This is a genomic window from Actinoplanes sp. NPDC051388 (genome assembly GCF_055586225.1).
Genome location: NZ_JBVJIP010000005.1, coordinates 55664 through 110513 on the forward strand (window position 1 = coordinate 55664; position 54850 = coordinate 110513).

A 54850-nucleotide genomic window follows, 5' to 3' on the forward strand; every position below is an offset into this window, starting at 1 on the left:
CACCACCGGCGCGGTGTACGGCTCGAAGCCGGTGTCGTCGATCTGATATTCGATCGTGTCCACTCCGGAGCCGCTGTCCGACGCGGTCACCGTGACGGTGGCCGAGCCGACGTAGTCGCCCTCGTCGTTCTGCGTGCCGGAGACCTGTCCGGAGACGGTCGGCGGGGTGGTGTCGTCGCCGCCACCGCTCTCGGTCACGGTGAACTCGCCGACCATCGTGCTGTGCCCCGGGATCGTGCAGAAGTAGCGGTATCGGCCCGGAGTCAGCGTCACCACCGCGGTGTGCCGGCCGTTCTGCGCGTCGAACGGGCTGGCCAGGATGTTCAGGTTGACATCGTGGTTGTAGCCCTCGGTGCTGGTGTCGAAGGTCAGCGTGTGCGGCATGCCGATGGTGTTGCCGGTCGCCTCGCTGTTCTCCCACACGATGTTCGTCTCGCCGGCCACCGCGGAGGTGGGCGCCGACTTGTAGCGCGTGATGTCGCCGTCGGCGGTCCAGGTCAGGGTCTCCACCGCCGCCGCGGCGGGAGACGCCGCGGCGAAGGTGGAAACCATCAGGAGCAGGGCGGCCAGGGCCGCCTTGAGTCGTGCGGTCACAGGGGCCTCACCCGGATGTTGCGGTACTCGACCAGATCGGCGTCGCCGTGGTTCTGCAGACCCAGGAAGCCACTGAGGAACTGCCGCATGTCGGTCGGCGGATCGCCGGCCCGGGACGACGGCTTGCCCGGGGTGTTGTCGAACTCGTTGATGACCACGCCGTTCCGGATGATCGTGTAGTGCTGGCCGACCACCTTCACCTCGTAGTCGTTCCAGATGTTCTTCGCGGTCGGGCGGGCCGCGGCCAGTCCGATCGGGTCGAAGTTGTAGATCGAGCCGGTCTTCTGCGGCTCGCCCGTCTCACCGTCGTAGATCTGGATCTCGTGGCCGCAGTAGATCGCGACCCAGGCCTGCGAGGTGCGCGCCGACCCGACCGTGCCGCAGCTGCCCGGCGGACGCTGGTCCAGCGGGATCCGCGGGTCCGGGAAGCGGGCGAAGACGCCGGTGTTGGCGCGTCCGGTGCCCGGTGCGATGTCCTTGAACTGCAACTTCATCGAGAAGTCGCCGTACTCCTTGGTGTACCAGAGCATGCCGAGCCCACCGGCCGAGCGCAGTGACCCGTCCGGCTGGATCGAGAACGACCCGGAGGGCGCCTGCTCCCAGCCCGCGAAGGACTGCGCGGTGCCGTCGAAGATCGGCTCGTAGCCCTGGTGGCCCTGCCGCCCGATCGGCGACGCCGCCGCCAGCCGGGTCAGCGTGCCGGCCTCGCGGCCGTTCAGCACACCGGCCTTCTGCAGATCGTCGGCGACCTTGGTGACGTGCCGGACGAAGCTGTCGTGGTCCGGCCAGGTGCTCTCGTCGTCGATCAGGTCGTTGATCGTGCAGCCGCCGCCGGCCGCCCGGTTGGCCACCCCGGTGTCGGTGTCGCCCAGGAAGACCGTGCTCCGGGCGTCCGGCACCGCGCAGCCGACGTTCACGGTGACCTGGGTGGTCACCTTCTCGCCGTTGGCATAGGTGACGGTCAGCTTGGCGGTGAAGGCGCCGGTCCGGGTGTAGACGTGCCGCGGGTCGGCCTCGGTCGAGGTGGTGCCGTCGCCGAAGTCCCACGCCCAGGAGACGCCGCCGGACTTCGAACCGGTGAACTGGTAGGTCAGCGGCTTGTTCTGCACGGCCACCGCGGTCGCGGCGGGCACCGGCGTGGCCGGGCCACCCGTGTAGCTCACCTTGAGCAGCTTCTGCGCCGCGTGCAGGCTGAAGAAGCCGCCGCCGTAGTCCAGCACGTAGAGCGCGCCGTCCGGGCCGAACTTGGCGTCCATCCAGCTCATCACGCGGTTGTCCGCGTTGCCGCCGGGGAAGATCGCCCGCAGCGACTCGGCGAACGGCGGCGGCGACTGGGTCGGCACCCCGGCCGGGTCGATGGTCACCGCGACACGGTTCTGCGGGTTCGACTCGTCCCCGATGAACCACTTCTTGTCCCAGTACGCCGGCCAGGCCACGCCACTGCCGGTGTCGACCTCCGAGCGGTGGTACGTCGGGCCGGACATGATCGCCTGTCCGCCGCCGCGCAACCACGGCTGCGTGTAGGTGGCCTGCGCGGCGACATAGGTCGGCAGCCCCGAGCCGTCGGTGCGGGTCGGGAAGACCGGGCCGCCGCCGTCCGGCGAGTACCAGATCATGTTGTCCCGGGCCGGCGGGATGTCCACCAGGCCGGTGTTGCGCGGCGACTCGTTCTTCAGGTTGTTGCAGTCGTACCAGCCGGTGAGCACGGTGGCGTCGGTGTTGCTCCGGTCGCGGTACGGCTGCCGGTTGCCCATGCAGTACGGCCAGCCCTGGTTGCCCGCCGACGTGATGATCGTGGCGGTCTCGTACTTCGCCGGGCCCAGCGTCGGGCTGGGCGATCCGGCGTCCGGCCCGACCCAGCCGGCGGTCAGCCACTGCGTCACCGGGTCGATCGCGAGGCGGGCGATGTTGCGGACGCCCATCACGTAGATCTCCGGGCGTGCCTTCGGGTTGCCCGGCGGGAAGAGATTGCCCTCCGGGATCGTGTACGTGCCGTCCGCCTCCGGGTGGATGCGGATGATCTTGCCGGCCAGGTCGTTCGTGTTGCCCGAGGTGCGCCGGGCGTCCTGGAACGAGATGCCCTGGTATTCGGCCGTCCAGTTGTTGCCGGAGTAGCCGCTCGAACCCTCGGACGAGTTGTTGTCACCGGAGCCGACGTAGAGGTTGCCCTTGGCGTCGAAGGCCATGCCGCCGCCCGCGTGGCAGCAGCTGTGGATCTGCACCGGGAACTCCATCAGGTCCTTGCGGGTGGCCTGATCGATGCTCCGGGTCGCCTTGTCGTAGGTGAACCGGGAGATGGTGCGCTGGCCGATCCGCTTCTCGCGGTCGATCGACGCGTGCGGCATCCAATAGACGTAGAGCCAGCCGTTGTCCGCGAACTTCGGGTCCGGCACGATGCCGAGCAGGCCCTCCTCGTTCTTGACCAGCTCGCTGCCGCTGCCCCGGTTGCCCATCACCTCGAGCGTGGTGAGCAGCTTGACCGTCTTGGTGGCCGGATCCCAGTTGTGGATGGTGCCGCAGCCCTTGCCCACGTTCGGGTCCGCCCAGTCCACGATCGGGCCGGACGGGCAGGCCGCCTTGCCGACGTAGAAGATCGTGCCGTCCGGGGCGATGGTCAGGCCGTGCGGCTCGCCGATCTGGTCCAGCTGGCCGGCCTGGTTGGCGCCGGTCAGCCGCTCGACCTTGTAGTTCGCCGCGATGGTGGCCTGGCAGTCGCCGCGCACGATGCCGGTGGTCCACTGCAGCGCACCGGTCAGGTGCTTGCGGAACGCGGCTTCGCCGTAGCTGCCCTCGGTGTGGCCCATGCCGGTGTAGAAGGACCGGCCGCCCTCGTAGTCACGGCACCAGGAGATCGGGTGGAACGGGCCGTTGGCGCCCTGACCCGGGTTGTAGTGCCGCTCCTCGACCTGGGCCACGGTGTGCACCGCGCCGGTCGGGTTCGGGTCCCAGTTGTACCAGCGGTCGGACCGTTTGACGGTGAGCGGCAGATCCTTGGTGGACGGATGCTGCCGGTCCAGGATGTCCACCACGGTCTCGGCCACCGCGGGCGGCTGCGGTGCGGTGGTGCTGCCGGTGAACAGGCGCCAGTCGGCCAGCTGGATCAGCGGCTCGCCACTGTTCGCGGTGATGTTCAGCCGCCAGTAGCGGTAGGTGGCCGGCGCGGTCAGGTCGAACCGGCGGGTCTGGAAGCGCTCCGGGAAGGTCTGGGCGGCGCGCGGGTCGACATTCTGCCAGCCCTGGCCGTCCGTCGAGCCCTGCAGCGTCCAGTCCCGGGGGTCGCGCCCGGGGAAGTCGTTCGCCGAGGTCAGGGCGTACCCCGTGATGGCCTTGGCGCTGCCCAGGTCGTAGGCCACCCACCCGGTCGGGTTGAAGGTGAGCCACTTGGTGCCCGGGTCGCCGTCGGTGAGCTTCTCCTTGGTCTCGTTCGGCGGGTTCTCCGCGCTGGCGGTGACCGCCGAGACCGGCTCCGCGTTCGGCAGCGCGCCCACCGGGCGGGTGCCGATCAGGCCGGTGAACCAGGTGGAGTCGAGCTGCGCCTTGGCCGCGTCCGCGATGCCGAGGAAGCCGCCACCGTTCTTCATGTAGGTCTGCAGCGCGGCTTCCTGCTCACGCGTCAGCGCCGCGCCGGCGGCCGACAGATAAACCACCGACCGGTACGCGGACAGCCGGTTCGCGGTGAACGAGGCGGCGTCGCTGGTGACGTCCACCTCGATGCCGGCCGCGGCGCCGAGGTCGTCGATGGTCTGCGCGGCGCGCGCGACCGGGTCCTGCTGGTCGGCCGCGGCGCCGTGGAACACCAGCACCTTCACGCCCGCGGCGGCTGCGGCGGGCGCGGCCAGCGCGGGCGGTGCGACGGCGGGAATCAACCCGGCCAGGAGCACGGCCGCCGCGGTCGCGGCGAGGCTCCTTCTCCGGATCCGGAACGAACTTCTGGACAGCCTCATCCCCGTGCCCCTTCTTTTGAAAGTCACTGGTGTGCCGTGTGGTCTTTGCCGGCGTGGCCCATGAACCGGTGGATGGCCTCCTCCGCGCCGGGCGGCATGCTGCCGTCCGCGTTGCGCACCAGGAACAGCCCGGACATGCCGGCCTCGGAGTGCTGCTGCACGTGGCAGTGGTACATCCAGACGCCCGGCCCGACACCCTCGCCGGCCAGCACCTGGAAGCCGAACGAGCTGCCCGGGTTGAGGTCCTTGTTGTCGATCACCTGGCTCGGATCGGACGGGCCCTCGAGCATTCCGGTGCGGTTGTCGGCCCACCGGTGCGCGTGCAGGTGGAACGTGTGGAACAGATTGCCGTGGCCGATCGCGAGCCACTCCACCCGCTGGCCGAGATTGGCCTCGAACATCGGCGTGTTCGGCGCCATCTTGTTGTTGATCATCATTTCGTTGAAGACGACGGTGAATTGCTTCTCCGGCAGGATGTCGCCGCGCCGCCGCACGATCAGCGCGCCGTAGAGGCCACGGGCGATGCCGCCGGTGCCGTGGTCGCCGCCCATCGCGTGATCGTGGTAGTGCCAGTAGCCGGCGCTGCCCGGCATGAACCGGCGGCCCGCCGCAGCTGTCATCTCGTGCGAGCGCCACACGTAGGTGCGGGTCTCGCCGGGGTTGTTGAACGAGTTGTTCAGCGGCGCGCCGTCCGAGTCGGTGCTGTAGTCCACACCGTGCGGATGGATGGAAAGGCGCTGGTCAGTGGTGTTGACGAGGGTGATCTCCAGGGTGTCGCCCTCGTACATCTCGAGCACCGGGCCGGGCACCGTGGCCTGTCCGCGGACCAGGCCGTAGCCGTACTGGTTGCCGGGCAGGGCCTCGGCATAGACGGTGATCCGGTGGGTGGCGCCGGTGGCCGCGTTCGCCGGGCTGCCGGGCCTCGTCAGCACCACGCCACCGGCTGTGGCCAGCCCGATCGCAGTGGTGCCGATCAATGAGCGGCGGGACAGCCGGGACCTTGACGGGCCGGGAGCGTCGACCATGTCACTCCGATCGCGGCCAAGCGGAATCGCGCGACCGGAATGGCGGTGCACGGGCCGGAACGGTCGACCGGTGGCGCAATTCTCGAGGCCTGGAGCGGGCCGGGTCGCGGTCTTTGCTCGGCGAACTCAGAACTTTCGGTGGATGAGGAGAACTTATGCACTCCATTGACGAAAGTAAAGGTCCTAAGCAGAAAAGCATCGGTCGCGCACAACGGCGAACGTCGATACCTGTGAGTAACTGTGGACGGTCAGCGCCAGCGCCGGCGCATCCACCGGCGGACCAGCGGCGGCACCACCCAGGAGTAGACGCAGAAGAGCAGCCACACCACGGCGAAGGCGGCCGCGAGCGCGGGCAGGCCGAGCAGGCGTAGGCCGTAGATCACCACGATGGCCGCGATCCAGGTCTTCAGTGGACCGAACCGGATCACCGGGCGGATCGGCAGCATCAGCGGGTGGTTGGCGATCCGCATCTCCAGAGCGGACTCCGCGAACGCCTGCTCGCCGGGCGCCCCGGCGGCGGCCTGGCGCATCCCGTCATAGGCCGGGCCGACCTGGCCGCGGGCCGCGCTGGTGCTGCCGAGCAGGGCGTGCGCCGCCGGGTCCTCCGGGAACGCCGCCACGAACTCGCGACTGATCCGCTGCGCCTCCCGGTCGTCGCCGCGGGCGTAGGCCACCTGCACTCGGGCCGCATAGACGCCTGGCGAGTGCGGATCGAGGGCCGCCGCGCGGTCCACCAGCTTGGCGGCCTTCTCCACCTGGTTGTCGGCCAGGCACAACCTCGCGTACGCACACAGCAGATCCGGATCCTGCGGCGCCATCGCCAGCCCGTCCAGGAACGCCCGCTCGGCCACCTCGAGACGGCCCATCTCCTGCTCGGCCCGGCCCAGCATGCGCAGCAGATCGGGGTCGGGCCCGCCCTCACCGAGCCCGGCCCGCACCGCCTCGGCGGCCTCCGGGTAGCGCTCCAGCTGCAGCAACGCGAAGCCGCGCAGCCGGGCCGCCTCGGGGCTGATCGACTCGGCGGTGGGCAACGCGGCCAGCTCGGTCAGCGCCTGCTCCGGCCGGTGCGCCATCAGCAGGGCACGGGCCCGCGCGAAGACCGGCGACGCGGTCGGCTCCGAGCTCACCGGATCACCGCGAAGATGACCGCGGCCTCCAGGAAGCCCAGCCCGAGGAACGCGGCGAACCCCGGCCCGACCAGGCTGGCGGGTTCGCCGTCGGCATAGGTGTAGGCCCGGAACGGTCGCCGCTGGACGGCGATGACCACCAGCCAGACCAGCGCGCCGGCGATCGCGCCGGTGAGCCGCAGCGCGTTGTTGCCCTCGGCGGTCGCGGAGACCGCCAGCCGCGCGCCGAAGGCGACCAGCCCGGCCGCCGCGATCAGCGCCAGCCTGCCGCCCGGCAGCCGCAGCCGCCGCCCGTTGAGCACGCCCAGCGTGGCCGCCGCCAGCGGGCCGCCGAAGAACGCCGGGTAGAAGATCGACTCGGGCCGCCACGGCCGTTTCCCGGAAACCGGACGTTCCCGGACAGTCGGGCTGAACAGGTCGTCAGACATCGGTGGTTCCCGTCTCGTCGATCGGCGGCGGCGCGGGCACAGCATAATGGCGTGCCATGAGCAGTTCTCTGATCGAGAGCATGACAGCAGCGGTCGAGGCGAGTCCGCGGGACCTGCCGCTGCGGCGGCACCTGGCGGAGCTGCTCATCGCGGCCGGGCGCGGTCCCGAAGCGGTCACCCACCTGGCCGTGGCGCTGCAGTCCGAGCCGGCCCACCCGGAGACCCAGGCGATGATGGCCCGCGCGCTCGGCACCCCGCCCCGTCTTGAAGAAGAGGTCGTCGACGAGCGGGAAGTGTCGCCGAAGCCGGCCAACGGGATGGACTGGCGGGCCTACGAGCAGGAGTTCGACGGCAGCATCCCGCCGCGCTTCGCCCGCGGCGACGACGAGCCCGAGCCGATCGCCGGCGACGAGGACCGGGTCGTCGACATCGAGACGTCCGGCATCCGGCTCGCCGACGTCGGCGGCATGAAGGACGTCAAGAAGCGCCTCGAGCTCGCGTTCCTGGCCCCTCTCAAAAACGAGAAACTCCGCACCCTGTACGGCAAGAGCCTGCGTGGCGGCCTGTTGCTCTACGGCCCGCCCGGCTGCGGCAAGACGTTCCTGGCGCGCGCGGTGGCCGGTGAGATGGGCGCCCGGTTCGCCACCGTGTCGCTGGTCGACGTGCTGAACATGTGGATCGGTCAGTCCGAGCGCAACCTGCACGAGATCTTCAACGCGGCCCGCCGCAACGCCCCGTGCGTGCTGTTCCTGGACGAGGTGGACGCGCTCGGCCACAAGCGCAGCCAGATGCAGTCGTCGGCGATGCGCACCCTCGGCAACCAGCTGCTGGCCGAGCTGGACGGCATGGAGGGCACCAACGAGGGCGTCTTCGTGCTGGCCGCCACCAACGCGCCGTGGGACGTCGACCCGGCGCTGCGCCGCCCCGGCCGGCTGGACCGCACCGTGCTGGTGGTGCCGCCGGACGCCGAGGCCCGCGCCGCGATCCTCGAGGTGCACCTGCGCGAGCGCCCGATCGCGAACGTCGACCTGAAGCGCCTGGCCGCCGCCACCGACAAGTATTCCGGCGCCGACCTGGCCCACCTCTGCGAGACCGCGGCGGAGTACGCCATGCACGAGTCGATCACCTCCGGCCGGGTCCGGATGATCGAGCAGCGTGACCTGGAGGCGGCATTGCAGGAGGTGAAGCCGTCCACCGGCCCGTGGATGACCACCGCCCGCAACGTGGCGATGTTCGCCAACGAGGACGGCGCCTACGCCGATCTCGCCAAGTACCTGAAGAAGAACAAGCTCCTCTAGGCGCCAATCCCCACCATGCGGATAGGATATCGGCATGACTGTGGTGGTGCTTTCCGGAAATCCGCGTCCCGGCTCACGCACGCGGCTGCTCGCGGTCGAGGCCGCCCGGGTGCTGACCGGCGCCGAGCCGGCCGTGGTGGACGTCGCCGAGCTCGGGCCGGGGCTGCTCACGCCCGGTGACGAGGCCACCGCGGCGGCGGTGCGGTCCGTGCGCGGAGCGAGCCGGCTCATCGTGGCGACGCCGACGTACAAGGGCGCGTACACCGGGATCCTGAAGGTCTTGTTCGATCTCTTCCCGGCCGGGGGACTCGAGGGCGTGGAGGCCGTGCCGGTGGTCACCGCGGGCACCCGAGAGCAGGCCGAGCAGGCCGCCGGGCACCTGCGGGCGCTGCTCGGTGAGCTGGGCGCGACGCAACCCGGGCCCGGTCTGCTGGTGACCGAGCCCGAGCTGGCCGACATCCCGGCCGCCGCCAAACGCATCCTGGGGTAGCGGCGCCCTAATCCTTGTCGAGCGAGCCGAAGAGCGCGTCCTGCACGGTCCGCTGCGCCGCCATCGCGTCCTGCCGCTCCTGCGCGGCGAGCAGCGTGTCGACGTCCAGCCGGTCCAGCGCGCGGTGGATCATCTTGAGCATCCGGATCGCGGTGTTCGCGGCGTCCACGCTGTCCTCGCGGAACGGGAACTGGTCGAGCTGCCAGACGCCCTCCCAGTTGTTCTGCCGCAGCACGTGGAAGAACTCGAAGATCTCGGTCAGGTGCACGGTGCCGACCACCAGGTCGTCGTCCCAGCCGCGCAGGTTGTCGTTGACGTCCATGCCGAAGAGCCGGCCGTGGTCGATGATCAGCTGGGCGGCGTCCGCGGGCGACTCGCCGCCATAGAGGCTGTGCCCGAAGTCGAGCAGGACGCCGACGTTGTCCAGGCCGATCTGCTCGATGCCGAGCAGGGTGCGGGCGGCCGAGTCCCAGGTCATCTTCACCCGGGGCTCGCGCGGCTTGTACTCGATCGCGAATTTGAGGTCGGGGTGCGCGCCGGCCAGGTCCCGCATGCCGTCCACCGCGAGCTTCCACAACTGCCGGTGGTTCACCTGGAACGGGTAGTCCCAGCCGTCCTGGCCGGGCCAGATCTTCACGTAGTCGGCGCCGAGCTCGCGGACGATCCCGGCGGCCTCGTGCATCAGGTCCAGCGCGGCGGTGCGGGCGGCCGGGTCCGGGTTGGTGAACGCGCCCCGGCTGAACTTGCGCAGGTAGATCTCCGGGGTGATGCCGATCGCGGTCAGCCCCTCGGCGGCCAGCGCGTCCTTCACCTCGCCGAGCCCGACGCCCGGGGTGAACGGATAGTTCAGGTCGACCACGGAAAGGTCCCGCACCTGGCCGGCCAGCTTGATGGCGTCCAGTGTGGTGCGGGCCGGGCCGTAGCCGTCGCTCGCGTACCGGTCGACGTAGGTGGCGAAGTGCCAGAGGCCCGCGCCGAATCGTGGGTAGTCGGTCATTCTCGGTCAGCTCCTAACGCGCGGTGGACCGCGGCCCGCCACGAGGCGCGGCGGGCGGTTCGGTCGTCCCGGTCGAGACCGGGGACGAATTCGTCGTAGTGGACGGCGGGGGAGACCCAGGGTGCGGCCAGGTGGGCCGCGCCCAAGGCGGAGAGATTTCCGGTACGCGCCCGGAGCACCGGCACCCCGGCCAGATCGGCCTGGATCTGCATGAGTTGATCGTTCGCGCTCGCGCCACCGTCGGCGAGCACCCGCTCGACCGCCGGCATCTCGTCGAGCACGTCGGCCACCTGCTGGGCGGTCGACTCCAGCGCGGCCCGGGCCAGTTGCCCCGGACCGCTGCCGAGCGTCAGCCCGGTGATCAGCCCCTCGGCGGCGTCATCCCACCAGGGCGCGGCCAGACCGCCGAACGCCGGCACCAGGTGCACGCCGTCGCTCTCCACGTCGCGTGCGAGGTCTGCCACCCCGGCCGGGGTGATCCCGAGCAGGCCGGCCAGCCAGGCGACGGTGGCGCCGGTGGAGCGGATGTTGCCCTCCGCGGCGAGCCGGTCGTTCCAGGCGATGGTGAGACAGAGGTCGGTGCGGTCGTCCGGCAGCAGGCCCATCACCGAGGAGCCGGTGCCGTAGGTGACCTTCGCGCCGGACGCCGCCCGGTCTCCGTGCGCGTAGAGGGCGGCGTGCGAGTCGCCGAGGATCGCCCGGATCGGCAGCCCGGCCAGGACGCCGCCGGTCGCGCCGATCACGCCCAGGTCGCCGTCGGACGGCGTCACCTCGGGCAGCGCCGAGGCGGGGATGCCGAAGAGGTCCAGCAGCCGGGGCGAGAAGGCGCCGGCGCGGACGTCCAGCAGCTGGGTGCGGGACGCGTTGCCGATCTCGATCGCGTGCGCGCCGGTCAGGGCGTACCGGAGGAAGGTGTCGACCGTGCCCACCGCCGAGCCGGGCGCGCGATCCAGGAGCCAGCGCAGCTTGGCCGCGCTGAACATCGGGTCCAGCGGCAGGCCGCTGATCGCGGCGATCTCCGCCGCGTGCCCTTTCTCGCGCAGCACGTCGCAGATGTCCCGGGAGCGCTGGTCCTGCCAGCCCAGCACCGGGCCGGTCGGGAGGCCGGTGGCCGGGTCCCAGGCCAGCGCCGACTCGCGCTGGGTGCTCAGCCCGACCGCGACGACCGTGGCCCGGTCGACGCCGGCCAGGCAGGCTTCGGCGGCGTGCAGCACGCTCGCCAGGATGTCGCCGGCGTCCTGCTCGACCCAGCCCGGCCTGGGATAGGCGATCGCGACCGGCGCCGAGCCGTCGGCCACCACCCGGCCGTCCTCGCCGACCAGCAGGCACTTGGTCGAACTGGTGCCCTGGTCGATCGCCAGGACCAGCCGCTCAGGCATCGGCCCGGGTCAGGCCCGCCGCCGCGGCGCGGATGTTCCCCGCCGTGAGTCCGAAGTGTTCCAGCAGGTAGGCCGTGGTGCCGGTGGGCGCGAACTCGCGCGGGATGCCCAGCATGCGCATCGGCACCGGGGCCGGCTCGGTCACCACGATCGACGCCACCGCGGCGCCCAGCCCGCCGGTCGTGGTCGCTTCCTCGGCGGTGACGATGGCGCCGGTCTCGCGGGCCGCGCGCCGGACCGCCTCCTCGTCCAGCGGCGCGATGGTGGACATGTTGAGCACCCGGATCGAGATGCCGTCGGCGGCGGCCTCCTCGGCGGCCTGCAGCGCGCGGGAGACCATCGTGCCGGTGGCCACCACGGTCACGTCCGTGCCGTCCCGCAGCTGCGCGGCCACGCCGAAACTGAAGCCGTTGCTGACCGCGGGCACCTTGAACCGGCCGACCCGCAGGAACACCGGGGTGGCCGCGCCGGCCGCCCAGCGCACCGCGGCCCGGGTCTCGTCCGGGTCGGCGGGCACCACGATGCCCAGCCCGGCGATCGCCCGCAGCCACGAGAGGTCCTCGATGGAGTGGTGCGTCGGGCCCAGCTCGCCATAGGCCATGCCGGGGCTCATCCCGCACAACACCACCGGCGACTGGCTGTACGCCACGTCCGCCTTGATCTGCTCCAGCGCGCGCCCGGTGAGGAACGGCGCGGCGGCGCAGACGAACGGCACGTACCCGCTCAGCGCGAGCCCGGCCCCGATGCCGACCATGTCCTGCTCGGCGATGCCGACGTTGATCATCCGGTCCGGGAACTCGGCGGCGAACGCGCCCAGGTTGCTGGATCCCACCGAGTCGTTGCAGACCGCCACGATTCGCTCGTCCTCGCGGGCCAGCTTGATCAGCTCGTCGGCGAAGGCCACACGGCAGTCGAACAGCTCGCTCATCGGGCCAGCTCCACCAGGGCGTCGCTGATCTGCTCGGCGGTCGGCACCTTGTGGTGCCACTCGACGCGGTCCTCCATGAACGAGACGCCCCTTCCCTTGGTGGTGTTGGCGATGACGCACAGCGGCCGTTCGCCGCGCGGCGCGGTGAACGCCGCCAGCAGCGCCACGTGGTCGTGCCCGTCCAGCTCGGTCACGTCCCAGCCGAACGCGCGGAACTTGTCGTCCAGCGGGTCCAGCCCGTTGGTGGTCTCGGTGCGGGCGCCCTGCTGCAGGCGGTTGCGGTCGACCACCGCGGTCAGGTTCGCCAGGCGGCGGTGCCCGGCCGTCATCGCGGCCTCCCAGTTGCTGCCTTCCTGGAGCTCGCCGTCGCCGAGGACCACGTACACGTGCCGGGCGGAACCGGACAGCCGGGCCGCCACCGCCATGCCGACCGAGACCGGCAGGCCGTGGCCGAGCGGCCCGGTGTTGGTCTCCACGCCCGGCACCTTCACCCGGTTGGGGTGGCCGTTGAGCGGGGAGAGCGGGCCGGCGAAGGTCGCCAGCTCCGCGGTGGGGAAGAAGCCCGCCGCCGCGAGCGTGGTGTAGAGCGCGCCGGCGGTGTGGCCCTTGCTGAGCACGAACCGGTCGCGGTCCGGCCAGTCCGGCTTCTCCGGGTCGATCCGCAGCACGCCGAAATAGAGCGTGGTGAGGATGTCCAGGACGGACATGTCGCCGCCGACGTGCCCGAGTCCGGCCCGGCCGACCATCTGCAGGTCGGTGCCGCGCGACTGGTTGGCCCGGCGGCGCAGCATCTCGCGGCGGTCCTCGGGTGCGGCCTCGGTGAGCTCCGCGCGGAACTGCTGCCAGGCGGCTGCGGCGCGAGGGTCGGCGACGAGCATGGATGTCCTCTCGGGTCGGTGCGGTGGGGGGGGGGCCCCGCCCCCCCCCCGCAAGCACGAAACCACCCCCCCACAACCGTCTCAACCCTCTTCTTCTTTTTTCTGCCCCCCCCCCCCCCCCCCCCCCCCCCCCCCCCCCCCCCCCCTCCCCCCCCCCCCCACCCCCCCCCCCCCCCCCCCCCCCCCCCCCCCGCCGAGCGGTCGGTGTCGTCCGCGGTGGCCGGCGACCTGTTCGGCCCGCGCCGGGTGCGCGTCCGCCGCGGCGACCCGATGCCGGAGACCACTCCCGCCGCCACGGTCCCGCACCAGCCCGCGGAGATCGTCGACGGCGAGGTCGTCGAGGGCGAAATCGTCCGCTGACGCTGCGACATGCGAAAACGCCGCCCCGGGATCTCTCCGGGGCGGCGTTTCCTGTTCGGTGCCGGTGATGCGGCCGGTGGGTCAGCGACCCCGGCGGGTGCGCACCTCTTCGAGCCGTTCGTTGAGGATGTCCTCCAGCTCCGAGATCGACCGCCGCTCCAGCAGCATGTCCCAGTGCGTGCGCGGAGGCTTCGCCTTCTTGGCCTCCGGCTCGTTCCCGTCCACCAGGCGTGCGACGCTGCCGTCGAACTTGCACTCCCAGGTCATCGGGACCTCGGCGTCAACGGCGAACGGCACCTCGAACTGGTGGCCCTTCACGCACAGGTATTCGCGGGTCTGCCGGGGAGCCAGCTCGGTGTTGCGGTCGGACTCGTAGCTGACTGCGCCTAGACGGCTGCCGCGCAGCATGCGTTCGCCCATGATCGGCTTTCCCCTCGCTCGTGGTGCTGCTCTCGTTGGTCTAACGAAAGGGACGGTCGGGAGATTCCAGCGACGCGCCCGTGCTGAGTCTCGTGTGTCGGCGGTGTTAACGCTTACGAGCGTAGCGGCCCGCGACGCCCCACTGTCATTCCGCGACCGCCCCGAAGTGGACCTTGATCCACTTTACGCCCCTTTGGGCGGTCTCCACATCTTGCGATTTTGGTCACCATCCACCCGGAGAAACGCATGAGAGGCGTAGGTTCGGGCGCTTCCGTGTGTTACCCGTCGGCGAGTCGCCCTAAGCGGACCTCCCGGGCGCGTCGCGCCCGCCGATCACCATCATCAGGCTCGGCCGGCCGCCTGCGCAAAGTCCGGCATCCTGGGCTGGTCGGTCTTCCCTTGGGGTAGGCCCGGCCTTTCGCCCAAAGTCTCGCGCCGAGGGTCGGGGCTGAGTGTGGGTGGGCGCGCTCCGGTCGGTCTTGTTGGGGGTGAGTCCGGGCTTGCGCAAGGTTCGCGTCGAGGGCCGGGGCTAGGAGCCGGTGTGCGTGCTCCGATCGATCTTCCGGTGGGATGGGCCCGAGTGCAGGCGCGAGGTTCTCGTCGCGGGCCTGGGTTCGATGGTGGTGTGCGCTCCGATCGGCCTTTCATCGGGGTGGGCCTGGCCTTTGCGCAAGATTCGCGTCCGACGCCCGGGCGCAACGCCGGTGCGCGCCCTGCGATCGCTTGTCTCGGTCGCTTGCGCGAGGTCGGTGGCGCTGCCGTCGAAGCTAGGCACGGCGGTCGGCGGACGCCCGCGGTGCCGGAGTGCTCCCGGCTGCTTCGCGGGCTGGGCCGCCGAGGGCGGCCAGCGCGGCGGCAAGGTCGCCGATCTGCGAGGAGAGCTGCGTGGCGCGGTCGTTGGCCGCGTCCGCCTCGGCGCGGGCCGTGGTCAGGCGCCGCTCGAGGTCGGCGATATCCCGGGCCGAGGCCTTCCGGTCGCGCTCGGCGGTCGCTTCAAGATCACCGACGGTACGCCGCAGACGCTCCCGTTCCCGCCCCTCGTCGTCGGCGGCTTTCCGCAGCTCGTCCAGTTCCCGCACGGCGGTGGCGGCGTCCTTGCGGGCCACCTCGGCGTCGGCACGAGCGGCGTCCAGTGCCTGCTCGGCAACCCGAGCGGCCTGGCCGGCGGCGATCGCCGCACGCTCAGAGTCATCCGCATCGCGCCGCGCGTTCTCAACATCGCGCCGCGCGGTTTCGGCCTCGTGCTTGGCATTCTCGGCGTCCCGGCGGGCGGCCACGGCCTCGCCGCGCACCGCCTCGATCTCGGCCCTTGCCGTCGTCAAACTCTCGGTGGCCGCATCCCGGTCGGCCTCAGCTCGGGTCCGCGCCGCCTCGGCCGCGGTGGCGGCCCGCAGCGCCTCGTCCGCCTCCACCCGCGCCTGCCGCACGTCAGCGGCTGCCGCCTCCGTCGCGGCACGCGCTTCCGCGTTCGCTGCCTCCACCGCGGTTCGTGCTTCCGCGTTCGCTGCCTCCACCGCGGCCCGTGCTTCCGCGGTAGCCGCCTGCACCAGGACCTGAGCCTCGGCCTCGGCCTGCTGCACCGCCTGACGGGCGTCGGCCACGGTCTCGTCGGCGAGCCGCCGGGCCTGCGCCGCAGCCTCGTCGGCCGCCTCCGCCCGGCCGCGGGCCTCGTCCCGCTCGACCAGGGCGGCCGACGCGCGCTGGTTGGCCAGTGCGGTGGCCTCCGCGGCCTGGTCGGCTTCGCGGCGGGCTTCGTCCCGGTCGGCGTGCGCGGCGGCGACCACCCGCGACGTCTCGGCGCGGACATCGGCCATCTGGCGCTCGACGCCGGCCGGGGACATCTCCTCGTGCAGGGCCTCGGTGAGCGTGCCGACCAGCTGGTCGAGCCGGTCGACGGCTTCCCAGGTGCGGGCCACCTCTCCGGCCAGGCCGGGGGAGGCGCGGTGCCGCATCCGCACGTTGCGCGAGGCGCGCTGGCACTCGCCGTCGTTGTCCCGGCAATAGCGGAAGGGCCGTCCCGCCGAGGCCCGCTGCGGCACCGGACGTCCGCAGTGCGCGCAGGGCCGGGTCTCCGCGAGCGTGGCGACAGTCTCATCCATCGCTCCAGAACCTAATCCCGCCCGCCCCGCCGACGCCCCCGCCACGCCCAAGGCAACGAACATCCTAGGACGCTCTACGCGACGTGCGCCAGGTCGCTCGGCGCGGGCCAAGAACAAGCAGGAATCAACGACGACCCACCAAGGCTTTGCCGCGACCAATGAGGCGAAGGTCGAGCTTGGAAGGAGCAACGACGACCTGCCGTGTCGGCTGGGCGAAGGTCGAGCTGTGAAACAGATCCAGGACGACCTGCCATGGCCGGCCAGGTGAAAGTCAGGCAGCGAAGCGATCTCCGACGATCCGCCGCGGCCAGCCAGGCGGAGGTCAGGCTGGGAAGGAGCCAGCGACTACCGGCCGTGGCCAGCCAGACGGGCGGCCAGCCGGGGAAGCAGTCCATGACGACCTGCTGTGGGCCGGCCAGGCGGAGGTCAGTCGGGGAAGCAATCCGCGAACCACCCGCCGTGGCCGGCCAGGCGGAGATCAGTCGGGGGAGCAGTCAAACGACGACCCGCCGGGTGGGGGTCAGGCTGTGGTCTGGGCCTCTTGTAGGCGCTCGGCTGCCCGGTCGAGCTCGAGGTGCAGGGTGCGCAGGTCGTCGCCGACGCCGGTGTGCAGGCGGCCTGCGCGGGCCTCGTCCTCGATGCGGGCGCACACTTCCTGCACGGCGGCGGCGCCGATGTTGCCGGCTGCGCCCCTGAGGGTGTGCGCCTCGTCCTCCACGTCGGTCAGGGAGCCGGCCCGGAAGGCGTCGTCCAGGGCCGCCACGTGTCTCGGGGCGCGGTCCAGGAACGAGTCGACCAGCCGGCGCACCAGGGCGCGTTCGGGCTCGGTGCCGTCTCCGGCCAATTCGTGCAGACGGCGTTCGATCGGGTCGGCCGCCGTGCGTACCGGGAAGGGGCGGGTCGGCGGCGAGCCGGCGCCGATCCACCTGGCCAGCGTCTGATCCAGTTCGGCGGGGTTGACGGGTTTGGCCAGGTAGTCGTCCATGCCGGCGGCGAGGCAGCGGTCCTGGTCGGCGACCAGCGCGCTGGCGGTCATCGCGATGATCGGGGTGTGTTTCGTGCCGGCCTCGCGGCGGCGGATCTCGTCCGTCGCGGTGAAGCCGTCCATCCGGGGCATCCGGCAGTCCATCAGGATCGCGTCGTAGTCGCGGCGGGCGGACATCTCGCAGGCCTCGACGCCGTCGCCCGCCACATCCGCGCGATAGCCGAGGCTGGACAGGATGCCGGTGGCCACCATCTGGTTGATGTCGTTGTCCTCGACCAGCAGGATCGTGCCGCGGCCGGCCGGTGTCGCGACCGGCTTGGTGGCGACCGGCACCGGTACGACGGCCGCCATGCTCTTGGCGAGCAGGTCGTAGAGCGCCGACCGGTGCACCGGCTTGGGCAGGTAGGTGGGCGTGCCGGCGCCGTCGTCCCCGGCCGGGGCGTTCTCGTTGAGCACGATGATGTGCACCGGCGGGATGTCCGGGTCGTCGGTGACCAGGCGGGCCAGGCCGGTGGTGTCGACGTCGCCGGGGTCGGCGTCGAGGAGCAGCAGGTCGTAGGGGCGGCCGTGCGCGGCGGCATCACGCAGGGTGCGCAGGGCGGCGGCCGCGGTGTCACTGGTCGTGACGGCCATCTGCCAGCGGCGCAGGTCCTCCTCCAGTTCCTGCCGGTCGGGGCCGGTGCCGGCGATCAGGATGCGCAGGCCGCTGCCCGCGGCGGGGGTGCCGCAGGTGGAGCCGGTGGCGGTCTCGAACGGGATCTCGCACCAGAAGGTGCTGCCCTGGCCGGGTTCGCTGTCGACGCCGATGGTGCCGCCCATCGCCTCGGTGAGCTGCCGGCTGATGGCCAGGCCGAGGCCGGTGCCGCCGTACGTGCGGGTGGTCGACGCGTCGGCCTGGGTGAACGGTTCGAACAGCCGCTCGGCGTCCTCCGGCGGGATGCCGATGCCGGTGTCGGTGACCTCGAAGCGCACCACGACCGCGTCGGCGCCGGGCCGGGTGACGACCGGGTCGGCGCGCAGCGTGACGCTGCCCCGACCGGTGAACTTGACCGCGTTGCCGGCCAGGTTGATCAGGATCTGCCGGACCCGGCCGCCGTCGCCGCGGACCATCACCGGCAGGTCGGCGCCGCGGCGGGTGACGAGCGCGAGGCCCTTCTCGTCGGCGGACGGCGCGATCAGTGCGGCGGTGTCGGCGAGCACCGCGGCGAGGTCGAAGTCGTGCTCGTCGAGGACGATCTTCCCGGCCTCGATCTTGGAGAAGTCGAGGATGTCGTTGATGACGCCGAGCAGGGCGTTGCCGGCGGTGTGGATGCCGGTGGCGTAGCGGCGCTGGCCGGCGTCGAGTTCGGTGCTCATCAGCAGGCTGGCCAGGCCGAGGACGCCGTTCATCGGGGTTCGGATCTCGTGGCTCATGGTGGCCAGGAATTCGCTCTTGACCCGGCTCTGGGCGAGCGCCTCGTCCCGGGATTTCTCGGCCTCCAGGGTGGCTTCGCGCAGGTCGGTGACGTCGAGGGAGACGCCGCAGACCGCGTAGAGCTCGCCGTGGGCGTCGTGCAGCGGGAACTTGTTGCTCTCGTAGATCCGCCCGCGGCTGTCGGTTTCCTCGACGTGGATGGGGCCGTTGTGGGCGCGGGCGTCGGCGGCCCGCCAGACGGCGCCGAGCACCGGGTCGACGACGTCGTCGGTCTGTCCGATGATCTGGCCGGGTTCGAGGCTGAAGGCCCGCTCGAACGTGGTGTTCGCGAGCAGGTAGCGGCCGTCCAGGTCCTTGACGTAGATGAGCGACTGGCTGTTGGCGATGATCGCGCCGAGCATGGCGGCCTGGGCGTCGCGTTCGGCTTCGGCCTCGGCGCGGCCCTCGGAGACGCGTTCGCGCAGCTCGATGTCGTGCCGGCGCTGTTCGGCGCCGGCGTCCACGAACAGGGCGCCGGTGCCGCCGAGCAGCACGCCGTAGCCGCGGCGCAGGGTCCAGTAGTAGATGCCGACCAGTGCGGTGAGGACGTCCCAGACGGCAGTGGGCCAGAGGCTCCAGCCGGCCACGTGGTGCATGCCGAGCTGGTCGTAGCCGGCCCGCCAGTACATGGCGGCGTGGAAGGCGTGGCCGACGGCGCAGCTGAAGAAGATCAGCGCGGTGGCGACGGCGAGGCGGTTGGTGCGCAGCTGTCCCGCGCGCACCACCGGCACCAGGATCGCCATGCAGATCGCCGAGTATGCGACGGCGATGACGACGTTGCCGGCCAGTGCCCATTGCTGCGCCACGCAAACCTGATCGGCAGGGTCGCAACTTCACTGAGCCGCCGGGTGCACCGCGACTACAACTCGATGCGGGCGGCCGTCCGGTTTGTCGTACTCGGCGGCGAGCCGGTCGACCGCCGCGGTGAGGTCGGCGGCGAACGCGGCCCGGTCGGCGGCCGACGCGAAGCGGATCTCGGCGTCCAGGGCGTAGGTCGCGACTCGCTGGTTGGCCCGGGCGGCGCCGGTGAGCAGCGCGCCGACGTCTCGGACCAGGCGGGCGGCGACCGCGAGCAGCCAGCGGGCGGAGTGCCGGTCGGGGTGCCGGGCCGGGTCGGGGGCGACGGCCGCCGCGGCGGCCGGGGAGATGACATAGGAAGCGGCCGTGGCCTGCAGCATCCGCTCGGTGACGTTGCCCTTGCGGCGCTCCTCGACGAGCCGGACCAGGCCGTGGCTCTCGAGCGTGCGCAGGTGGTAGTTGACCTTCTGGCGCGGCAGACCGATTTTAGCGGCGAGCATCGTGGCCGAGCCCGGCTGGGTCAGCAGGGCCAGCAGTCTGCTGCGAATAGGGTCGAGCGATACCTCGGCGGCGGCCGGGTCCTCGATGACGTCGACGTCCTCCATGGTGATCGACTAAAGCACCGAAAAGAAAGGTGGTCCAGGTGGAGGCCCTGCCACACAACGCGGCGAACGAGGTCACGGGCGGCATCTGGCGGGACGGGTCCACGGTTCTGAAGGTCGCGACGCGGCGTCGGGAGGGGGCGGCGGCGCATTTCGCGGCGTCGGACGATCCGGGGCACTGGAACTACTGGCGGCGTGAGGAACTGGCGTACACCAGCGGTTTCGCGCACTCGGTCTTTCCCGAGCTGCCCGCGCCGCGGCTCTTGTCGGTGGTGCCGGGCCCGGAGCGGACCGAGCTGCGGCTGGAGTGGGTGGCCGGCCGCCCGGGGCCGTCCGGCTCGGTCGACGATCTGGCGGATGTGGCACGTCGGCTCGGAAACGTGCGGTTGTCGGCGGAGCCGTGGCTGGCCCGCGACTGGCTGCGCGACTACACGCTCGCCCAGCCGGTGCCGGACGACCTGGACTGGGACGCGCCGGTCGCGCTGGGTGCGTGGTCGCCGTCTCTGAGAGCCGATCTGCGTACGCTGTGGGAGCGCCGCCACGACCTGCTCGCCGCGGCCGACCGCCTCCCGCGCACGCTCTGCCACCACGACGTGTGGCCGATGAATCTGGTGTTCACGGACAACGGCCCTGTTCTGCTCGACTGGGCGTTCGCCGGGCCGGGCGCGGTGGGGGAGGACGCCGCCAATCTGGCCCTGGACTCGTTCTTCGACGGGTTGATGGACGTGTCCCGGCTGCCGGACGTGCTGGAGGCGGTGATCGACGGCTATTCGCGGGGCGTGGGGTTCGATGCGCGGCGGGCGGTCATGACGACCGGGGCGGCGAAGTATTTCTGGCTGGCGCCGCGGATGCTGCTGGCGGCGCGTACGCCGCGCACCGGCCGCCGGGGCTATGACGAGCGGGACTGGTCGGCGATGTTCGCCGGGCGTGAGCCGGTGCTCTCGGTGGTGGCGCGGTGGGGGCGCTCAGTGCTGTCCGAGTGACAGGTGCCACCGGCCGGCTCGGTGGGTCAGGCGGACTACGGCCAACGGCGGGACCTCGATCGCCCAGATGCCGTCCGGGGGCAGGCGCAGGGCGTGGGCGATGACGGCGCGGACCACCGTGGAGTGGGCGACCGCGGCGAGGTTGCGGCCGGCCTGGGCGTCCAGCCAGGCGCCCGCGCGCTGCCGGACGGCGGTCAGGGATTCGCCGCCGGGTGGCGCGTACCCCGGGTCGCTGAGCCATTGATGCAGGTCGCCGGGGTCGATGTCGCCGAGCGTGAGTCCGTCCCAGGCGCCATAACCGACGTCGGCGAGCGGGGCCGCGGTGGTGGCCAGGCCGCCGAACGCCGCCGCCGTCTGCTGCGCGGCCCTGGACGGTGCGGCCACCCAGCCCGGCACCCGGCCGAAGCCGGGGCCGAGCGCGACGGCCGCGTTCCGGCCTCCTTCGTCGAGATCGTGGTCGCCGCCGAAGAGCGCCTGCCGCAGGGCGGGCGTGGCCGCGGCGGCGACCAGTCGCAGACCGTTCACACTCCGGCGGTGACCGGCTTGCGGGCGGGCCGGCGGGCGAGCAGCGCGCCGAACCCGAGGCCGAGCGCCGTCCACAGCACCACCTGGGTGCCGAGCGACGACAGCCGGAAGTTCCACAGCAGACTTGGCGGGAACGTGTCCGGCACCTCGTCGATGTTCGGTAGCAGCACGTATCCGACGACGACCACGACGAGGAACGCGCCGAGTCCGGCGAGCAGTCGTTGCCACTCGGCCTTGCCCGCGCGGAAGGCGAGCACCGCCGCCCAGACCGCGACCAGGCCGATCACCAGGATCGCCAGGTAGCTGATGGTGCGCTGGTCGATCGTCGCCGGATTGCCGACGGCGGGCGGGTTGGGCGGATATTTCACGAACGGCACCAGCACCATGCCGACGAGTGCGGCCGCCGCCAACCCGACCGCCGCTCTCGTGTCGTCGGTGGTGCGCAGCCGGCGGCGCAGCAGCGTGTAACCGACCGCGAGCAGCCCGCCCATCGCCACGCCGTAGAGCGCGGTGGCGAGGAAGAGCCCGCCCTTCTGCCCGTCCCGCGAGACGAGCGCGTCCGCATGGTGATCGGCGGCGGGCGCGGCCGCCTCCTCGATGGCGATGGCGGCATCCACCTTCGGTTCCCCGACCGTGTAGGCGAAGAACCCGGCCAGCAGACCGGCGATCAGACCCGCGAGCAGGCCACGCAGCAGAATCGCGCCGAATCCGGGCGCGCGGTCGCCGGCCGTCAGTGGCACGGGACGCCGAGCAGGTGGCGGCCGTCGTGCATGAGCTCGTGCAGGAACATGCCGCCCTGCGAAACGGCGCCCTGGTCGAACGCGACCAGATAGGCCATGAGCAGAAGGGCGGCGGTCACCGCGAGCGCGGTCCAGAGCAGCCGCGCGGAGACCGCGGGGGCGGCGAGGGTGGTGGCCTTGGGCATGATTACTCCCTACGGGATGACGCGTCCCGGTCGACAGGCTGCGACGTGCGAGTGTCCTGGCTCACCGGCCCTCGCGGGCTGGTTGACAGTGGCGCGACCGCACCGGATTCCCACCGGATTTCCCTCACACCGCCGCAGATGGTTCCCTCAACCTATAGACGCCCGACGTTGAGCACCAGGGCCGCACGTTCGCGGTACGGGCGGCTATTCGTACCGGTACTTCAGCGAGTCCGCCTCCGCCTGCTCGATCTCGGCGAGCGTCAGCTCCGGCATCCGCAGCTGGGCCAGCGTCACCTCGGCCGACGTCGGCTGGGCGTCCGCCGGCAGCCACTGCTCCGGCTTCCAGGCCCCGCTGCGCAGCAGCGACTTGGGGCAGTGCGGGTAGACCTCGTCGATCCCCAGCACCAGCGCGCTGGCCGGCGGTTTACCCACGGCGGTCAGCTGCGACAGCAATTCGGGGCGAGTGGAGACGCAGGCCCGGCCGTTCATCCGCAGCGTCGTGGGGCGCCCCGGGATGATGAACAGCAGCGCGGCACGCCCGGTGGCGACGATGTTCTGCAGGCTGTCCAGACGCTTGTTGCCGGTCGCGTCCGGTATCGCCACCGTCCGCTCGTCCAGAACGGCGACGAACCCGGCGGGGCCGCCGCGCGGGGAGACGTCACAGTTGCCCTCGGCGTCCACGCTGGCGACCAGGACCAGCGACGCGCAACCGACCAGCCGCCGGGTCTGCTCGGTGAGCTCGGTCATCTGCTTGCGCACGGCCCCGGCGCCGGGCAGGTCGTATACCCGGCGCAGCCCTTCGAGGTCGCGCACGGCATCCAGGCGCAGCGAGTCGAAGGCACTGGCGGTGAGGGCTCGCGTCATGCCACCGACCTTAATGGACCGACGGCCGCCGCCCCGACCAGATCAGTTCCGCGCGAAATCGGACGTAGGTGGCGGGGTCGAGCCCACTTCACTCGAAGCCTGCGGCAACGAGACTTGGTGTTTCCGGCCGCCAGAAATCAGTCGGGAGTGGACACTCGGAGGGCAGGACACGTTCGACGAGCGACAATTAACATCCTAGGACGCTCTACGCGGCGTGCGGTCGGTCACTCGAGTCACCCTAAACCAGACCTAAAAACAAAAAGGAATCAACGACACCCACATCAAGATTTGGTTTGGCTCGTAAGGTCTGTTTGGGCTTGGCCAACAGCGCGAGGCGCTTCACGGGCAGGCTGAGCCTGCAACAAATGTCTTGAGCGAGCCGGAATCTGGGTGAGTTGCCGCAATGAGGGACGGCATCCCGGCTACGGTCGGCGTCGACGCTTTCCTCGGACGCCGCCGGTCAAGCCGACCACGCGGGATGCCTCGGTCCTGGTCCGCCGGCCAAACCCACACCGCCACCCGGCACTCCGCGCCCCGGCCCGCCCAGCCCCGATGGCTTCACCCTTCCGGCAAGGCGGTGCACCGCAGACCATCTTGGCCCGCACAACGGCGGCGGATGTGGATAGGTTGCTGCTCACCTTCGCGGCGGCGGCCTCAGCCGGCACCCGCGCACTCCTGCCTGCGGCCAGGTCACTACCGCGACCGGCGCCCGGAGCCCGGTGTCGTCGCCGCCGCGCCGCTCACCGGGACGCTGGCGATCGTCATCGAGCCGGGCAGCACATGGGTGGTGCCGGCCGGGATGACGGCGGTTACTGACACGGTCGTGCGGCATGCGGGGGACATCGCGGCCGGGGTGGGACTCGGTAACATTCAGCCGGATCGCTGTCGGGTTGGGTTTGTTGAGCCGTGCCTGGTGGTGGCCGCGCACGGCTGGCGGTGATGGTGCGGGCGGACGGGGCGGTGCGAAGTTGGGGACGGGGAGTGGCGTGGCGGGTCGGGTGCTGGCTGGGCTGGCGGCTGTCGCCGTGGTGGTGACGCCTGTGCCGGCGTTGGCCAAGGCCGCGCCCTGTGACACGCCTCCCGCTCCGGGGCAGGTCAGCACTGCCATGCCTTATGAGGACCGGATCTATGACCTGCCTCGGATCTCGCCGCTGGCCACCGGGGCGGGGATTCGGGTCGCGGTGATCGATTCGGGTGTCGATGCCAGTCATCCGCAGTTGCGGGGGCACGTCGACCGGGGGCGTGATCTGCTGCATGGTGATCCGGACGGCCGGCAGGACTGTGTCGGGCACGGCACCGCGGTGGCGAGCATCATCGCGGCGCAGCCGGTCAAGGGTGTGCCTTTTCAGGGGCTGGCGCCGGGTGTGACGATCGTGCCGGTGCGGATCACCGAGAAGGAGGAGATCGACGGCGAGAGTGTCGGCGTCGACGGGTCGCCGGCCCAGTTCGCCGAGGCGATCACCTGGTCCGCTTCGAAGTCCGGCGGCAATGCGCGGATCATCAATCTTTCGGTGGTGATGACCCGGGACAACGGTCTGGTTCGCCGCGCGGTGGCGAATGCGGTGGCGGCCGGTGTGGTGGTGGTCGCGGCGGCCGGCAACAACGGTTCGAAGGAGAAGGGCAACCCGACGCCTTATCCGGCGGCCTATCCGGGGGTTATCGGGGTGGGTGCGATCAGTCCGGACGGCACCCGGGCGAGCTTCTCGCAGCACGGTGAATATGTGGATCTGGTCGCCGCCGGTGAGGGTGTCACGGTCGCGGCGCCGATTCGTGGTCACACGAGCCAGCAGGGCACCAGCTTCGCCGCGCCTTATGTCTCGGCGACCGCGGCCCTGATTCTGCAGCGCTTGCCGACGCTGACTCCGGAGCAGGTGCAGCGCCGGCTGACGGCCACGGCCGATCCGGCGCCGGGCGGCCGGAAGAGCGATGAGTACGGTTTCGGCCTGCTCAACCCCTACCGAGCGTTGACCGAGACCCTGTCCGAGCGCCCGCCGACGCCGGCCCCGACGGTGATGCACGCCGACGACCCGGCGACGGTGGCGTTGCAGGCCCGCCGAGCCCGTTCGCAGGACAAGGCGATGATCGTCGGCGGCGCGGGCGTGGGCATTGCGGTCCTGGCCGGCTTGTCCGCGGTCGTCATCCGCCGGGGCCGCCGCCGAGGCTGGCGCGCCGCCGGCACCTGATCGGTGCCTGCGCCGCCGTCAGCCGATCGCGGCTCGCCGACATCCAGAGCCGTGATGATCAGCCGCTGACCCCACCAGCCCGCCAACCCACCAGCCCCGCTAATCCCACGGGGCGGCCAGCCCAACGCCGAGCGGCCAGCCAACGCCGACCAGCACCACCGCGTCGTCGGCGTCGGCGACCAAGGGCGTGCCGCGGGCAGCACCGCAAGCGGTCTGCCGGTGACCCGCCCGCTTGCCCACCAGCCCGCCCGCGGGCAACCAGCTTGCGGCCGGCGACCAGCCCGGTCGCCATGCCTCGGCTGAACCGCTACAGCCACGCCGAGACAGACCACCAGCTCGAGGCTGGACCGAACCGGCCCGAACACCCCCGAAGCGAGACCGCCGGGTTCAAGTGAAGGCCCGCCACCGGCATGCACCGAGCTCGAGGATCGACCGCCTGCGGGGCGGCAGGGCCGCCCCGGCCGGCGATGGCCATCAACCAAAGGCTCGGGCGTAGGTGGCGAGGATCGCGCCGGTGGTGGTGGGTGTGCTGGTGACCAGCCGCCATGGCGACAGTCCGGCGGCCATCGGGGGGAAGAGGCGTTTGCCGGATCCGATGAGTACCGGGTCGATCATCAGGCGCAGTTCGTCGATGAGGCCGGCGGCGAGCAGTTGCCGCGCCAGTTCGGCGCTGCCCACCAGGTGGAGTTCGTCTGTGGGTGATCCTGTTTGGCGCAGTGCGGCCACCGCGGGGATCGCGTCTCCGTCGAGGACGGTTGCTCCGGACCAGGGCAGTGGGTCGTGCAGGGTGCGGGAGGCCACGTACCGGGGCTTGGTGTTGATCGGCTCGGCGATGATCTGTTCGGCGGGTCCGGCGGTCGGCCAGTGCGCGGCGAACGTGTCGTAGGTGCGCCGGCCGTAGAGGAAGGCGGTGGCGGCGTGCAGTCCGTCGAGGACCCATTGCTGAGCGACGGGGTCGAAGTAGCGCATGTGCCAGCCGCCGTGGGTGAAGTCGTCGGAGGGGTCTTCGGTGGGGCTGCTGGGGGATTGGACGACGCCGTCGAGGCTCATCCATTCGTCCGCGACGATTTTCACCGGGCTGCTGCCGAGAGTTTGGTGAGGGCGTCGGCCCAGCCGGTGGAGACGCCGGCGGCGACGTCCGGCATGGCGGCGGCCAGGTCGTCCAACTTCTCGTGTACGAGGGTGAGCAGTGTCCCGCCCTCGGGAGCATCGTCGAAGGTGACCGTGAGCAGCGTGTCGTAGACGGGTTCGTCGAGTCGTGCGGGCCCGACGAACGTCCATCGGAAGGCGAGCCGGTGCGGTTCGTCCATTTCGGTGATGGTGGCGTCGAAGCCGCCCGACTCGTCGTGGAAGATTCGGAAGTGACCGCCGGGCCGGGCGTCGACCTCGGCCTTGGTGACGGTGAGGGTGCCGGGTGCCATCCATTGCGCGAGTAGCGCGGGGTCGAGCCACGCCTGGAAGACGCGGGCGGGTGGGGCGGGGATGGTCCGTTGGAGCCGGACGCTGGTCATGTGTCCTCCCGGAACAGGTTTTCGAGGTTGTCGAGGCGCGTGGTCCAGAACCGTTCGGCGAATCGGAGCCAGGCGGTGGCGTCGGCGAGTGGTTGCGCTTCGAGGGCGCAGACGTGTCGCCGGCCGGTCACCGTGCGGCTCACGAGGCCGGCGGTTTCGAGCACTTTGACGTGTTTGGATGCGGCGGCGAACGACATGTCGAGGGGTGACGCGAGCTCGCCGACGGTGAGGTCACCGTCGGCGAGTCGTTGCAGCATGTGGCGTCGCGCCTCGTGGGAGAGGGCGTGGAATACCGCGTCCATCGAATGTTCAACCACATGGTTGAACATAGGGGCGCGGCGGAGAAAGGTCAACCAGTAGGTTGAATATCGATCAGCGCGATCCCGGGCATGGGCAGATCGATGTCCAGCGAGAGGGAGCCGCCGGAAGCGGTGACCGTCCGAGCGGGCACCGCCTCGTCGAGCGTGTCGGAGGCGGACAGCGCCAGCCACTGCTCGTCGGTCGGCCAGTCCGCGCCGCCGCCCATCGCCGCCCACCGCGCGGCGACGTTGCCGTGCAGTTCGTCGACCCGCCAGATCCGCACCTCGTGCGGCCCGTCGGCGAGCCCTTCGACGGTGACGGTGACCAGCCGGTCCAGGTCGGCGGAGCCGTCGACCTTGCTCTGATCCAGGGTCCCGTTCCAGATCAGCACGGAGGAGCCGGCGGCCCACGCCTCGACCAGGCTGCCCGCCCCGTCGCCGGTCAGGGTGACCGGCAGCTCGGTGTCGCCGAGCCGGTCGGCGAGCCGCAGCGCCCAGTATTTGGGTTTGGCGAGGTTGCCGACCGTGAGCAGCCCGAACCCGCCGTGCAGCAGGCGTTCCGGGCGGCCCAGTTCCTCGAAGTGGTCGGACACCACCCACGGCGCGAGCGCCTCGACGCGTCCGGCCGCGGAGCGCATGCCGCGCAGCAGGAACGTCGCCGCGAACACGGTGTCGTTGATCGGGTTGCCGTGGGTGGCGGTGATGCCCCATTCGGTCCACAGCAGCGGCCGCCCGCCGGCGATCGGGCGCAGGTCGAGGGGCGCGGTGCCGTAGACGTGGGTGGAGACGAAGTCGACGGGCGCCGGCCGGGAGATCTGTTCCTCGATCCAGCCGCAGGCGGCCGACCCGGGTCCGCCGACGGTCAGGTCGGGGTCGACGTCCTTGACCGCGCGGGCGGTCACGTCGTAGAGCCGCCAGTACTGCTCGGGGGTGCCGGACCAGAACACCGACAGGTTGGCCTCGTTCCACACCTCGAACAGCCAGTGGTCGCGCACCTCGGCGAGGCCGTAGCGGTCGACGAGGTGTTGCACGAAGGTGCGGATCAGGTCGGCCCAGTCGTCGTAGGACGTCGGCGGGGAGATGATCCCGCGGTAGGTGAACACGGTGCTCGACGGGTCGGCGGCCAGGGCGCTCGGCATGAATCCGAGTTCGACGACCGGCCGGTAGCCGAGCGCGAGCACCTGGTCGTACACCTCGTCGATCTTGGCGAAGCCGTCGAGGGGGGACAGGTCGTCGCAGAGGATGCCGTGTGCCCGGACGGTTTCGATGCCGAGTTCCTCATGGGCGCGGGTGAGCGCGTCGCGCAGGCCGGCGCCGATCGGCAGGCCGCCGGTCAGGTCCTCGCTGAGCAGGTGGCTGAGGTGTTCGGCGCCGACCATGGCCCGCCAGACCCGGTGCAGCGGCGTCCCTTTCGTCCCCACCGAGACGGAGACCCGGCCGTCGGCGGCGGAATCGGAGACCTGGACCGGGTCGGACAGCGAGCCGATCGCGGTGACGGTCGCCAGGGCCGCCACCGCGTAGTAGGTCTCCGGGGAGCCGGAGGTGTCGGCGAACGGGCCGTGCGGCACGGCCAGGACGTCGCCGCCGCCGAAGTCGACCACCCGCATCGACGACGGCGACGATCCGCGGTAGACGGCGTATCCGACGGCGTCGGGCACCGGATCCCAGGACACCGTCACCTGGGCGCGGCCGGCTTCGGCGCGTACCCCGGTGGGTGCCGGCAGGTCGGCGGCGATGCTCTCACCCGGCGTGCGGTCCTGGGCTCCGCCGGAGCCCATCAGGGAAGCCCAGCTTTCCTGGGCGGAGACAACTGTCACGAGGAGGACCCCCTGAGCTGCGGCAGACGCTGCCCGGCCGGGATGTTGAAGGTCTCCCGGGCCAGCAGCGGGCGCACCTTGCGCTCGAACTGCGGTGTCACGAACGCGCGCTTGAGCACGTCCTTGGCGAGGGAGTTACCCAGGGCGCCCATGATCATCGCTTGATCGAGCGAGAGGTATCGCTTGGCGACCTGGCCGGTGCCGACGTTGACGGCGTCGTAGAACCCACCCGGGCCGTAGGAGTCGAAGTCGGCCTTGAGCTTGGCGAGGTTCGCGGCGACCGGCCGCGGCGCGTAGGGCAGGGCGAGGAACGCGGCGTGCGGGGTGACGACGCCGTCGCCGTAGGAGGGGGCCGGGCCGGCCGGGCGGCAGTCGCCGAAGCCGGCGTCGTAGTTGGAGGCCTGCACGTCGGACGGGTAGCCGCCGGTGTCCATGCCGAGCGCGTCGACGCCGTAGACGCCGTAGCCGCCGGCCGGGTTGGAGGCGGGCGAGAAGCCCCAGTAGCCGTACTTGGCGTCGTTGAGGCCGTGTTCGATCTGGCCGGCGACGGTCGCCGGGTGGTTGCGGCCCCAGGACCGGGGTCCCCACTGCGCTTCGGGCACGAACAGGTCGGGCATCAGCGCCTCGAACATGTCGCCGCCCCAGGACGGCACGTAGGTGATGCCGCGGTAGCGGTAGGAGCCTTCGTAGACGGAGACGCCGAGGTGGGTGGTGTCGAAGCCCTGCGGCTGCATCTCCTGCCACGAGTAGTCGCAGTTGTCGGGCAGGGTGCGCATCGTGTCGAAGTAGGCGGTCGCCGGGATCTGCCCGGCGCCGATGCCCAGGTAGGTGGCGATCCGCGGTTCGGTGACGGTGATGTCGTAGTGGTTGCAGGTGAACCAGACGCCGTTCTGCGGGACCGAGCAGCCGGGCGGTTCGGCGTCCCAGAAGCCGCCGCGGATCAGGCCGCGGGTGCCGATCGGGGTGGTCGCGGCCGGGTTGTAGTAGAAGCCGAAGTTCATCGGCGTGAGCACCCGGTCCACCTTGGCGGACAGCGAGGGCATGGCGCCGCGGACGACGTGCAGGGCGGCGGCCAGCCAGCCGTTGTCGACGCTGGACATGAACGGGTGCACCACCGAGCCGTCCTCGGGCCAGGTGGTGACGACGGAGCCGTCGGCCGGGTCGTACCAGTTGTAGTACATCCCGGACGGCTCGTGGTGGCGCAGCGTGGCGAGGGTGTCGAGGGTCTGGGTGACGCGGGCGCGGGCCTCGCGCTTGGAGATGATGCCCAGCTTCTCGGCGACCACGGCGGACCACATATATCCGCCGATGTTGGTCGGCGACGTGTAGGCGGCGGGGGTGGCGAGGTCGCCGGTGATGTTGTCGGAGACCAGGCCGGTGTCCGAGTCGGTCATCGCGACCATCGACTTCCAGGTGTCCGCGGCATAGGTCCGCAGGGTGCGGTCGGCGCCGCCGGCGACGGCCGCGCCTCCCGATCCCAAAATCAACATCAACGACACGACGGGTACGAGCAAACGTCTCACTTGCGTCTCCTGACTACTTGAGTCCGGTGGTGGCGATCCCGCGCAGGAAGTGCCGCTGCAGGATCAGGAAGACGATCAGCACGGGCAGCACCACGACCACGGCGCCGGCGAGCAGCAGCCCGAAGTCGGTGCGGTTCTGCCCGATGCTGTAGAGCGCGAGGGCGACGGGCAGCGTGTACTTGTCCTCGGTGGTGGCCACGACCAGCGGCCACAGGAAGTTGTTCCAGCTGGACAGGAAGGTGAGGATGCCGAGCGTGGCGAGAGCCGGCCGGCACAGCGGCATGACCACCCGCCAGAAGATGCGCCACTCGCCGGCGCCGTCCACCCGGGCGGCCTCGATCAGCTCGTCCGGGATGGATCGCAGGAACTGCCGCATCAGGAACACCCCGAACGGCCCGGCCAGGAACGGCAGGACCAGCCCGGCGTACGAGTTGGTCAGTCCCAGGTTGGAGACCAGCACGAACTGCGGCACGAAGGTGACCATGCCGGGCACCATGAGCATGCCGAGCACGACCAGGAACAGGCCCTTCTTGCCGGGGAAGTCGAGCTTGGCCAGGGCGTAGCCGAGCAGTGAGCAGAACAGCAGGTTGCCGGCCGTGATCAGCGCGGCGACCAGGGTCGAGTTGAGGAAGTAGAGCGGGAAGTCGAGCCGGGTGAACAGTTCCCGGAAGTTCTCCAGGGTCCACGTCTCGGGCAGCCAGGTGGGCGGCACCTGGCGGATCTCCGCTTCCGGCTTCACCGAGGCCAGGGCCATCCAGATGAACGGTCCGACCACGGCGAGCAGGCCGCCGATCAGGATCACGTAGAGGATGATCTTGGCGGCCAGGTCCTTCGGCCGTCGCGGTTGCACGGTTACGGCGGTCATCTCAGTCCCTCTCGCCCAGCAGCCGGAACTGCAGCACCGACAGCGCCACGATCGCGACGAACAGCACGTAGCTGGCCGCGGCCGCGTAGCCGTAGTTGCCGAACCCGAACTGGTTGTAGATGTGGTACGAGACGGACAGCGTCGAGTTCAGCGGGCCGCCCTGGGTCATCACGAACGGCTCCTCGAACAGCTGCAGGAAGCCGATGCCGGTGATCACCGCGCCGAACAGCAGGGTCGGGCGCAGCAGCGGCACGGTGACGTTGCGGAACTGCTGCCAGCGGTTCGCGCCGTCCAGCGTGGCCGCCTCGTACAGGTCCTGCGGGATGCCCTGCAGACCGGCCAGGAAGATCACCATCAGGAAGCCGAAGTTGCGCCAGACCGCCATCACGATCAGCGACGGCAGCGCGGTGCTGGTGTTGCCGAGCCAGTTCGGGCCCTCGATGCCGACCACCCGCAGCAGGTTGTCGATCAGGCCGGCGTCCGGGTCGAGCAGGAACCGCCAGACCACCGCGATGGCCACGATGCTGGTCACCACGGGCAGGTAGAAGCCGACCCGGAAGACCGCCCGGAAGCGGATCAGGCCGGAGTTCAGCGCGGACGCGGCGGCCAGGGCGACGATCATGGTCAGCGGCACCCCGACGACCACGAAGATCAGCGTGTTGACCGACGACTTGATGAACAGGTCGTCGCCGAACACCCGGGCGAAGTTGTCCAGCCCGACGAAGTTGACCGCGAACGGGTTGCGCAGGTCGGTGGAGCGCAGGTCGGTCAGGCTCATCACCAGCGACGCCAGCACCGGCAACGCCATGAACACGACGAACAGCACGGTGAACGGGGCCGCGAACGACCAGCCGGTCAGCCCTTTACGCCACCGGCTGCGGGTCGGGGGTTTCCGGCCGGCCGGCTCCACGACGGCCGGCCGGGTGTCGAGGGCGGTCATGCTCAGCTGCCCGTACCGATGGCATCGGCCTTTTCCTGCACGGTCTTGGCCACCGTGGCCGGGTCCTCGCCGGACTTGGCCAGCTTCTCGACCTCGGTGTCGAAGGCCGCGGACACCTGCTCCCAGGTCGGGAACGTGGGCGGCGACTTGGCGTCCTTGAGCTGGTCGCCGAAGACCTTCAGGTTCTCGTCACCGGACAGCGTGGCGTCCTGCCAGGCGGACTGCACACTCGGCAGGTCGGTCGTCTGCTGGTACCACTTGACCTGCACCTCGGGCTGCGACAGCCACTGGATGAACTTCCACGCGGCGTCGCGGTTCTTGGCGTCCTTGAAGACGGCGATGTTGCTGCCGCCGATGAACGACGTGCCGGTCTTCTGCTTCGGGATCGGCGCCACCGCGAACTTCGACTGGTCCAGGCCCTGCTCCTTGATCAGGCTCACGTGCCACGGCCCCGACATGAACGCGGCGATCTCACCCTTGGCGAAGCCCGGCTCGAGCGCGCCCTCGGCCAGCTCGGTCGGCGCCAGCTTTTCGGTGAAGAACGACTGGTAGTACTTCAGCGCCTCGACCATCTCCGGCGAGTCGAACGTGTACTTGGTGTCGTCGTTGATCTCCGCGCCGTTCGACCACGCGTACGGCATCACGGACTGCCAGCTGCCGGTCTTGCCGGGCTGCAGGTTGATGCCCCACTTCGCGCCGGCGCCCTGCATCGCCTTGGCCATCGCCTTCAGCTCGTCCCAGCTCGCCGGCGGCGCGGTGATGCCGGCCTTCGCGGCGATGTCCTTGCGGTAGTAGATGACCCGCGTCTCGACGTACCAGGGCACGCCGTATGCCGTGTCGTTGACCACAGTGGTGTCCCAGGCGCCGGGGAAGAACGCGTCCTTGGCGATCAGGTCGGCCGGGGTCGGGTCCAGCGCGCCGGTCTTGGCGAACTCGCCCTGCCAGGTGGTGCCGATCATCGACACGTCCGGCGTCTGCTTCGCCGCGATCGCGCTGGCCAGCTTCTGGTGCGCCGCATCCCACGGCACCGCGGTCACGTTCACCTTGGCGTCCGGGTTCGCGGTCATGAAGTCCTGGGCGAACGCGCCGAGCTTCTCGCCCTCGGCGCCCATCGCCCACACGGTGATCTCGCCGGTCGCCTTGCCGTCCGCGACCGACTTCGCCTCTTCGGCGCCGCCGCCGGACTCCCGGCCGCAGCCCGCCAGGGTCAGCGCCGCGGCGGCCGCCACGCAGACCATTGCCCGCACATGTCGTTTCATCGGGTCTCCTCGGGGGTGTGGTCACCGCAGCTGCGCCGCACGACGAGCTCGGTGGGAAGGATCCGGCGCCGTGCGGCGACCGGTGTGCCGTCCTGCTCACGTTCGGTGATGCGCTCGTGGAGCCAGCGCGCCGCGGTGGCGCCCAGCGCACGCATCGGTTGCGCGACGGTGGTCAGATGCGCGAAGCGGGCCGCCATGAGGTCGTCCCAGCCGGTCACCGCCACGTCGCCGGGGATGGCCGCGCCGGCCTGCTCGGCCGCGAGGTGCGCGCCGAGCGCGACCTCGTCGTTCGCGCCGACGATCGCGTCCGGCGGGTGTTTCAGCAGCTTGCGGGCCGCCTTGCGGCCCGATTCAAGATCCAGTTCGCAGGGTACGACCGCAGGCGCGCCGACGCCCTGGGCGGCCAGCGCGGCGGCCAGCCCCGCATAACGTCCCGCCACGTCGGGGGAGCCGCCCGGGTCGCCGAGGAACGCGAAGCTGCGATGCCCGTGCCCGAGCAGATGCCCGGCCAGAGCCTCGGCGGTGCGCTCGTTGCGGGTGCGGATGTTGTCCACGCCCTCGACCGGGTCCCGGGCCAGCATCACCAGCGGCAGCCCGGTCGCGGCGATCCGCCCGACCACCTCGTCGTCGACGGTGCGGCCCATGATCGCCAGCCCGTCCACCCGGCCGGCCAGCTCCTCGACCTTCGCGGCGGCGTCGGCCCGGCCGTGGGTGGCCAGGATCAGCACGCTGCTGCCAAATCCGGCCGCGGTCTCCTCATAGCCGAGGACCACCTCGGCGTAATACGGGCCGACCAGATCGGGAAACACGATGCCGTTCGCCGCGTGCCGCCCCTCGGCCAGGCTTCGGCCCGACCGGTTCGGGGTGAACCGCAGCTCACGGGCCGCTTCCAGGACCCGCGCGCGGGTCTGCTCGGTGACCAGATCGGAGCCCCGCAGCGCCCGGGAAACGGTGGCAATGGACACGCCGGCCCGCTGCGCCACCTGATAGATGGTCGCGGCTTTCGACCCTGAAAGCGCTTTCATTGCCATTGCCGCAACATAACCAGGGCGACATGGTCGCGAAACCCGGCCGACATCGAGGTGCGCGATCTGTGGTTTCCGGCAGAAGATCGCAACCCGGGCGGAACCGGCCCCCTCCGCCGGTCCCGCCCCCACTCTTGGTGCCGTCTTCCTTGCGCACTGAGTGATGCTCAGCCTCGCCCGGATCGCGCGGTGGCGGGGAGATCCCGGACGATCCCGGACGCGGACGTCGGTTCCGCGACAGAGCGGCCCCGCCCGCAGTGGTTCGATGGGCGGCGATGACCGACCTCAGTGGACCACCCGACCCCGGCCGTGCGACCACCCTCGACGACCTCACCGAGGAGCTGCGCGCCCTGAAGGTGTTCGCCGGCGACCCCTCGTACGAGACGATCCGCCGCCGGGTCAGCGCCGCCTGGCGCGCGGCCGGCCGGCCCGCCGCCGAGCAGGCCCGCCGCGCCACCGTCGCCGACTGCTTCCGGCCCGGCCGGCGGCGGGTCAACGCCGACCTGGTCATCGCCATCGTCGAGGCGCTGCGGCCGGACCCCGGCTACGTCGCCCAGTGGCGGCAGGCGCTGCAGGTGGCCGGCAACGCCGCCCGCGCCGCGTCCCAGGTGCGCGTGCAGGACGAGCTGCCGCCGGAACCGGCCGCGTTCACCGGCCGCACCGCCGAACGGGCCCGGATCGCCCGCGCGCTGCGGGCCACCGGCGCCCCGGTCGTCTGCGTCGTGTCCGGTGCGGCCGGCGCCGGGAAGACCCAGCTCGCCGTGCGGGCCGCCCGCGACGCCGGCTGCGACCGGGTGCTCTTCGTCGACCTGCGCGGCTTCCACCCCGATCCGGCGCAACCGCCCGCCGACCCGGCCGCCGTGCTGGACGGGTTCCTGCGGCTGCTCGGCATGTCCGGGCAGCAGATCCCGCACGACCTGGAGGGGCGGATCGCCGCCTACCGGGACCGGCTGGCCGGCACCCGCACGCTGGTGCTGCTCGACAACGCCGGCCACCCGGCCCAGGTGCGGCCGCTGCTCACCGGCACGGCCGGCTGCCCGGTGCTGGTCACCACCCGGCGGCGGCTCGACCGGCTGGGCGCGGCCACCCGGGTCGGCATCGACGTGCTCGACCCGGCGGACGCGGCAGACTACGTGCGGCGGGCCACCGACGGGATCCCGGCCGGCGGCGACCCGCGGGCCGCCGAACGGATCGCGGCCCGGTGCGGGCGGCTGCCGCTGGCGCTGAGCCTGGTCGCCGCGCACATCCGCGGGGTGCCCGGATGGACGCTCACCGACCACGCCGAGCGCCTCGACGAGCGGCCCGGGCAGGTGGACGACGGGGTGACGCCGGTGATCGGGCTCTCGTACCGGCACCTGAGCCCCGACCGGCAGCGCGTGTTCCGGCTCGCGGCCCTGCATCCCGGCCCCGACCTCGACGAGCGGTCCGTCGCCGCGCTCACCGGCACCGCCCTGCCGGCCGCCCGCGTGCACCTGCGCGGCCTGCACCGCGACCACCTGCTGCAGCCCACCAGCCCCGGGCGCTACCAGGCGCACGACCTGATCCGCGCGTACGCCATGCAGCAGTGCGCCGACCAGGACCCACCCGGGCAGCGACGGGCCGCACTCGGCCGGCTCTTCGACCACTACCTGAGCGCGGCCGGCGCCGCGCTCGCCGCGATCGCCCCCGCCGAGGCCGCGAACCGCCCCGCCGTGCCGCCGCCCGGGCCGACCACGCCCGACCTGAGCGAGGTCGCCGCCGCCCGCGCCTGGCTGGAAGCCGAACGCACCACCCTGGTCGCCGTCATCGCCCACGCCGCCGGGCACGGCTGGCCCGGACACGCCACCGACCTGGCCGCCACCCTGTTCCGCTGGCTCAACGGCGGCAACCCCACCGACGCCCTGGCCATCAACGAACACGCCCTGCACGCCGCCCGGATCGGCGGCGACCGCCGCGCCGAAGCCCGCGCGCTCACCCACGTCGGCGTCGCCTACCTGCGGATGGCCCGCTTCGGACCGGCCCGCGAACACCTGCGCGCCGCCGCGCCGATCTTCGACGAGGTCGGCGACCTGCAGGGCCACGGCGCCGCCCTGGACAACCTGGCCCAGGTCGAGGAACGCGAGAACCGGCTCGAAGAGGCCGCGATGCTCGCCAAACAGGCCGTCCGCCTGCACGAACGCGCCGACCGCCCGAGCAGCCTCGGCCGCAGCCTGATCAGCCTCGCGGTCATCGAACAACGCCTGGAAGCCCTCGACGAGGCCTCCGACCACCTCGCCCGCGCGGTGACGCTGCTGTGGACGGCCGGCGACCTGATCGGCGAGGCCAACGCGCTCAGCGTCCTCGGCGGCATCGACGCCGGCCGCGGCCGGTTCGGCCCCGCCGCCGAGAGCCTCGGACGGGCCCTGCAGATCTGCCGCGAGCTCGGCAACCAGGTCGGCGAGGCCTGGACCCTGGAAGGCCTCGGCACCCTGGCCTTGCGGCAGGGCGACCCGGCCGCGGCCACCGCCCACTACCGGCAGGCGCTGACCGGCTTCCGCCAGACCAACCAGCGCGACGGCGAAGCGTGGGCCCTCAACGGGCTGGGCGAGGCGGCCGAACCTCCGGCCGCGGTCGCGTTCCACACCGAGGCGCTGGCGATCGCCACGGAGACCGGGACGCCGGCCCAGCAGGAGCGGGCGACCGCGGGCCTGGCCCGAGCCCTGTCCAACGCCTAACAGCCCGGCGCCGACGGCGGGCGGGGCGGCACCGGCGTGGACACGATGAACGAGCTCACCGTCTGCCCGTGCAGCAGGAACGCGTCGAGCACGTCCTCCAGCGCGTCGATCGCCGGCACGTGCACCTTCAGCAGGAAGCAGTCCTCGCCGGAGATGCGATGGCACTCGCTCACCTGCGGGGTGCGCGCGGCCAGCTCGGCGATCCTCGGAAGCTGCCCGGGTCCGGGCCGCACCCGCACCCACGCGGACACCGGAAGCCCGATCGCCGCCGGGTCGACGTCCAGCCGGTACCCGCGGATCACCCCCGTCTCCTCCAGCCGGGCGACCCGCTCCCGCACCGCGGGAGCGGACATGCTGACCCGGCGCGCCAACTCGGCGGCGCTGACCCGCGGATCGGCGGTCAACTCGTCGAGGATTCGCCGGTTGGTCGCATCGAGAAGGTCGAACTCCGGTTTTCCGTTCCGAGACGTCGTCATGAGGCACCCTTTGCCTTCGATCACGCATGGCCGACAGGCGGTCAACTTTCGACGATAGACGCATGCCCGCCGCCGCGTACTTCGTGATCAGCGCCGTCTTCCACTACCTCGGCCCGGCCTTCGCCGTGCTGCTGTTCCCCCGCATCGACGTGCTGGGCGTCGCCTGGCTGCGCATCGCCTCCGCGGCCCTGATCCTGATCGCCTGGCGCCGCCCCCGCCTGCCGGCCTCCACCCGGGTCCGATGGCTGCTGCTGGCCTGGGCGCTGGTGCTGGCCGCCATGAACAGCGTGTTCTATCTGGCCCTGGACCGGTTGCCGCTGGGCACGGTGGCCGCGATCGAGTTCCTGCCGGTGATCGCGCTGGCCGCGGTCGCCGCCCGGACGCCGCGCAACCTGGCCGCCCTGTGCCTGGCGGTCGGCGGGGTCTATCTGGTGACCGACGTCCAACTGGTCGCCTCGCCGGTGGGCCTGGCCCTGGCCGGGGCGAACGCGGTGCTGTTCGCGGCCTACATCGTGCTGGGCGACCGGATCGCCAAGGACGACCGGGTGGCGGGCCTGGACGGCCTGGCCTGGGCCATGCTCGCGGCAGCGGTGATCGCGTCCCCGCTGGGAATCGCTCCGGCAACCCCGGCCTTCGCGGATCCGTTGTTGCTGGCCGCAGCCGTGGGCGTGGGCATCTGCTCGTCGGTGATCCCCTACGTGACGGACCAGCTGGCGATGGCGAGACTGCCGCGCCCCACCTACGCCCTGATGGTCGCCATCCTCCCGGCAACCGCCACGCTCATCGGCGTCGTGGTCCTGTCCCAGATCCCCTCCGCCCCGGAAATCGCCGGCGTGGTCCTGGTGGTCGGCGGGGTGGCCCTGCACCGCGCCGCTAAACCCAGCGCCGTCGAACCCGGCGCCGCTAAACCCGGCGCCGCTAAACCCGGCGCCGCTAAACCCAGCCCCGCAAAACCCAGCCCCGCACCCGTGCCCGGCGAGCACCTGCGGCCGGACCCGTCCGGGTGAGGGATTTCAGCCGGCCGAAGGCGATGGGCCGAGCTGCTTGAAGTAGAAGCTGCAATCACGCACCACGCCCGCCGGATCGGCCGCATAGCCGGGCACGATGCCGTAGCGCTGCCAACCCGCCCGCCGGTAGAGCGACTCGGCGTCGCTCGCCGTCTCGGTGTCCAGCATCAGCAACGAGATGCCGGTCGCGGCGGCCGCCTCCTCAGCGGTCGCCAGCAACCGCCGGCCCAGGCCTCGGCCGCGTCGGGACCGCAGCACGGCCAGCTTGATCAGCTCGGCCCGGTGCCGGGAGTTCGCCTTATCCGGAAATGCCAGACCAACCGTCCCGACGATCCGCCCTCGCTCGCGGGCCACCTGCCCTCGCCCTCGGGCCCCCTTGCCTTGCTCGCCGGCCACCTGCCCTTGCTCGCCGGCCACCTGCCCTTGCTCGCCGGCCACCTGCCCTTGCTCGGCGGCCACCTGCGCTTGCTCCCGGGCCACCCACACGGCGAGGCTCGCGTCCTTGACGGCGCCGGCCTTCGCCCGCCACCATTCGCACGCGTCGTCGTGGCTGAGCCCGGCAAGAAAGCCGACCGACGCCCCGTCGTCCACCGCGTCCCGCAGGACGGTCGCGAGACCGGGAATCGCCTCGTCGAAGGTGGCCGCATCCAAACGCTCGATCACGGCAGGACCATCACGATCGCGTAGCGGACCACGGCCCGGCCCGGGTTCTGGAAACGGGTGGACGACCAGAGGCGGAAACGCAGGCAGTCGCCGGCGGTCAGCTCGTGTCTGGTCTCCCCATCGGTCAGGTGCAGGCTGCCCTCGAACACCCAGACGTGTTGTTCGAGGCCGGGGACGGTCGGTTGCTCATATCCGATGTCCGCACCCGGCTCGAGCGTGCCCTCGATGATCTCGGCCCGCAGCCCGGCGTGCGGGGGAGAGACCCCGCGCCGGGCGAAACCCTCGGCGTCGTCCTGCCAGACCGGCTGATCGGCCCGGCGCACGACCGCGGCGAACGGCTCGGACTCCACCTCGGCGAGCAGCCGCGACTGGGTGATCCGATATGCCGCGCAGATCTTGCCGAGCAGCGACGTCGTCGGGCTGACCTCGGCACGCTCCAGACGGGACAATGTGGACCGGCTGACCCCGGCCCGGGTCGCGAGATCGTCGAGCGACCAGCCCCGCTCGCCGCGCAGCTCGGCGATGCGCGCGGCCAGCCGATCATCCAACGTGTCTCCCACATGTGGGATCCTATCCCGAATTCGGGAGGAACGTCGAGTCCGATCGCCGCCAGACCGGCGACCGTGTCCGACGCCACGATCAAGGCATGAATCGATCGGACAGGGTGGCGATGGTGACCGGCGGCAGCCGGGGGATCGGGGCAGCGTCGGCGATCCGCCTCGCCGAGGACGGCGCCGACGTGGTGCTGACCTATCGGCGCGATGCCGCGGCGGCGGCGCAGGTGGTGGGGAGGATCGAGAAGCTTGGGCGGCGGGCCCTCGCGCTGCGGGCGGACAGCGGCGACCCGGTGGAGCTGACCGCGGCCGTGCACCGGGCGGCGATCACGTTCCGGCGGCTGGACGTGCTGGTCAGCAATGCGGCGGTGTTCGACGTGCGGGCGTTCGAGGAGTTCACGACGGACGACTTCGACCGAACCGTCGCGGTCAACGTGCGGGGCGCCGTTCGTGGCCGCGGCGGCCGCGTCCGAGCACCTGCGGGCCGGCGGGCGGATCATCACGATCGGCAGCAACATGACCGGGCGGACGCCGTACCCGGGATTTGCGCTTTATGCACTCAGCAAGACCGCGCTGATCGGCCTCACCAAAGGCCTGAGCCGCGACCTCGGACCACGCGGCATCACCGTCAACCTGGTCAATCCCGGCCCGACCGACACCGACACCAACCCGGCGGACGGCCCCATGGCGGCGAGCATCGCCGGGCTCACCGCCCTGGGCCGCTACGGAATCCCGGCGGAGATCGCCGCGGCGGTCGGCTTCCTGGCCGGCGACGATGCCCGGTACGTGACCGGAGCGGTGCTCGACGTGGACGGAGGCTTCACGGTCTGACCCGCCCGACGGCCGCCGACGCCGGGCGCCGCTTCGCCGGCGTGAACCCGCCGCCGCGTCCGCCCGGATCGGCTAGCCGGCGGCTTCCGCCGCGGCGATCAGGGCATCACCCGTGTACGCCCGCCCGCCGACACCCCAGCCGCCCTCCGGCGCGTTGAGAATGTTGACCCAGGTGTTCCCGCGATCGTGGCCCGGGACGGTGTGCTCGTCCACGAGGTCGGTCGCCGCGGTGATGAAGGCGGCCGGCGTGGTCGGCGCCTTCCTGGAGGCGGTCCGGCCGGTGGTCGCTGCCTCGGCGGAGGGCGGCGGGTGCGCGGTGGCGGCGGCGACGGTCGACGCCGGCAACGGAGTGCTGCGCAGGACGGCGGCGGACGCGTTCGCCACCTGGACGGACGCGCTCGCCGAGCGGCTGGAGACCGCCGGGGCGACCGACGCCAGGGGGCTGGCGACCACGTTGATCGCGCTGCTCGAAGGCGCCCATGTGCTGTGCCGCGCCAGCGGAGATCTGGAGCCGTTCGACGCGGCGGCGAAGACGATGCTCACGTTCGTCTCCTGAGGAGCTTCCCCCAGAACCAACCTCTCAGGATTTCCGGCAGGTCCCTTCCGGACACTCGTGTCGAATAATTACTGGATTGCTATTACCGGTAATCCGATAATCCAAAAACGGACATACGGCGCTCACACCATAATGACTGTTATGTTGTATCGCGATCGGGTGGGCGTCGGTCGGCTCGTGGAAGACTTACCTGGTGTCCTCAGACGTCCCGCACGCCGTCGATGCGGTCGAAACCAGTGCAGCGTTCTACTCGCACGCGAGGCTTTATGACCTGATGTTTCCGGGCGGCGGGCCCGCGGTCGACTTCTACCGGGCCGGCGCCGATCGGCAAGGCGGGCGCGTGTTGGAGCTCGGGTGCGGCACCGGGCACAAGCTGATCCCCATCGCGTCGGACGGGCATCCGTGCGTCGGCCTGGACCTCTCGTCGGACATGCTGGCCGAGGCCCGGCGTAAGGCGAACGACAGTGGTGTCGCGGTGGAATGGGTGCGGGGTGACATGCGGGCCTTCGATCTGGGCCGCACCTTCGACTTCGTGTTCATCGCCGCCAATTCGCTGCTGCATCTGCATGCGGCCGAGGATCTGGTGAGCTGCTTCCAGTCGGTTCGCAGACACCTGGCACCGGGAGCACGGTTCGTCTTCGACGTGTTCAACCCGAGCGTGCGTCTGCTCGCCGAAGCCGATGGCGTGCGGCGCACCCGGGAGTCGTTGTCTTTCACGGATCCGGACCGTGGCGTCGTCACCGTCGATGTCGCCGAGTTCTACGATGCGCACGCACAGGTCACCCGCGGGACGTGGCACCTCTCGACCGGCTCCGAGCCCGACTTCGTCGTCGCGCCGCTCGCCATCCGGAGCATCTTCCCGCAGGAGCTGCCGCTGCTCGTCTCGCTCGGCGGCCTTCGGCTCGTCGAGCGCTTCGGCGACTGGTCCGGTCGGCCGTTCGCGGGGGATGCGCCGCTTCAGCTCTGCGTCTGCGAGGCCGCGTGAGCAAAGGCCATCGGTGAGCAGAGGCCCGCGTGATCATCTCAAGGTGATGACGATGCCGATGCCCGGTGGGCGCTTGAGGCGCAGGAGCCGGGAGAGCCCGCCGCCGATGCGAGCGGAGACATAGCGGCTCTCCAGCAGCCGGCGCGCGGCTTCGGTCTCGGCGGGCGCGAGGAGTGTGGCCGTACCCCGGATCGGCTGGGCGCCGGGGGCGACCTTTCCGCGGATGTCGCACGGAACGATCTCGACCTCGGGGTTTCTGCGGAGCCGTTTGACCTTCCACGCGTCGGCGGCCGACACGGTGGTCACCGTGTCGCCCTCGGCCACGTGCCAGACCGGGGTCGACACCGGGGTGCCGTCCTTGCGGAAGGTGGTCAGGCTGATCTGTTTGCTGGCGGCGATCTCGGCGGGAACGTTCACAGCAGCCTCCACGTGCCCTCGGAGATGACCTCGACGGCGCCGTCGACCACCTGGATGGCGGTGTGGGCGTCGGTGGCGTACCCCGGGCAGTTGATCTCGGCGGCCCACTTCTCCGCCGCGGCCATGGTGTTCTCCGGGCAGTCCGGGGAACCCACGTGCGGGAAGAGCGAGAAGTCGACGATCCCGAGCGCCCGGTCGTCACCGGCCGGCGGCTCCCAGCCGACGAAACACGACCCGACCTGCGGGGTCAGCACCATGCTCCCGGCGCTCATCCCCACATAGACCGTGTCGGGCAGCGACGCGAAGAGGTCGGCCAGCCCGGACTCCCGCATCCAGTGGCACAGGTAGAGCGCGTCGCCGCCGTTGACCAGCAGGACGTCGGCCGCCCGGACCCAGGACTCCCAGAGCTCCCGGTCGATTCCGGGCAGCACCGCCAGTTCCAGCATGCCCACCGACTGCCAGCCCAGGCCGGTCATCGGGCTGGGCGCCTGCCCGCTGGCGAAAAGCCACGGCCCGAATGGATCGCCGTGCGGGCCGCCGTATCCCGCGGTGGGGATGCACAGGGCGCTCGACTCGGCGATCGGCTTGCCCAGCAGGTCGACCAGCGCCTGCTGGATGCTCGGGTTCCGGACACCGGAGTCGGTCAGGAGAAGCTTCATCACACCCCGAACTGGATCAGGCAAAGGACAGGTGCAGCGACGCTAGCAGCCGGGGTGGGGGAGGATGGGCGGGTGCCGCGGATCCGGGGAGCCAGCATCGAGGAGCACCACGAGATGGTGTGGGCCGACCTCGCCGAGGCGATGCGGCACCTGCTGCTCGAGCGTGACTACGACTCGATCAACATGGGACACATCGCGACCCGGGCCGGGCTCGCCCGCAACACGCTCTACAACTACGCCCGCGACAAGGGTGCGCTGGTCCGGGAGCTGACCCAGCGGGCCAGCCGGCCCGCGGTCGAGCGGGTGGCCGCGATCGCGGCGCGATCCGGCCGGCCCGCGGCCGAGCGGCTCGCGGAGATCGTCGAAGTCGTTCTCGAAGCCTCCACCGACCAGGCCATGCAGCTGATGTTCCGGCCGGGCTCCGGGCAGCCGGTCGCCGACGTGCCGGAGGGGCCGGACAACCCGTTCCACGCCATCGTGGTCGAGGTGGAGAACGTGGTGCGCGACGGCATGGCGCGCGGCGAGTTCCGCGACGTCGGCGACCTGCACCTCGCGGTGGAACTGCTGGCCGGGGTGATGCGCGCGGGCACCGAACGCATCGGCCGCGAGCCGGGTGCCTTCCCGGCCACGGTCCGGGCGGCGCGCGAGATCATCCTCACCTCGCTGGCTTTTCACGACAGGTAGTCGTAATCTTTGCGACATGTCGTCGCGGAAAGACAAGCTGGTCGTCGTCACCGGAGCCTCCACGGGCGTGGGCGCGGCGACCGCCCGCGAACTGGCCCGCCAGGGATTCCACGTCCTGGCCGGGGTGCGGCGCGACCGGGACGCCGACGCCGTCCGAGCCACCGATGTCGAGCCCGTCATCCTCGACATCACCGAATCCGAGCACCTCGCGGCACTCGGCAAGCGCGTCGCCGACGATCCACGCGAGCTGCACGCGCTCGTCAACAACGCCGGCATCCAGGTCAACGCCCCGGTCGAGGTGCTGCCGATGGACCAGTGGCGGTGGGTGTTCGAGGTCAACCTGTTCGGCCACGTCGCCGTCACCCAAACGTTGCTGCCCGCGCTGCTGCGCAGCGGGGGCCGGGTGATCAACATCAGCTCGATCGGTGGCAAGCTCGCCCTGCCGACCTACGGCGCGTACGCCGGCGCCAAGTTCGCCCTGGAAGCGGTCAGCGACTCGCTGCGCCGGGAGGTCGCGCCGCTCGGCGTACACGTGGTCGTGATCGAACCCGGCGGTGTGCGCACCGAGATGGCCGGCCGCGGGGTGGCGGCGGCGAACCGCCTCGCCGCGCAGATGACACCGGAGCAGGAACGGCGCTACGGCGGCCTGGTTCAGGCGATCAACACGATGATGACCACCGGCACCGGGTCGGGGGTGACCGCGGACGCGGCGGCCCGGGTCATCGCGCGGGCCGTGACGACCCGCCGGCCGCGCACCCGCTACCCGATCGGCCGGGACGCCGCCCTGCTCACCCGCCTGTCCCGGGTGCTGTCCGACCGCACCCTGGACCGGGTCAGCGCCGCCCGGTTGCGCACGAGGGAAGGCGACGCGGTTCTGCCGGGCAGCTGACAGATTTTCGGGTGTCCCGGTCGGAACGGCGCTAGTACGGTGGCGTCCGTGCCCGTTCTCGACGATCCACAAGCCACCGTCGGGCCCGGACTCGCGCTCGCCGCGACCGGGCTCGGCCACGTCGTGCGCGGCGGCCGGCGCACCCTCGACGGGGTGTCGCTGACCGTCCGCCCGGGCGAGCTGGTCGCCATCATCGGGGCCAGCGGCGCCGGCAAGACCACGCTGCTCGACGCGTTGTCGGGGGTGCGCCCGGCGGCCGAGGGCACGGTCCGGTTCGACGGCCCGGCGACGTGCATCGGCTATGTGCCGCAGGACGACATCATCCACCAGCAACTGCCCCTGGCCCGGACGCTGCGCTATGCGGCCCGGCTGCGCGGCGAGGCGGATCACCGCGTCGGCGAGGTCCTCGACGTGCTCGGTCTCGCCCAGCGCGCGGACACCCGGGTCGGGTCGCTGAGCGGCGGCGAGCGCAAACGCGCCAGCATCGCCGTCGAGTTGCTGGCCCGGCCGCGCGCGCTGTTCCTCGACGAGCCGACCTCCGGGCTGGACCCGGCCGCCGCCGCGGACCTGCTCGTGCTGTTGCGCAGGCTGGCCGACGACGGCGTCCCGGTCGTGCTGACCACGCACAACCCGGCCGACGTGGCCCGCTGCGACACGCTCGTGGTGCTGGCGCCGGGTGGGCGGCTGGTGTTCGCCGGGCCGCCCGCCGACGCGCCCGCGCACTTCGGCGTCGACGACATCACCGGCGTCTACGGCCGCCTCGACGAAGCCTCGGCCTGGACCACGCCCGGGCCCGGGATCGACGCGGAAGACGCCGCAACCGAGCGACCGAAAGGAGGGGGAGTCCGGCAGACCGCCCTGCTCAGCGCCCGGAATCTCGACATCCTGCGGGCCAACCGGCTGACCCTCGCCATCCTCGCCGGATCGCCGCTGGTCATCCTGGCGATGTTCCTGATGCTGTTCGAGGGCGGAGCGTTCGATCCCGAGCGGCCCGATCCCGGCACCACCGTGATGATCCTGTTCTGGATCGCGTTCGGGGTGTTCTTCTTCGGGCTGACCTACGGCCTGCTGCAGATCTGCACCGAGCTGGCCATCCTGCGCCGCGAAGTGTTCGCCGGGCTCAAACTCGGGCCCTATCTGGCGGCCAAGGTCGTGCTGCTGATGCCCCTGCTCGCGCTCGCCGATCTGGTGCTGCTCGCGGTGCTGCGGTTGCTCGACCGGCTGCCGGCGCTGACCGCGGCCGAGTTCGGCGGGGTCTATCTGACCGCGCTGCTCGCCTCCGCCTGCGCGCTCGCCATCGGGCTGCTCTGCTCGGCCAGTGTCTCGGACGTCGCGCAGGCCAGCCTGATGCTGCCGATGCTGTGCTTCCCGCAGGTGCTGTTCGTCGGCGCGATCCTGCCGGTGCCGGTGATGGCGCCGGTCGGCCGGGCGATCAGCTACGCGATGTCGAACCGCTGGTCGTTCGAGGCGCTCGGGCACACCACCGGCGTTCCCGCGCTGTGGCGCGACGGCGGCTCACCGCTCGGGCCGCCGCTGCTGGCCGCCTACGGCGACTCGTTCGACGCGCCGCAGTGGCACAACTGGCTGATCCTGGCCGGCATGACCGTCGTCTTCCTGCTCGCCACGGTGCTCGTGCTGCGCAGGCGTTGCCGTGGCTGAGTTCATCGAGGAGCGCAACCGGCTCGACGAGCTCCGCGAGACCGAATACGCGCACCTGGACCACAACGGCGAGGTCTACCTCGACTACACCGGCGCGGGCGTCTACGCGCAGGCGCAACTGCGGCACCACCACGAGCGGCTGCAACAGCGGGCCTATGGCAACCCGCACTCGGAGAACCCGGCGTCCGCGGCGTCCACCGAGCTGGTCGAGTCGGCCCGGCGGGCGGTGCTGCGCTTCCTCAACGCGTCCGCCGACGAATACGCGGTGATCTTCACGCCGAACGCGTCCGGCGCGTGCCGGCTGGTCGGCGAGGCCTACCCGTTCGGGCGGCGCCGCGACCTGGTGATGACCTTCGACAACCACAACTCGGTCAACGGCATCCGCGAATTCGCCCGGCACGCCCGGGCCCGCCGCCGCTACGTGCCGCTGGACGCCCCCGAGCTGCGCATCTCCGACGCGGCCGTGGACGCGGCGCTGCACCTGCGGCGCGGGCTGTTCGCGTTCCCCGCGCAGAGCAACTTCACCGGCGTCCAGCACCCGCTGTCCTGGGTGGAAAAGGCCCACGACCACGGGTACGACGTGCTGCTGGACGTGGCGGCCTACCTGCCCGTGAACCGGCTCGACCTGAGCGTGGTCAAGCCGGACTTCGTGCCGATCAGCTGGTACAAGGTGCTCGGCTACCCGACCGGCATCGGCTGCCTGGTCGCCCGGCGCGACGCCCTGGCCCGGCTGCGGCGTCCCTGGTTCGCGGGCGGCACCATCCACGCGGTCAGCGTCGGCACCGAGTGGCACCAGCTGGCCACCGACGAGACCGCGTTCGAGGACGGCACCGTCGACTTCCTGCACATCCCGGACGTCGAGTTCGGGCTGCAGTGGCTGACCGGCATCGGGCAGGACCTGATCCGCGACCGCACCCGGGCGCTGACCGGGTGGCTGCTCGACCGGCTCGCCGCGCTGCGCCACACGAACGGCGACCCGATGGCCCGCATCTACGGCCCGGCCGGCGTGGCGGGCCGCGGCGCCACGGTGGCGTTCAACCTGCTCGACCCGGACGGCCGGATCGTCGACGAACGCCTGGTCGCCGCCGAGGCCGCGGCGGCGGGCCTGTCGCTGCGCACCGGCTGTTTCTGCAATCCCGGCGCCGGCGAGGGCGCGTTCGCGATCGCGCGGCGGGACATGCGCCGCACCTGGCGCGGTGGCGTGCGCACGGTCGACGACTACCTGACGATGCTGGGCCTGCCGAACGGCGGCGCGGTCCGGGTGTCGTTCGGGGTGGCGTCCACGTATTCCGACGTGCGGAGGCTGCTCGACTTCCTGGAACAGGTCTACCGCGACCGGCACACCGACACGGCCGGCCTCGCGCCGCGCCTGCGCTGCTAGCTGCGGGAGACTGCGAGACGTGCTGAAGACCGCCCTGCTGATCCCGGTGCCCGAGGCCGAGCCGGCGGTGGGCGCCCACCGGGCCGGGCTGGACGCGGCCGCCGCGTGGGGAGTGCCCGCGCACATCACCGTGCTCTTCCCGTTCCTGCCGCCCGACCGGGTCGACCCGGCCGCGCTGGCGGATCTGTTCGCCGCGGTGCCCCGGTTCGAGGGGCTGCTGGAGAGCGTGGACTGGTTCGGCGACACCGTGGTCTGGCTGTCGCCGCGACCGGCGGCGCGGTTCCGTGAGCTGACCGAGCTGGTGTGGCGCCGCTGGCCGGAGACGCCGCCGTTCGAGGGCGCCTTCGACGACGTGGTGCCGCACCTGACCATCGGGCACGACCACCCGCGGGCGGAGCTGGCGTCGGCGGCGGCCGATGCGGCCGCGCACCTGCCGATCACGTTTGCGGTGGACCGGGTCCAGCTGATCGCGGGCCGCACCGGCCACACCCGCTGGCAGACCGTCCACGAGTTCGCGCTCGGCTAGAGCGGCAGGTCCCAGCGGCGTGTCACGGCGATCTCGCCGTACTGGTCGGCGACCTTCACCTCGGCCAGCCGCCCGTCCGGGTGCCAGCGCCGGCTCGCGCCGACCCACCGGCCGCCGCGCAGGTAGATCTCCAGCTTGAGCGTGCCGTCGTGGTACCAGGACCGTTCCACGCCGTGTGGGATGCCGCCGACCACCTCGGTGAGGTCGACCAGGTAGCCGTCGGGCGTGATGTCGACGACGTCGCCGGTGAACGGCTTGCCCTGGTAGTCGAAGCAGAAGCCGTCGTCCGAGTCGGTGTCGTCGATGTGCACCCGCGCGACGGCGTCCGGGCCGAGCTCGAGCCAGGCCGCCAGCTCCGGCGACGCGAGCGCCGCCAGTTCCCGCCGGTAGCCCTCCAGGTCGGCTTCGGTGAGCACCTCGCGCCACCGGCCCTGCGCCCCGGCCCGGAAGAACGCCCGGCTGTCGGAGAACATGCCAAGACCTTCATCGGGTACGAGCGCGGCGGCGCTGTCCCGCATCCGGTCGAACCGGGCCGCCGCCACCAGCTCCGGCCACCGGTCCGGCGGCACGACGATCTCCAGCCGACCGGCCAGCAGCCGCATGGTCCGTTCCAGGTCACCCGTCAGATCGCGGTAGTGCAGCACGGTCACCGCCGGGTCGTGCCGCCGGTCCCGGGCGATGCCGAGATGCCGGACCAGACCGCGCAGCGAATCCTGACCCTCGTCGTGGTGGATCCACTTCAGCACCCGTTCGCGGTGCCCGTCCGGCCAGCTCGACCGCTCCGCCGCGGCACGCTGATCCGCTCGCTCGGCCGGCGTGTCCAGCAGCGCCTCGATGGCCGCACTGTTCAGGTTGGCCCGGTGATGGTCCATCGACACCGCCACGTCGCGCGGGTCGCGCCCGATCGTCAGGTATTGCACGCCGTCGACCTGCGGCAGGCCGTCGAGCGGCGTGTGCGTCTTGATGAACCGGCGATGCTCCTGCGCCGCGAGCCGGGCGAACACCTCGTCCACCGGCCGCAGCCGCATGTCCAGCCACGGCGACAGGGTGGTCAGCGGCGCCGGCAGCTCGGGCGTCTGGAATATGAGCAGCGCGCAGATCATCTGCAGCCAGGTGGTGCCGCACTTCGACGGCGCGCTGATCACGATGTCGCCCGGCCGGAACGCGAACCCCGCCCACCGGCTGCTGTCGGCCAGGCCGCCCCGATAGACGACGAGGTCATTGTCCTTCATGGACTTTCCTGGCCTCCCGGTGGGACATTGATGACATGGCCACAGTCTGGCTCGTCCGCGCCGCCCGGCACACCGCCCTGGCCGGTTTGCTCCAGGGCCGAGGGTAGCCACCATGGGCGTCGTTCTGCTCGCGCGCACGGTGTTCGTCATGGCGGCGGCCGGTCTGGTCCTCAGTCACGGCTCCACCTGGGCCTTCGTGCTGGGCCTGCCGATCACCGTCGCCTCCGTGCTGGCTCATGTGAAAGCGTCGCGGCAGCCGGTGTCGGAGCGGCCGGTCGGCGGCCGGGACCTGATCGCCGGGCCCGGTCTGCAGAGCGAGCGGGAGCCGCTGCCGCGGGCCCGCAAGTGGCTCGGCGTCGTGGTCGGCCTGATCGGCGCGGGCTGGCTGATGGCGTTCGGCTACGGGATCGTCCACCACGAGCTCGTCGGTGCGCGGGTCTCGGCGGTGGTGACCGACATCCGGCTGGACTGCGACGAGAGCGGCGACGAGTGCGAGCCCGAGCACCGGCTCACCGCGGTCGGCTCCGGCGAGGACCTCGGCTGGATCACCGTCTGCGACGGCACGGCGCAGCGTGGCCAGATCCTCGCGGTGAGCGTGGATCCGCTCGGCTGGGTCGAGCCGACGGCGGATGCCTGCGTCACGACCCGGGAGACGATGCTCACCGTCACCTGGTTCTGGGTCGGCGGGCTCGGCGCGATTCTGCTGCTGCGGGTCGGCGCGGCGACCTGGATGTGGCGGCGGGCAAGCGTGTAGCCCGGGGTCGTCCGGCGTCAGCCGCGTGAATCGCCGGCCCCGGCGCCGGCGGCGGCAGGACAGGGGCTAGCCGTGGCGCAGCCGCGCCGCCTTCATGGTCAGGTAGTGCCGTTCGGCGGTGCTGGTGGTGGCGGCTGCCGCCGCGGTGTAGAGCCGGATCGCGGTGTCCGTGTCGCCGGCGCGTTCGTGCAGGTGAGCGCGGGTGGCGTCGAGGCGGTGGTGGCCGGGCAGCCGGTCGTCGAGGCCGTCGAGCAGCCGCAGCCCCTCGGCCGGGCCGTCGACCATGGCCGCGGCGATGGCCCGGTTCAGGGTGACGATCGGGTTGCCGGTGATCCGCTCGAGCAGGCCGTAGAGCGCCACGATCTGCGGCCACTCGGTGTCCGCGACGGTCGCGGCCCGGTCGTGCAGGGCGGCGATGGCGGCCTGCAGCTGATATTCGCCGACCTGGCCGCGGACGAACGCCGCGTCCAGGATCGACACGCCTTCGGCGATCTGGGCTCGGTCCCAGCGGCTCCGGTCCTGCTCTTCCAGCGGTACGAGGGCCCCGCCGGTCCCCACCCGCGCCGGCCGCCGGGCATCCGTGAGCAGCATCAACGCGAGCAGCCCGGCGGTTTCGGCGTCGTCCGGGGCGGCCGCGAGCAGCATCCGGGTGAGCCGGATCGCCTCGGCGGACAGATCCGCGCGGTGCACGGTCGGGCCGCTGGAGGCCGCGTACCCCTCGTTGAAAATCAGGTAGAGCACGTGCCGGACCGGCCGCAGTGAAGGCGGTGGCTCGAACGCCGCGCCCTTGATCTTCTGCTTGGCGCGGCTGATGCGTTGCGCCATCGTCGCCTCGGGCACCAGGAACGCGCGGGCGATCTCCGCGGTGGTGAGGCCGCCGACCGCGCGCAGGGTGAGCGCGATCGCGGACGGCATGGTCAGCGACGGATGGCAGCAGAGCGCCAGCAGGGTCAGCGTGTCGTCGCGCGCGGGCGCCTCCGACGGCAGGTCGCGGGCGGCGGCCAGTTCCTCGCGGCGGCGCCTGGCCTGCTCGTTGCGGACCTGGTCGAGCAGCTTGCGGGCGCCGGTCGCGATGAGCCAGGCGCGCGGGTTGTCGGGCACGCCGTCGGCCGGCCATCGCAGCGCCGCGGTGAGCAGCGCCTCCTGGGTGGCGTCCTCGGCGGTGGCGAAGTCACCGTAGCGGCGGGTGAGCACGCCGAGGACCTGCGGCGCGCACTCGCGCAGCAGGTCCTCGATCGGCTTGCCGCTCAGGGCATCTCGAAGTTGTCGGCGTTCATCACCTGGCGGACGACGATGGGCTGTTGCAGCGGCACCCCTCCGGGGCCGGGCACCGCGGAGATCTTCGCGGCGATCTCGAACGCGCGCTGCTCGGAGTCGACGTCGACCACGGTGAAGCCGGCCAGCATCTCCTTGGACTCGGCGAACGGCCCGTCGGTGACGACCGGTGCGCCGCCGTCCGAGGTGACCTCGCGGGTGTGCTTGGGCCACATCAGCGCGTAACCGTCGACGTATTCGCCGTTGGCCATCAGCTCGGCGTTGAGCGCGTCGTAGTAGTCCATGTGCGCTTGCAGCTCGTCCGGCTTGTACTGGTCCATCGGGGTGTCGTCGACGCCCGGCCGGTAGTCGACGATCAGCAGGTACTTGGCCATCTCGCATCATTCCCTTCGTTGCTGACTCTCACCCCGGGGACGAAGCTAAATCATTGTGCTCGACATCCCGGCGAAGATTATCTTTCCGTGGTGGGTGTCGGGATCGAGCTGGCTCGGGAGCACTACCTCGGCGAGGTGGCGCCCGGGCTGGCCGGCGTGCCGCACGCGGCCGCGCTGATCGGCCCGGGATCGGAGGTTCTCGGCTACGACGACGAGGTGTCCGCCGATCACGATTACGGCTCGCGGGTGATGATCTTCCGGCCGGGGGAGGCCGGCGCGTATTTCGCCGGGCAGCTCGGCGTGGATCCGGCGGACGGCCTGACGGTCGCCGACTGGCTGACCGCGCCGACGCAGGTGCTGGCGTCGCTGACCGCGGGGGCGGTGTTCCACGATCCCGGCGGTGAGCTGGCGGTGCGGCGGGCGGCGCTGACCTGGTACCCGGACGACGTCTGGCGGTACGCGCTGGCGGCCGGGTGGCTGAAGGTGGCGCAGGAGGAAGCATTCGTCGGCCGCGCCGGCTCGACCGGCGACGACCTCGGCTCCCGGCTGCTGGCCGCCCGGCTGTCCCGGGAGCTGGTCCGGCTGGCGTTCCTGGTGTCGCGCCGCTGGGCGCCCTATGCGAAGTGGCTGGGCCGCGGGTTCGCGTCGCTGCCGCTCGCCTCGTCGGTGGGGCCGCTGCTGACCGCGGCGCTGCGGGCCGACGACTGGCGGGAGCGGGAGTCGGCGCTGGTCGCCGCGGCGTCCCTGGTCGGCGCGGCGACCAACGCGCTGGGCCTGGCCGAGGCGGTCGATCCGGCGCCGCGGCAATACTTCGCCCGCGACATCCGGGTGGTCGGCGCGGACCGGTTCACGGTGGCGCTGTGCGCGGCGATCACCGACCCGGAGCTGCGCCGGCTGATCGACGCGCCCGGGCTGCGGCACGACCGGGTGCCGGTGATCGCGGGCACGGTCGACCAGGCGGTCGACTCCACCGATGCCATCGGCACGCCCCGCCGCGCCGCTCCGCTGCTGGGTCTTTCCTGATGGGCCTGCTGCTGGTGTTGCGGGAGCCGCCGCGGGCGGTGCGGTCGAAGCGGCTGACCCGGGCCGAGCGCCGGGCGCAGCGCGAGACGGAAGCGGCGTGGTGGAACGAGGCGGTCGCCCGGGGCCGGGTCGTGGACTTCGACGTCGACGTGCTGATCGGTCTGGTCGACGCGGCCGGCCCGGAGCGGCTGCAGCTGTTCGGCCTGATCTCCCCGTGGGCGGACACCGTGCTCGACCCGGCCGACCTGGGCCGGATGGACGCGGACCTCGACCTGTTCGCCGAGGTCGCCGCGACCGACCCGGCCCCGGACCGCCGGGACGTCATCGCCGCGGTCCGCGCCCTGGCCGCCGAGTGGCGCGCGCATCCGTCCCTGGAACTGCATTGCGTCGGCGACTGACCGGCCCGCTGGGGCTCGGCGGGTCGTGCACCCGGAGTGCGCACCTGGCGACGACGAGACGCTGGTGACCGGGTCGCATCCGCTGCTGTTCATCCGGGTGCCGGAGGCGAAGACGCTGAAGAACCGGGTGCACCTCGACCTGCAGCCGGACTCGGCCCGCGACGAGGAGGTCGACCGGCTCATCGGGCTCGGCGCGAAGCTCGTCGACGACCAGCGCAAGCCGGACGGGACCGGCTGGGTGGTGCTCGCCGACCCGGCCGGCAACGAGTTCTGCATCGAGCGCAGCCAGGCCGAGCGCGGGGCGTAATTCGGTTGCCCCGCCCGGTCCGGGCGGGGCAGGGTGCCCTTGACAGCGAGTCGAATCGAAGGAGAAGCCAGTGCGAGCAGCGTCGATGTCCATCCGGGAAGGAACCACCTCCTCAGCAAGGGACATGACGCTTGACTTCGCTCAACCTCGGCATCCTCGCGCACGTCGACGCCGGTAAGACCAGCCTCACCGAGCGGCTGCTGCACACCGCCGGTGTGATCGACGAGATCGGCAGCGTCGACCACGGCAGCACCCGCACCGACTCGCTCGAGCTCGAGCGACGCCGCGGCATCACCATCCGGTCCGCGGTGGTGTCGTTCGACCTGGCCGGCCGCGCCGTCAACCTGATCGACACCCCCGGCCACCCGGACTTCATCGCCGAGGTCGAGCGGGTCCTCGGCGTCCTCGACGGGGTGGTCCTGGTGCTCTCCGCGGTGGAGGGCGTGCAGGCGCAGACCCGGGTGCTCGCGCGCACCCTGCACCGCCTGCGGCTGCCCTATCTGATCTTCGTCAACAAGATCGACCGCACCGGGGCGCGCGACGTACCGCTGCTGCGGGAGATCGGCGAGCGGCTGACCCCGGCGATCGTCCCGATGACCACGGTCGGTGACCTCGGCGCCCGGCACGCCCGGGTGCAGGCGCAGGCGCCGCCGCTGGACGTGCTCGCCGAACGCGACGACGACCTGCTCGCCGCCTTCGTCGAGGGCCGGCCGGCGGATCCGTGGCCGGCGCTGGTCCGGCAGACCCGCGACGCGGTCGTGCACCCGGTGTTCTTCGGGTCGGCGATCACCGGCGCCGGCATCGACGAGCTGGTCACCGGCATCACCACCCTGCTGCCGCCGGCGACCGGCGACCGGGACGCGGCGGCGTCCGGGACGGTGTTCAAGGTCGAGCGCGGCCCGGCCGGTGAAAAGCTGGCCTACGTGCGGATGTTCGCCGGCCGCCTGGCCGAGCGGGAACGGGTGGCGGGCGAGAAGGTCACC

General features: G+C 71.7%; 52 protein-coding genes, 4 pseudogenes and 1 riboswitch (2 of these 57 cut by a window edge). Of the genes and pseudogenes, 20 read left to right on the top strand and 36 right to left on the bottom strand.

Translation table 11 applies throughout. The features are described 5' to 3' along the window. From ACZ6TI_RS14495 to ACZ6TI_RS14515, 5 genes and pseudogenes are all read right to left on the bottom strand, one after another. A pseudogene (locus ACZ6TI_RS14495) lies at nucleotides 1-594 on the bottom strand (cupredoxin domain-containing protein) (its annotated part extends 942 nt beyond the left edge of the window); the annotation flags it as partial. Next, nucleotides 591-4538 carry a ThuA domain-containing protein gene (locus tag ACZ6TI_RS14500; protein WP_465345511.1) on the bottom strand — a complete coding sequence of 1316 codons (3948 nt, stop codon included), beginning with the start codon at nucleotides 4536-4538 and terminating at the stop codon, nucleotides 591-593. The gene ACZ6TI_RS14500 and the pseudogene ACZ6TI_RS14495, both read right to left, overlap by 4 nt. Before the next feature lie 23 nt (nucleotides 4539-4561). Next, a complete protein-coding gene (locus ACZ6TI_RS14505) occupies nucleotides 4562-5563 on the bottom strand; it encodes a multicopper oxidase domain-containing protein (RefSeq protein ID WP_465345512.1) in 1002 nt (333 codons plus the stop codon). A 248-nt stretch (nucleotides 5564-5811) separates the two neighbouring features. Next, nucleotides 5812-6690, bottom strand: coding sequence for a tetratricopeptide repeat protein (locus tag ACZ6TI_RS14510; protein WP_465345513.1), 879 nt, complete (start codon nucleotides 6688-6690; stop codon nucleotides 5812-5814). Next, nucleotides 6687-7118 (bottom strand): hypothetical protein, encoded by a 432-nt coding sequence (locus ACZ6TI_RS14515; RefSeq protein WP_465345514.1) that lies wholly within the window; start codon nucleotides 7116-7118, stop codon nucleotides 6687-6689. Before ACZ6TI_RS14515 ends, ACZ6TI_RS14510 begins: the two co-directional genes overlap by 4 nt. Before the next feature lie 56 nt (nucleotides 7119-7174). Between ACZ6TI_RS14515 and ACZ6TI_RS14520 the strand changes: the two genes are divergently transcribed. Then, the gene (locus ACZ6TI_RS14520) at nucleotides 7175-8416 is read left to right on the top strand and encodes an AAA family ATPase (RefSeq protein ID WP_465345515.1); all 1242 of its coding nucleotides are present in this window, start codon (nucleotides 7175-7177) and stop codon (nucleotides 8414-8416) included. A gap of 34 nt (nucleotides 8417-8450) precedes the next feature. Then, complete coding sequence (locus tag ACZ6TI_RS14525; RefSeq protein WP_465345516.1) at nucleotides 8451-8906, top strand: NADPH-dependent FMN reductase; 456 nt, start codon at nucleotides 8451-8453, stop codon at nucleotides 8904-8906. Between the two features lie 7 nt (nucleotides 8907-8913). Here the strand turns inward: ACZ6TI_RS14525 and ACZ6TI_RS14530 are convergent, their stop codons facing one another. From ACZ6TI_RS14530 to ACZ6TI_RS14545, 4 genes are read right to left on the bottom strand one after another with little or no spacing between them, the layout of a single operon-like run. After that, nucleotides 8914-9903 (bottom strand): sugar phosphate isomerase/epimerase family protein, encoded by a 990-nt coding sequence (locus tag ACZ6TI_RS14530; protein WP_465345517.1) that lies wholly within the window; start codon nucleotides 9901-9903, stop codon nucleotides 8914-8916. Next, nucleotides 9900-11282, bottom strand: a complete 1383-nt coding sequence (locus tag ACZ6TI_RS14535) for an FGGY family carbohydrate kinase (protein ID WP_465345518.1) — start codon at nucleotides 11280-11282, stop codon at nucleotides 9900-9902. The genes ACZ6TI_RS14530 and ACZ6TI_RS14535 overlap by 4 nt, the downstream gene beginning before the upstream one ends. Continuing rightward, nucleotides 11275-12210 carry a transketolase family protein gene (locus tag ACZ6TI_RS14540; protein ID WP_465345519.1) on the bottom strand — a complete coding sequence of 312 codons (936 nt, stop codon included), beginning with the start codon at nucleotides 12208-12210 and terminating at the stop codon, nucleotides 11275-11277. The genes ACZ6TI_RS14535 and ACZ6TI_RS14540 overlap by 8 nt, the downstream gene beginning before the upstream one ends. Then, on the bottom strand, nucleotides 12207-13088 hold the full coding sequence (locus tag ACZ6TI_RS14545) for a transketolase (RefSeq protein WP_465345520.1): 882 nt from the start codon (nucleotides 13086-13088) through the stop codon (nucleotides 12207-12209). The genes ACZ6TI_RS14540 and ACZ6TI_RS14545 overlap by 4 nt, the downstream gene beginning before the upstream one ends. Before the next feature lie 192 nt (nucleotides 13089-13280). Between ACZ6TI_RS14545 and ACZ6TI_RS14550 the strand changes: the two are divergent. Beyond that, nucleotides 13281-13448 (top strand): annotated as a pseudogene (locus ACZ6TI_RS14550) (FxsA family protein); the annotation flags it as partial. Nucleotides 13449-13529: 81 nt separating this feature from the next. Here the strand turns inward: ACZ6TI_RS14550 and ACZ6TI_RS14555 are convergent. The 4 genes from ACZ6TI_RS14555 to ACZ6TI_RS14570 form a co-directional block, all read right to left on the bottom strand. Beyond that, on the bottom strand, nucleotides 13530-13868 hold the full coding sequence (locus tag ACZ6TI_RS14555) for an RNA polymerase-binding protein RbpA (RefSeq protein WP_465345521.1): 339 nt from the start codon (nucleotides 13866-13868) through the stop codon (nucleotides 13530-13532). Nucleotides 13869-14635: 767 nt separating this feature from the next. Next, nucleotides 14636-15967: a coiled-coil domain-containing protein gene (locus tag ACZ6TI_RS14560; protein WP_465345522.1), complete on the bottom strand. Its 1332-nt coding sequence runs from the start codon at nucleotides 15965-15967 to the stop codon at nucleotides 14636-14638. Between the two features lie 520 nt (nucleotides 15968-16487). After that, on the bottom strand, nucleotides 16488-19211 hold the full coding sequence (locus tag ACZ6TI_RS14565) for a hybrid sensor histidine kinase/response regulator (protein ID WP_465345523.1): 2724 nt from the start codon (nucleotides 19209-19211) through the stop codon (nucleotides 16488-16490). Between the two features lie 27 nt (nucleotides 19212-19238). After that, a complete protein-coding gene (locus tag ACZ6TI_RS14570) occupies nucleotides 19239-19808 on the bottom strand; it encodes a helix-turn-helix domain-containing protein (protein ID WP_465345524.1) in 570 nt (189 codons plus the stop codon). Between the two features lie 38 nt (nucleotides 19809-19846). On the opposite strand from ACZ6TI_RS14570, the gene ACZ6TI_RS14575 reads away from it, so the two are divergent. Then, nucleotides 19847-20788 carry a phosphotransferase gene (locus ACZ6TI_RS14575; protein WP_465345525.1) on the top strand — a complete coding sequence of 314 codons (942 nt, stop codon included), beginning with the start codon at nucleotides 19847-19849 and terminating at the stop codon, nucleotides 20786-20788. On the opposite strand, the gene ACZ6TI_RS14580 is transcribed toward ACZ6TI_RS14575, so the two are convergent. From ACZ6TI_RS14580 to ACZ6TI_RS14600, 5 genes are all read right to left on the bottom strand, one after another. Next, nucleotides 20771-21313 carry a histidine phosphatase family protein gene (locus ACZ6TI_RS14580; RefSeq protein WP_465345526.1) on the bottom strand — a complete coding sequence of 181 codons (543 nt, stop codon included), beginning with the start codon at nucleotides 21311-21313 and terminating at the stop codon, nucleotides 20771-20773. The genes ACZ6TI_RS14575 and ACZ6TI_RS14580 overlap by 18 nt on opposite strands. Continuing rightward, the gene (locus ACZ6TI_RS14585; protein WP_465345527.1) at nucleotides 21310-22053 is read right to left on the bottom strand and encodes a CbtA family protein; all 744 of its coding nucleotides are present in this window, start codon (nucleotides 22051-22053) and stop codon (nucleotides 21310-21312) included. The genes ACZ6TI_RS14580 and ACZ6TI_RS14585 overlap by 4 nt, the downstream gene beginning before the upstream one ends. Then, nucleotides 22044-22238, bottom strand: a complete 195-nt coding sequence (locus ACZ6TI_RS14590; protein ID WP_465345528.1) for a CbtB domain-containing protein — start codon at nucleotides 22236-22238, stop codon at nucleotides 22044-22046. The genes ACZ6TI_RS14585 and ACZ6TI_RS14590 overlap by 10 nt, the downstream gene beginning before the upstream one ends. 29 nt (nucleotides 22239-22267) lie before the next feature. Next, a riboswitch (cobalamin riboswitch) is annotated at nucleotides 22268-22409 on the bottom strand. Between the two features lie 33 nt (nucleotides 22410-22442). After that, a complete protein-coding gene (locus tag ACZ6TI_RS14595; RefSeq protein ID WP_465345529.1) occupies nucleotides 22443-23102 on the bottom strand; it encodes an MSMEG_1061 family FMN-dependent PPOX-type flavoprotein in 660 nt (219 codons plus the stop codon). A gap of 693 nt (nucleotides 23103-23795) precedes the next feature. Beyond that, entirely contained in the window at nucleotides 23796-23921 is a 126-nt protein-coding gene (locus ACZ6TI_RS14600) for a hypothetical protein (RefSeq protein WP_465345530.1), read from the bottom strand. Between the two features lie 287 nt (nucleotides 23922-24208). Between ACZ6TI_RS14600 and mycP the strand changes: the two genes are divergently transcribed. Further along, nucleotides 24209-25285: a type VII secretion-associated serine protease mycosin gene (gene mycP / locus ACZ6TI_RS14605; protein ID WP_465345531.1), complete on the top strand. Its 1077-nt coding sequence runs from the start codon at nucleotides 24209-24211 to the stop codon at nucleotides 25283-25285. Between the two features lie 474 nt (nucleotides 25286-25759). On the opposite strand, the gene ACZ6TI_RS14610 is transcribed toward mycP, so the two are convergent. From ACZ6TI_RS14610 to ACZ6TI_RS14650, 9 genes are read right to left on the bottom strand one after another with little or no spacing between them, the layout of a single operon-like run. Continuing rightward, nucleotides 25760-26359: a dihydrofolate reductase family protein gene (locus ACZ6TI_RS14610; protein WP_465345532.1), complete on the bottom strand. Its 600-nt coding sequence runs from the start codon at nucleotides 26357-26359 to the stop codon at nucleotides 25760-25762. Further along, a complete protein-coding gene (locus tag ACZ6TI_RS14615; RefSeq protein WP_465345533.1) occupies nucleotides 26356-26796 on the bottom strand; it encodes an SRPBCC family protein in 441 nt (146 codons plus the stop codon). The genes ACZ6TI_RS14610 and ACZ6TI_RS14615 overlap by 4 nt, the downstream gene beginning before the upstream one ends. Next, entirely contained in the window at nucleotides 26793-27125 is a 333-nt protein-coding gene (locus tag ACZ6TI_RS14620; protein ID WP_465345534.1) for an ArsR/SmtB family transcription factor, read from the bottom strand. The genes ACZ6TI_RS14615 and ACZ6TI_RS14620 overlap by 4 nt, the downstream gene beginning before the upstream one ends. Nucleotides 27126-27145: 20 nt before the next feature. Beyond that, nucleotides 27146-28912 carry a GH39 family glycosyl hydrolase gene (locus tag ACZ6TI_RS14625; RefSeq protein ID WP_465345535.1) on the bottom strand — a complete coding sequence of 589 codons (1767 nt, stop codon included), beginning with the start codon at nucleotides 28910-28912 and terminating at the stop codon, nucleotides 27146-27148. Then, nucleotides 28909-30402: a glucoamylase family protein gene (locus tag ACZ6TI_RS14630; protein ID WP_465345536.1), complete on the bottom strand. Its 1494-nt coding sequence runs from the start codon at nucleotides 30400-30402 to the stop codon at nucleotides 28909-28911. The genes ACZ6TI_RS14625 and ACZ6TI_RS14630 overlap by 4 nt, the downstream gene beginning before the upstream one ends. 46 nt (nucleotides 30403-30448) lie before the next feature. After that, nucleotides 30449-31300 carry a carbohydrate ABC transporter permease gene (locus ACZ6TI_RS14635; RefSeq protein WP_465345537.1) on the bottom strand — a complete coding sequence of 284 codons (852 nt, stop codon included), beginning with the start codon at nucleotides 31298-31300 and terminating at the stop codon, nucleotides 30449-30451. Between the two features lies 1 nt (nucleotide 31301). Then, complete coding sequence (locus ACZ6TI_RS14640; protein WP_465345538.1) at nucleotides 31302-32240, bottom strand: carbohydrate ABC transporter permease; 939 nt, start codon at nucleotides 32238-32240, stop codon at nucleotides 31302-31304. Between the two features lie 2 nt (nucleotides 32241-32242). Next, nucleotides 32243-33499 carry a sugar ABC transporter substrate-binding protein gene (locus tag ACZ6TI_RS14645; RefSeq protein WP_465345539.1) on the bottom strand — a complete coding sequence of 419 codons (1257 nt, stop codon included), beginning with the start codon at nucleotides 33497-33499 and terminating at the stop codon, nucleotides 32243-32245. After that, a complete protein-coding gene (locus ACZ6TI_RS14650) occupies nucleotides 33496-34530 on the bottom strand; it encodes a LacI family DNA-binding transcriptional regulator (protein WP_465345540.1) in 1035 nt (344 codons plus the stop codon). The genes ACZ6TI_RS14645 and ACZ6TI_RS14650 overlap by 4 nt, the downstream gene beginning before the upstream one ends. Nucleotides 34531-34799: 269 nt before the next feature. Here ACZ6TI_RS14650 and ACZ6TI_RS14655 point away from each other — a divergent pair, with 269 nt between their 5' ends. Next, nucleotides 34800-37217: a tetratricopeptide repeat protein gene (locus tag ACZ6TI_RS14655; RefSeq protein WP_465345541.1), complete on the top strand. Its 2418-nt coding sequence runs from the start codon at nucleotides 34800-34802 to the stop codon at nucleotides 37215-37217. Here the strand turns inward: ACZ6TI_RS14655 and ACZ6TI_RS14660 are convergent. After that, the gene (locus tag ACZ6TI_RS14660; protein ID WP_465345542.1) at nucleotides 37214-37693 is read right to left on the bottom strand and encodes an Lrp/AsnC family transcriptional regulator; all 480 of its coding nucleotides are present in this window, start codon (nucleotides 37691-37693) and stop codon (nucleotides 37214-37216) included. The two genes, ACZ6TI_RS14655 and ACZ6TI_RS14660, sit on opposite strands and share 4 nt — an antisense overlap. Nucleotides 37694-37719: 26 nt before the next feature. Between ACZ6TI_RS14660 and ACZ6TI_RS14665 the strand changes: the two genes are divergently transcribed. Beyond that, nucleotides 37720-38700, top strand: a complete 981-nt coding sequence (locus ACZ6TI_RS14665) for an EamA family transporter (protein ID WP_465345543.1) — start codon at nucleotides 37720-37722, stop codon at nucleotides 38698-38700. Between the two features lie 6 nt (nucleotides 38701-38706). On the opposite strand, the gene ACZ6TI_RS14670 is transcribed toward ACZ6TI_RS14665, so the two are convergent. Together ACZ6TI_RS14670 and ACZ6TI_RS14675 are read right to left on the bottom strand one after the other, a co-directional pair. Next, nucleotides 38707-39363, bottom strand: coding sequence for a GNAT family N-acetyltransferase (locus ACZ6TI_RS14670; protein ID WP_465345544.1), 657 nt, complete (start codon nucleotides 39361-39363; stop codon nucleotides 38707-38709). Then, complete coding sequence (locus ACZ6TI_RS14675; RefSeq protein WP_465345545.1) at nucleotides 39360-39923, bottom strand: helix-turn-helix domain-containing protein; 564 nt, start codon at nucleotides 39921-39923, stop codon at nucleotides 39360-39362. Before ACZ6TI_RS14675 ends, ACZ6TI_RS14670 begins: the two co-directional genes overlap by 4 nt. A gap of 86 nt (nucleotides 39924-40009) precedes the next feature. On the opposite strand from ACZ6TI_RS14675, the pseudogene ACZ6TI_RS14680 reads away from it, so the two are divergent. After that, nucleotides 40010-40748: pseudogene (locus ACZ6TI_RS14680) on the top strand (SDR family NAD(P)-dependent oxidoreductase). Nucleotides 40749-40820: 72 nt separating this feature from the next. On the opposite strand, the gene ACZ6TI_RS14685 reads toward ACZ6TI_RS14680, so the two are convergent. Beyond that, nucleotides 40821-40961: a hypothetical protein gene (locus tag ACZ6TI_RS14685; RefSeq protein ID WP_465345546.1), complete on the bottom strand. Its 141-nt coding sequence runs from the start codon at nucleotides 40959-40961 to the stop codon at nucleotides 40821-40823. A 19-nt stretch (nucleotides 40962-40980) separates the two neighbouring features. Between ACZ6TI_RS14685 and ACZ6TI_RS14690 the strand changes: the two genes are divergently transcribed. Continuing rightward, nucleotides 40981-41304, top strand: a complete 324-nt coding sequence (locus ACZ6TI_RS14690; RefSeq protein WP_465345903.1) for an LmrA/YxaF family transcription factor — start codon at nucleotides 40981-40983, stop codon at nucleotides 41302-41304. Nucleotides 41305-41497: 193 nt separating this feature from the next. Beyond that, nucleotides 41498-42289 (top strand): class I SAM-dependent methyltransferase, encoded by a 792-nt coding sequence (locus ACZ6TI_RS14695; protein ID WP_465345547.1) that lies wholly within the window; start codon nucleotides 41498-41500, stop codon nucleotides 42287-42289. Nucleotides 42290-42322: 33 nt separating this feature from the next. Here the strand turns inward: ACZ6TI_RS14695 and ACZ6TI_RS14700 are convergent, their stop codons facing one another. Both ACZ6TI_RS14700 and ACZ6TI_RS14705 read right to left on the bottom strand, forming a co-directional pair. Continuing rightward, the gene (locus ACZ6TI_RS14700; RefSeq protein WP_465345548.1) at nucleotides 42323-42706 is read right to left on the bottom strand and encodes a PPOX class F420-dependent oxidoreductase; all 384 of its coding nucleotides are present in this window, start codon (nucleotides 42704-42706) and stop codon (nucleotides 42323-42325) included. Beyond that, nucleotides 42703-43365, bottom strand: coding sequence for a Type 1 glutamine amidotransferase-like domain-containing protein (locus ACZ6TI_RS14705; protein WP_465345549.1), 663 nt, complete (start codon nucleotides 43363-43365; stop codon nucleotides 42703-42705). Before ACZ6TI_RS14705 ends, ACZ6TI_RS14700 begins: the two co-directional genes overlap by 4 nt. 72 nt (nucleotides 43366-43437) lie before the next feature. Here ACZ6TI_RS14705 and ACZ6TI_RS14710 point away from each other — a divergent pair, with 72 nt between their 5' ends. The 5 genes from ACZ6TI_RS14710 to ACZ6TI_RS14730 are packed head-to-tail and all read left to right on the top strand — an operon-like array spanning nucleotide 43438 to nucleotide 48504. Next, the gene (locus ACZ6TI_RS14710; RefSeq protein WP_465345550.1) at nucleotides 43438-44049 is read left to right on the top strand and encodes a TetR/AcrR family transcriptional regulator; all 612 of its coding nucleotides are present in this window, start codon (nucleotides 43438-43440) and stop codon (nucleotides 44047-44049) included. Nucleotides 44050-44065: 16 nt separating this feature from the next. Then, on the top strand, nucleotides 44066-44938 hold the full coding sequence (locus ACZ6TI_RS14715; RefSeq protein WP_465345551.1) for an SDR family NAD(P)-dependent oxidoreductase: 873 nt from the start codon (nucleotides 44066-44068) through the stop codon (nucleotides 44936-44938). Between the two features lie 48 nt (nucleotides 44939-44986). Next, nucleotides 44987-46597 (top strand): ATP-binding cassette domain-containing protein, encoded by a 1611-nt coding sequence (locus ACZ6TI_RS14720; protein ID WP_465345552.1) that lies wholly within the window; start codon nucleotides 44987-44989, stop codon nucleotides 46595-46597. Further along, a complete protein-coding gene (locus tag ACZ6TI_RS14725) occupies nucleotides 46590-47978 on the top strand; it encodes an aminotransferase class V-fold PLP-dependent enzyme (protein ID WP_465345553.1) in 1389 nt (462 codons plus the stop codon). The genes ACZ6TI_RS14720 and ACZ6TI_RS14725 overlap by 8 nt, the downstream gene beginning before the upstream one ends. A 19-nt stretch (nucleotides 47979-47997) precedes the next feature. Continuing rightward, nucleotides 47998-48504 carry a 2'-5' RNA ligase family protein gene (locus ACZ6TI_RS14730; protein WP_465345554.1) on the top strand — a complete coding sequence of 169 codons (507 nt, stop codon included), beginning with the start codon at nucleotides 47998-48000 and terminating at the stop codon, nucleotides 48502-48504. Here the strand turns inward: ACZ6TI_RS14730 and ACZ6TI_RS14735 are convergent. After that, a complete protein-coding gene (locus ACZ6TI_RS14735) occupies nucleotides 48501-49736 on the bottom strand; it encodes a sulfotransferase domain-containing protein (protein ID WP_465345555.1) in 1236 nt (411 codons plus the stop codon). The genes ACZ6TI_RS14730 and ACZ6TI_RS14735 overlap by 4 nt on opposite strands. 112 nt (nucleotides 49737-49848) lie before the next feature. On the opposite strand from ACZ6TI_RS14735, the gene ACZ6TI_RS14740 reads away from it, so the two are divergent. Beyond that, nucleotides 49849-50490: a hypothetical protein gene (locus ACZ6TI_RS14740; protein WP_465345556.1), complete on the top strand. Its 642-nt coding sequence runs from the start codon at nucleotides 49849-49851 to the stop codon at nucleotides 50488-50490. Nucleotides 50491-50556: 66 nt separating this feature from the next. Here ACZ6TI_RS14740 and ACZ6TI_RS14745 read toward each other — a convergent pair whose 3' ends face one another. Together ACZ6TI_RS14745 and ACZ6TI_RS14750 are read right to left on the bottom strand one after the other, a co-directional pair. Beyond that, nucleotides 50557-51741 carry an RNA polymerase sigma factor gene (locus tag ACZ6TI_RS14745; RefSeq protein WP_465345904.1) on the bottom strand — a complete coding sequence of 395 codons (1185 nt, stop codon included), beginning with the start codon at nucleotides 51739-51741 and terminating at the stop codon, nucleotides 50557-50559. Next, complete coding sequence (locus tag ACZ6TI_RS14750; RefSeq protein ID WP_465345557.1) at nucleotides 51738-52139, bottom strand: YciI family protein; 402 nt, start codon at nucleotides 52137-52139, stop codon at nucleotides 51738-51740. Before ACZ6TI_RS14750 ends, ACZ6TI_RS14745 begins: the two co-directional genes overlap by 4 nt. Before the next feature lie 90 nt (nucleotides 52140-52229). On the opposite strand from ACZ6TI_RS14750, the gene ACZ6TI_RS14755 reads away from it, so the two are divergent. From ACZ6TI_RS14755 to ACZ6TI_RS14770, 4 genes and pseudogenes are all read left to right on the top strand, one after another. Then, the gene (locus tag ACZ6TI_RS14755) at nucleotides 52230-53162 is read left to right on the top strand and encodes a DUF4037 domain-containing protein (RefSeq protein WP_465345558.1); all 933 of its coding nucleotides are present in this window, start codon (nucleotides 52230-52232) and stop codon (nucleotides 53160-53162) included. Then, on the top strand, nucleotides 53162-53560 hold the full coding sequence (locus ACZ6TI_RS14760; RefSeq protein WP_465345559.1) for a hypothetical protein: 399 nt from the start codon (nucleotides 53162-53164) through the stop codon (nucleotides 53558-53560). Before ACZ6TI_RS14755 ends, ACZ6TI_RS14760 begins: the two co-directional genes overlap by 1 nt. 34 nt (nucleotides 53561-53594) lie before the next feature. Beyond that, a pseudogene (locus ACZ6TI_RS14765) lies at nucleotides 53595-53867 on the top strand (VOC family protein); the annotation flags it as partial. 131 nt (nucleotides 53868-53998) lie between these two features. Continuing rightward, nucleotides 53999-54850, top strand: partial view of a GTP-binding protein gene (locus ACZ6TI_RS14770; protein WP_465345560.1) — the 5' end (the start) only. It continues 972 nt past the right edge of the window; the window shows 852 of its 1824 coding nt (coding positions 1-852); its start codon is at nucleotides 53999-54001; the stop codon falls past the right edge of the window.

What these genes read in the sequence shown, in the direction of transcription:
- ACZ6TI_RS14620 (WP_465345534.1), bottom strand. Translation starts at nt 27,125, where the DNA reads ATGTTCAACCATGTGGTTGAACATTCGATGGACGCGGTATTCCACGCC.
- ACZ6TI_RS14660 (WP_465345542.1), bottom strand. Translation starts at nt 37,693, where the DNA reads ATGACGACGTCTCGGAACGGAAAACCGGAGTTCGACCTTCTCGATGCG.
- ACZ6TI_RS14690 (WP_465345903.1), top strand. Translation starts at nt 40,981, where the DNA reads ATGAAGGCGGCCGGCGTGGTCGGCGCCTTCCTGGAGGCGGTCCGGCCG.
- mycP (WP_465345531.1), top strand. Translation starts at nt 24,209, where the DNA reads ATGCCTTATGAGGACCGGATCTATGACCTGCCTCGGATCTCGCCGCTG.
- ACZ6TI_RS14595 (WP_465345529.1), bottom strand. Translation starts at nt 23,102, where the DNA reads ATGACGCGAGCCCTCACCGCCAGTGCCTTCGACTCGCTGCGCCTGGAT.
- ACZ6TI_RS14520 (WP_465345515.1), top strand. Translation starts at nt 7,175, where the DNA reads ATGAGCAGTTCTCTGATCGAGAGCATGACAGCAGCGGTCGAGGCGAGT.
- ACZ6TI_RS14650 (WP_465345540.1), bottom strand. Translation starts at nt 34,530, where the DNA reads ATGGCAATGAAAGCGCTTTCAGGGTCGAAAGCCGCGACCATCTATCAG.
- ACZ6TI_RS14525 (WP_465345516.1), top strand. Translation starts at nt 8,451, where the DNA reads ATGACTGTGGTGGTGCTTTCCGGAAATCCGCGTCCCGGCTCACGCACG.
- ACZ6TI_RS14740 (WP_465345556.1), top strand. Translation starts at nt 49,849, where the DNA reads ATGGGCGTCGTTCTGCTCGCGCGCACGGTGTTCGTCATGGCGGCGGCC.
- ACZ6TI_RS14645 (WP_465345539.1), bottom strand. Translation starts at nt 33,499, where the DNA reads ATGAAACGACATGTGCGGGCAATGGTCTGCGTGGCGGCCGCCGCGGCG.
- ACZ6TI_RS14560 (WP_465345522.1), bottom strand. Translation starts at nt 15,967, where the DNA reads ATGGATGAGACTGTCGCCACGCTCGCGGAGACCCGGCCCTGCGCGCAC.
- ACZ6TI_RS14655 (WP_465345541.1), top strand. Translation starts at nt 34,800, where the DNA reads ATGACCGACCTCAGTGGACCACCCGACCCCGGCCGTGCGACCACCCTC.
- ACZ6TI_RS14635 (WP_465345537.1), bottom strand. Translation starts at nt 31,300, where the DNA reads ATGACCGCCGTAACCGTGCAACCGCGACGGCCGAAGGACCTGGCCGCC.
- ACZ6TI_RS14545 (WP_465345520.1), bottom strand. Translation starts at nt 13,088, where the DNA reads ATGCTCGTCGCCGACCCTCGCGCCGCAGCCGCCTGGCAGCAGTTCCGC.
- ACZ6TI_RS14500 (WP_465345511.1), bottom strand. Translation starts at nt 4,538, where the DNA reads ATGAGGCTGTCCAGAAGTTCGTTCCGGATCCGGAGAAGGAGCCTCGCC.
- ACZ6TI_RS14750 (WP_465345557.1), bottom strand. Translation starts at nt 52,139, where the DNA reads ATGGCCAAGTACCTGCTGATCGTCGACTACCGGCCGGGCGTCGACGAC.
- ACZ6TI_RS14760 (WP_465345559.1), top strand. Translation starts at nt 53,162, where the DNA reads ATGGGCCTGCTGCTGGTGTTGCGGGAGCCGCCGCGGGCGGTGCGGTCG.
- ACZ6TI_RS14515 (WP_465345514.1), bottom strand. Translation starts at nt 7,118, where the DNA reads ATGTCTGACGACCTGTTCAGCCCGACTGTCCGGGAACGTCCGGTTTCC.
- ACZ6TI_RS14615 (WP_465345533.1), bottom strand. Translation starts at nt 26,796, where the DNA reads ATGACCAGCGTCCGGCTCCAACGGACCATCCCCGCCCCACCCGCCCGC.
- ACZ6TI_RS14540 (WP_465345519.1), bottom strand. Translation starts at nt 12,210, where the DNA reads ATGAGCGAGCTGTTCGACTGCCGTGTGGCCTTCGCCGACGAGCTGATC.
- ACZ6TI_RS14505 (WP_465345512.1), bottom strand. Translation starts at nt 5,563, where the DNA reads ATGGTCGACGCTCCCGGCCCGTCAAGGTCCCGGCTGTCCCGCCGCTCA.
- ACZ6TI_RS14535 (WP_465345518.1), bottom strand. Translation starts at nt 11,282, where the DNA reads ATGCCTGAGCGGCTGGTCCTGGCGATCGACCAGGGCACCAGTTCGACC.
- ACZ6TI_RS14715 (WP_465345551.1), top strand. Translation starts at nt 44,066, where the DNA reads ATGTCGTCGCGGAAAGACAAGCTGGTCGTCGTCACCGGAGCCTCCACG.
- ACZ6TI_RS14735 (WP_465345555.1), bottom strand. Translation starts at nt 49,736, where the DNA reads ATGAAGGACAATGACCTCGTCGTCTATCGGGGCGGCCTGGCCGACAGC.
- ACZ6TI_RS14530 (WP_465345517.1), bottom strand. Translation starts at nt 9,903, where the DNA reads ATGACCGACTACCCACGATTCGGCGCGGGCCTCTGGCACTTCGCCACC.
- ACZ6TI_RS14630 (WP_465345536.1), bottom strand. Translation starts at nt 30,402, where the DNA reads ATGTTGATTTTGGGATCGGGAGGCGCGGCCGTCGCCGGCGGCGCCGAC.
- ACZ6TI_RS14640 (WP_465345538.1), bottom strand. Translation starts at nt 32,240, where the DNA reads ATGACCGCCCTCGACACCCGGCCGGCCGTCGTGGAGCCGGCCGGCCGG.
- ACZ6TI_RS14665 (WP_465345543.1), top strand. Translation starts at nt 37,720, where the DNA reads ATGGCCGACAGGCGGTCAACTTTCGACGATAGACGCATGCCCGCCGCC.
- ACZ6TI_RS14590 (WP_465345528.1), bottom strand. Translation starts at nt 22,238, where the DNA reads ATGCCCAAGGCCACCACCCTCGCCGCCCCCGCGGTCTCCGCGCGGCTG.
- ACZ6TI_RS14555 (WP_465345521.1), bottom strand. Translation starts at nt 13,868, where the DNA reads ATGGGCGAACGCATGCTGCGCGGCAGCCGTCTAGGCGCAGTCAGCTAC.
- ACZ6TI_RS14705 (WP_465345549.1), bottom strand. Translation starts at nt 43,365, where the DNA reads ATGAAGCTTCTCCTGACCGACTCCGGTGTCCGGAACCCGAGCATCCAG.
- ACZ6TI_RS14570 (WP_465345524.1), bottom strand. Translation starts at nt 19,808, where the DNA reads ATGGAGGACGTCGACGTCATCGAGGACCCGGCCGCCGCCGAGGTATCG.